Raw genomic sequence first — 48505 nt, 5'->3', positions numbered from 1 at the left:
CTCCCACAGGTACTGCACAACCTTCAGGGCTGGCGCTTTCCCTGTGGGAGCTGGCTTGCCGGCGATTGGGCCTGGCCTGCTCAAGGTCAATCCCGCTTCGCTTGCCACCCGCTATGCTTGTTACATGGCCCCACTGCAAAAGGATTGCTGTCCATGTCCCCGTTTTTGTCCCTGTTCGTGCCGGTTTTTCTGTTCCTGCTGTTGCTGACCGTTGGCTTCAGCATGCGCGAACGCAGTATCGGTGTGCTGATGATGTGGATCGGCACCTTGGGCATCTTTGGCCTAACCTGCTGGAAGATCCTCGAGAAACTGCCGACATAAACCTCTACACTCGGGCAATCGTTTGACCTGAGGTAGATTTGCCAGTGCCTGCCCTTCTGCGTTTCCTGTCCCTACTGTTCTTGCTGTTCATCACCCCGGTGCAGGCAGCGGGCCTGCCCGGCCTGCTGGGCAGCAGCGCGCCCGCGCAGCCGGAGGCCACCGAGCCACTGGGCAAGTCGCTGGACGAGGTGATCAAGAACCTCGAGAACGACCAGCAACGGGCCAAGCTGCTGGCCGACCTGAAAAAACTGCGCGATGCCACCCGGCAAACTCAGCCCAGTGTCGAGCAAGGTGTGCTCGGCCTGATCGGCGGTGCGCTGAGTGACTTCGAAAAACAGTTCAGCGGCGATGCCAGCCCTTTCCACCGCTGGGCGGCGGAAATCGAACAGGCCCAGGTCGAGCTGACCGAACTGATGGTGCCGGTGCACCAGTGGCCGGCCATCCTGTTCGGCTTTGCCGCGGTGATTGCCGTGTGGAGCCTGCTGGCCTACTTCTTCAACTGGGTCGGCCACCGCATACGCCTGCGGTTTGGCCTGAGTGAAGAACTGCCGCAACACCCACGCACCTGGGACCTGGTGCGCTTTGCCTTGCGCAAGCTGGGCCCCTGGCTGGTGGCGCTGGTGTTCACCGTGTACCTGAGCTTCGTGCTGCCGCCGTCACTGGGCAAATCGCTGGCCATGGTGCTGGCCTACGCGCTGGTGGTGGGCACCTGCTTCTCGGCGGTGTGCGTCATCGCCTTTTCGCTGCTCGACGGCCCGCACCGCCACCGTGCCCTGCATATCCTGCGGCACCAGGCGTTCCGGCCGCTGTGGCTGATCGGCAGCTTCGCCGCCTTTGGCGAGGCCATGAGCGACCCGCGCCTGCTGGTGGCGTTGGGTACCCACCTGGCGCATGCGCTGGCAACCCTGGCCAATGTGATTGCCGCCCTGTGTACCGGGCTGTTCATCCTGCGCTTCCGCCGGCCGATTGCCCACCTGATCCGCAACCAGCCGCTGTCCCGGCGCCTGACCCGGCGCACGCTCAGCGACACCATCGAGATCCTTGGCAGCTTCTGGTTCATTCCCGCACTGATCCTGGTGGCGATTTCACTGTTCGCCACCTTCGTTTCTGCCGGTGACACCAGCACCGCGCTGCGCCAGTCGCTGATGTGCACGGTGCTGGTGGTGGTGTGCATGGTGCTCAATGGCCTGGTGCGGCGGCATGCAGCCAACCCCAAGCGGGCGGCCAAGCGCCAGGCGGTATATGCCGAACGCCTGCGCAACTTTGGCTACCTGCTGGTGCACATCCTCATCTGGCTGCTGTTCATCGAGCTGGGCTTGCGCGTGTGGGGCCTGTCGATGATCACCTTCGCCGAGGGCGACGGTCACGACATCAGCGTGCGCCTGCTGGGGCTGGCCGGCACGCTGATCGTCGCCTGGCTGGTGTGGATTCTGGCCGACACCGCCGTGCACCATGCCTTGGTACGTTCGCGCCGGGGGCTGGCCAATGCCCGCGCGCAAACCATGATGCCTTTGATCCGCAACGTGATGTTCGTGGTCATCTTCATCATTGCCGTAATCGTGGCCCTGGCCAACATGGGCATGAACGTCACCCCGCTGCTGGCCGGTGCCGGCGTGATCGGCCTGGCCATCGGCTTTGGCGCGCAGTCGCTGGTGGCCGACCTGATCACCGGGCTGTTCATCATCATCGAAGACTCGCTGGCCATCGACGACTACGTGGATGTCGGCGGCCACCTGGGCACCGTCGAGGGGCTGACCATCCGCACCGTGCGCCTGCGCGATATCGACGGCATCGTGCACACCATTCCGTTCAGCGAAATCAAGAGCATCAAGAACTACTCGCGGGAGTTCGGCTACGCGATCTTCCGGGTGGCGATCCCGCACAGCATGAACATCGACCAGGCCATCACGCTGATTCGCGAAGTCGGGCAAAAACTGCGCAACGACCCACTGATGCGCCGCAATATCTGGTCGCCGCTGGAACTGCAGGGGGTGGAAAGCTTCGAGTCGGGTTCGGCGGTGTTGCGGGCACGGTTCAAGACCGCGCCGATCAAGCAATGGGAAGTGTCGCGGGCGTTCAACCTGGCGCTGAAGCGGCAGCTGGACGAGGCCGGGCTGGATCTGGCGACGCCACGGTTGTCGGTACAGGTGGTGACCGCTGGGGGTGGCGGGATGGCGGAAACCGGTTCCTCCAGTTAGCGCCTCTTCGCGGGCTTGCCCGCTCACACAGGGTAATCACAGTGTTCAAGGCCTGTGCAGTACCTGTAGGAGCGGGCAAGCCCGCGAAGCAGCCAACACCCTAGCCCGCCTGGGCACGAATACGAATGGCATCATGCCGCCAATACTCCAGGTCACAGTCGATCAGGTGCCCATACTGGTCACTGTTGACCCGGGTAATGTGCAGCCCCGGGCTCCCCGCCGATACTTTCAACGCCCCCGCCGCTTCAACTGGCAATGCCGTTGGCAGGATCTCGAAACACACCTGCCCATACTCGATGCCATACACCCGCCCATAGATCTCGGTCAGCGACTGCGCCAGGTCATGCTCGAGGATGTCCGGAAAATACCGGGGGGCGAGGTAGTGCTCGGCATACAACACTGCCCGCCCATCAATGCGCCGCAACCGGCAGATGCGCACCACACTGGACAACGCCGGCAACTGCAGGCGCGCGCAGATGGCCGCCGGGGCTGGCTGCAGCCGCGCCGACAGCAGCTCGGTGCTGGCCACGCGCCCTTGGGCGCGCACCATGGCATGGAAGTGGCTGCGTTCGATCAGGTCGTAGGTCAGGCGCTGCGGCGCCACAAACCAGCCGCGCCGCTCTTCGCGGTAGATCAGGCCCTGGGCTTCAAGCTGCACCAGCGCTTCACGCAGGGTAATGCGCGTGGTGCCGAACAGCTCGCTCAGCCGGCGCTCGGCCGGCAACTTGCCGCCCGGCTCCAGCAAGCCGTGCTCGATCTGCTCCTGCAGGGCATGGCAGATGGCTGTTACCGCACGCGGGGGCGTCGACTGCATCAAAAGGTTACCTATCTGGACTAGTCCAGCCCCACAAAGGGGCCTGTGAAGATTAGTGCAGCCTAGGCAGGGCTGATGAATATCCTGTGACAAGCGCCTGCCGCGACCCTTGCCAGAAACGCGCCAAGGCCGCCCGACCGGTTGAATTCCGTGGTCTACGCTTTAGTCGCAGGGCCGTTGCCGGTGTACCCCTACATCAAATTGTCACGCAAGCGGCCTACCTTGGCTCAAGGTTTGCTGACCTAGACCAACGGTCACCAGACAACCCCTTCACTCCTAACAACGATCGCTACAGGCACCCATACCAAGGAGCTTCGGATGAAAAAGTTGTTCATGGCGTCACTGCTCGGTTCGGCCATTACCCTGTGCACCTCGGCGCTGGCCGCCGGCCCTGACCTCAAGGCGCTGGAAGACGCCGCCCGCAAGGAAGGCACCATCAACAGCGTGGGCATGCCCGATGCCTGGGCCAACTGGAAAGGCACCTGGGAAGACCTGGCCAGCAAATATGGCCTCAAGCACAGCGACACCGACATGAGCTCGGCGCAGGAGCTGGCCAAGTTCGAGGCCGAGAAAGACAACGCCAGCGCCGATATCGGTGACGTGGGCGCCGCCTTCGGCCCGATTGCAGTGGCCAAGGGTGTCAGCCAGCCGTACAAGCCCAGCACCTGGGACCAGGTGCCGGCATGGGCCAAGGATGAAGACGGCCACTGGGCACTGGCCTATACCGGCACCATCGCCTTCATCATCAACAAGGATCTGGTCAAGGAAGGCGAACGCCCGAAAACCTGGCACGACCTGGAGAAAGGCAAGTACAAGGTCGCTATCGGTGACGTGAGTACCGCTGCCCAGGCGGCCAATGGCGTGTTGGCCGCGGCGATCGCTTACAAGGGTGACGAGAGCAACCTGGCCCCAGGCCTGCAACTGTTTACCAAGCTGGCCCAGCAGAAACGCCTGTCCCTGGCGAACCCGACCATCCAGACCCTTGAAAAGGGTGAAGTTGAAGTGGGCGTGGTATGGGACTTCAACGGCCTGAGCTACCGCGAGCAGATCGACCCCAAGCGTTTTGAAGTGCTGATCCCGGCCGACGGCTCGGTGATTTCCGGCTACACCACCGTCATCAACAAATATGCCAAGCACCCCAACGCTGCCAAGCTGACCCGTGAATACATCTTCAGCGACGCCGGGCAGATCAACCTGGCCAAGGGGCATGCACGGCCGATCCGGGCCGAGCACATGAAGTTGCCGGAAGACGTGCAGGCCAAACTGCTGCCCAATGAGCAATACAGTGCGGCCCAGCCGATCAAGAATGCCGAAGCCTGGGAAGCGACCTCGAAGAAGCTGCCGCAATTGTGGCAGGAGCAGGTGATCATCGAGATGGAATGAAGAAGCTTCAAGTAGCAAGCTGCAAGCTACAAGTGGAAGCCGGTGAGCGCCATGCCGGCTTCTTCTTGCAGCTTGCGGCTTGCAGCTTGCAACTTTCAGCTTTCAGCTAGAACCGCCTGCAGCTCATTGGGAGCCACCATGCAACACAACGTCATCCTGGTCCTGCTCGACGGCCTCAACTACCAGGTCGCCCACCATGCCATGGGCCACCTGCACGCTTATGTCGAGGCCGACCGCGCCGCGCTGTACCGCGTGGAATGCGAATTGCCATCGCTGTCACGGCCGTTGTACGAATGCATCCTCACCGGCGTAGCGCCCATCGACAGCGGTATCGTGCACAACGGCGTCAACCGCCTGTCCAACCAACGCAGCGTGTTCCACTACGCGCGCGAGGCCAACCTGGGCACGGCGGCAGCGGCCTATCACTGGATGAGCGAACTGTACAACCGCTCGCCTTTCGACCCGCAGCGCGACCGCCATACCCACGCCCCGAAGCTGCCGATCCAGCACGGGCTGTTCTATTGGGACGACCGTTACCCCGACTCCCACCTGCTGGCCGACGGCGAGTACCTGCGCCGGCGGCACGCCCCGAACTTTCTGCTGTTGCACCCCATGAGCATCGATGATGTCGGCCACCACCATGGCCTGGACAGCAGCCAGTACCGCAATGCCGCGCGCAGCGTGGACATCCTGCTGGCCGACTACCTGCCAGGCTGGCTCGAAGAGGGCTACCAGGTACTGGTCACTGCCGACCACGGCATGAACAACGACCGCTCGCACAATGGCTTGCTCACCGAGGAACGCGAAGTGCCGCTGTTCGTCTTTGGCGAAGCCTTCAGCCTTGACCCGGCCGCCAAGCCACAGCAGACCGAGCTATGCGGCACCATCTGCGAGCTGCTGGGCGTGGCGCACGACAAAACGGTATGCAGGGAGTTGCTCAAGTGAACCGCAGCCGCTACATGGCCTTGCTGTGCCTACTGCCGTTCGCGGCGTTCTTCGTCATCTTCCAGATCGCCCCGCTGGCCTGGGTGGCGATCAACAGCTTGCAATCGGAGGCTGGATGGGGCCTGGCCAACTTCAGCAAGGTGTTCACCTCTAAGTTCTACCTGCAGGCGTTGCAACGCAGCCTGGAGATCAGCTTCTGGTCGAGCCTGTTCGGTATCGTCATCGCGACCCTCGGTGCCTATTCGCTGCGCCAGGTAGACTCGAGGCTGCGCGACTTCGTCAGCGCTTTCGCCAACATGACCAGCAACTTCGCCGGGGTGCCGCTGGCCTTTGCCTTCATCATCCTGCTCGGTTTCAACGGCGCACTGACCCTGCTGCTGAAGCAGATCGGCCTGCTGGAAGACTTCAGCATCTATTCCAGAAACGGCCTGATCCTGGTGTACACCTACTTCCAGATCCCGCTGGGCGTGCTGCTGCTGTACCCGGCATTCGACGCACTGCGCGAAGACTGGCGTGAATCGGCAGCACTGCTGGGCGCCAGCCACTGGCAGTTCTGGCGGCACATCGGCCTGCCGGTGCTGACCCCGGCCCTGCTGGGCACCTTCGTCATCCTGCTGGCCAATGCCCTTGGCGCGTACGCCACCGTGTACGCGCTGACCACTGGCAACTTCAACGTACTGCCGATCCGCATCGCTGGCCTGGTGGCCGGTGACATCAGCCTCGACCCCAACCTGGCCAGCGCGCTGGCAATGGTTCTGGTAGGGCTGATGACGCTGGTCACGGTGGTGCACCAATGGCTACTGAAACGGAGCTACCATGCGCGCTGAAACCCGTGCCGGCGGCTGGTACCACCGCGCCGTGGTGTACCTGCTGTTCCTGATTCTGCTGTTGCCCCTGGCCGGCACCCTGCTCTACTCGCTGGCTACCAGTTGGTCGGCCAGCCTGCTGCCCAGCGGCCTGACGTTCAAGTGGTACATCGCGCTGTGGAGCGAACCCCGCTTCCTGGCGGCGTTCGGCCAGTCGCTGCTGGTCTGCGTGGGGGCGCTGCTGCTGTCGGTGGTACTGATCCTGCCGCTGTTGTTCGTGGTCCACTACCATTTCCCCAGGCTGGACGGGCTGATGAACATCCTGATCCTGCTGCCCTTCGCGGTACCGCCGGTGGTGTCGTCGGTAGGGCTGCTGCAGCTGTACGGCAGCGGGCCGATGGCCATGGTCGGCACGCCGTGGATCCTGATCGGCTGCTACTTCACCATCGCCCTGCCGTTCATGTACCGGGCGATCACCAACAACCTGCAGGCCATTCACCTGCACGACCTGATGGACGCCGCCCAGCTGCTCGGCGCCAGCACCTGGCAAGCCGCACTGCTGGTGGTGCTGCCAAACCTGCGCAAGGGCCTGATGGTGGCGCTGTTGCTGTCGTTCTCGTTCCTGTTCGGGGAATTCGTGTTCGCCAACCTGCTGGTCGGCACCCGCTACGAGACCCTGCAGGTGTACCTGAACAACATGCGCAACAGCAGCGGCCACTTCAACAGCGCGCTGGTGATTTCCTACTTCGCCTTCGTGCTGGTACTGACCTGGGTTGCCAACCGCCTGAACAAGGACAAGACCTGACATGAGCTTCGTCAGCGTACAGCAATTACACAAGCGCTATGCCGGCAACCCGGTTTTCGAGAACATCGACTGCCACATCGAGCGCGGCGAATTCGTCACCCTGCTCGGCCCCTCCGGGTGCGGCAAGTCCACGCTGCTGCGTTGCATCGCCGGGCTCACCCCGGTGGACCGCGGGCAGATCCTGCTGGACGGCCACGACATCGTGCCGCTGAGCCCGCAGCAACGCGGCATCGGCATGGTGTTCCAGAGCTACGCGCTGTTCCCCAACATGACCGTGGAGCAGAACGTTGCCTTTGGCCTGCGCATGCAGAAGGTCAAGGCCGAGGAATGCCAGCGGCGCGTGCGCGAGGCACTGGACCTGGTCGAGCTGGGCACCTTTGCCGGGCGCTACCCGCACCAGTTGTCGGGCGGCCAGTGCCAGCGCGTGGCCTTGGCCCGCTCGCTGGTCACCCGGCCACGCCTGTTGCTGCTCGACGAGCCGCTGTCGGCACTGGATGCACGTATCCGCAAGCACCTGCGCGAGCAAATTCGCGCGATCCAGCGCGAACTGGGGCTGACGACCATCTTCGTCACCCACGACCAGGAAGAGGCGCTGACCATGTCTGACCGTATCTTCCTGATGAACCAGGGGCGCATTGTGCAAAGCGGCGATGCCGAAACCCTTTACACTGCGCCGGTGGACCTGTTTGCCGCAGGCTTTATCGGCAACTACAACCTGCTTGACGCCGACAGCGCCAGCCGCCTGCTGCAACGCCCGATAGCCTGCCGCCTGGCGATCCGCCCGGAATCCATCACCTTGGGCCTGGCGGGTGAGCGCGACGCCGAGGTACGCAGCCATAGCCTGCTGGGCAACGTGATCCGCTACCGCGTTCAAGTGCGTGGCGTGGAACTGGTGGTCGACGTACTCAACCGCTCACCGGCCGACCTGCATGCAGACGGGCAACGGGTGAGCCTGTCGATCGACCCCACGGCGCTACGCGAAGTGGCCTAAGGAGATGCAACACGATGGCATTGGCAATTTTCGATCTGGACGAAACCCTGATCCACGGCGACTGCGCGTCGCTGTGGAGTGAACAGATGGCCCGGTTGGGCTGGGTCGATGGCAAGGAATTCCTGCGCCGCGACCATGAGCTGATGGAAGCGTACGGCAAAGGCCACCTGCAGATGGAGGACTACATGGCCTTCAGCCTGGAGCCGATTGCCGGGCGCACTTTGGAAGAGGTCGAGCACCTGGTGGAGCCGTGGGTTGAAGAGGTGATCGAGCCAATCATCTACGGCGACGCCTGCCGCTGCATTGCCGAGCACCGCAAGCGCGGTGACCGCATTCTGATCATTTCGGCTTCAGGCACGCACCTGGTCGGGCCGATTGCGGCGCGCCTGGGCATAGATGAATACCTGGCGATCGAGCTGGAGGCGGTGAACGGGGTGTATACCGGCAACACCCATGGGGTACTGACCTACCGCGAGGGCAAGATTACCCGGCTGTTGGAATGGCTGGACCAGGAGCAGGAGAACCTGGAGGGGGCGAGCTTCTATTCCGATTCGAGGAATGACCTGCCGTTGTTGTTGAAGGTGGATCACCCGTATGCGGTGAACCCGGATGGGGTGTTGCGCGAGCACGCCGAGAAGAATGGCTGGCCTATCTTGAGTTGGACTTGAGGGACATGGGGGCGCTTCGCGACACAAGGCCGCGCCTACAGGCAAATGCAAGCTCCTGTAGGAGCGGCCTTGTGTCGCGATGGGCTGCCCAGCAGCCCCGGCAACCTCAAGCCAGGCTCGGGTCGATCACCATCACCAACTTGCCCGACACCTGGTTGGTCTCCAGCTCGGCATACGCCGCCTGGGCGAACTCCACAGGGTAGGTATCGACCAGTTGCGGCGACAGGCGCCCTTCGCTGAACAGCGGCCACACCTGCTGCTGCAACTCGCGCAGCAGCTCGGCCTTGAAGCTGTCATCACGGTTGCGCAGGGTAGAACCGGTGATCCCCAGGCGCTTGCCCAGTACCTGAGCCAAGTCCAGCTCGAACGTGCGGCCGCCCATCAGGCCGATGATCACCCAGCGCCCGTCACGGGCCAGCAGTTTGAGGTTGAGTTCACCATAGCTGGCCCCCACCGGGTCAAGAATCACGTCGAACGGGCCCAGCCCTTCCAGCGCGTCGAGGTTCTGGTTACGCACCACGCCACCTGCTGCGCCCAAGGCCTGGCAATAGGCCAGGCGGTCCGCCGAGCCGACGCTGACCCAGACCGGGCTGCCAAACGCCTTGCACAGCTGAATGGCTGCCGAGCCGACGCCGCTGGCACCGGCGTGCACCAGGACCTTCTCGCCCGCCTTCAGCGCACCAAGCTGGAAGATGTTCAGCCAGGCAGTGGCGTACACCTCCGGCAGTGCAGCGGCTTCATGCAGGCCAAGGCCTTCGGGCACCGGCAGTACGTGGCGGGCGTCGACCACCACTTCCTCGGCCATGGCACCGCTGGCCAGCAGCGCGCAGACCCGATCACCCACGCGCCAGGCTGCGCCAGCGCCCACTTCTTCGACCACCCCGGAGCACTCCAGCCCCATGTACGGGCTGGCACCTGGCGGCGGTGGGTACAAACCTTTCATCTGCAGCAAATCGGCGCGGTTCAACCCCGCCGCAGCCACGCGGATGCGCACTTGGCCCGCGTCACAGGTCGGGCGTTCGGCCTCGACCCAGGTCACATGTCCGTCAACGCCTTGCAATGCCTTCACAGTGCCTCCATAGTTGAATCATATGACCGAGCCTGGGATCGTTGTGCCCAGGCTTTTTGCAGTATGCGCCCGGCTCTTCTGGAACCGGCGAACGGAAAAGACGGCCTACTATGCGTGATCAATTGCCCCCACGTCGAATCAGCATGAAGCATTTCCTCCCAAGCACCGCCCTGGCCATGATGATCGGCCTGGGCAGCCTCGCGCTCGGCGGCAATGCAGCGGCCGCCAACAAATGGGACAGCCTGCAACCCGACCGCGACGAGATCGTCGCCAGCCTCAATGTGGTGGAGTTGCTCAAGCGCCACCATTACAGCAAGCCGCCACTGGATGACGCCCGTTCGGTCATCATCTATGACAGCTACATCAAGCTGCTGGACCCGGCGCGCAGCTACTTCACCGCGGCCGATATCGCCGAATTCGACAAGTGGAAAACGCAATTCGACGATTTCCTCAAAAGCGGCAACCTCGACCCGGGCTTCACCATCTACAAGCGCTACCTCGACCGCGTCAAGCAACGCCTGGACTTCGCCCTGGCCGAGCTGAACAAGGGCGTGGACAAAATGGACTTCACCACCAAGGAAACCTTGCTGATCGACCGCAAGGACGCGCCATGGCTGAAGGACCAGGCCGCGCTTGACGACCTGTGGCGCAAACGCGTGAAAGACGAAGTGCTGCGCCAGAAGATCGCCGGCAAAGAGCCCAAGCAGATCCAGGAAACCCTGACCAAGCGCTACAAGAACCAGCTCGCGCGCCTGGACCAGACCCGTGCCGAAGATATCTTCCAGGCCTACATCAACACCTTCGCCCAGTCCTACGACCCGCATACCAACTACCTGTCGCCTGACAACGCGGAAAACTTCGACATCAACATGAGCCTGTCGCTGGAAGGTATCGGCGCAGTGCTGCAAAGCGACAACGACCAGGTCAAGATCGTGCGCCTGGTGCCGGCCGGCCCGGCAGCCAAGACCAAGCAGGTGGCACCGGCAGACAAGATCATCGGTGTCGCCCAGGGCAACAAGGAAATGGTCGACGTGGTCGGCTGGCGCCTGGATGAAGTGGTCAAGCTGATCCGCGGCCCGAAAGGCTCGGTGGTGCGCCTGGAAGTCATCCCGGCCAGCAACGCACCGAGCGATCAGACCAGCAAGATCGTGTCGATCACCCGCGAAGCGGTGAAGCTGGAAGAGCAGGCGGCGAAGAAGTCTGTGCTCAAGCTCAAGCAGGACGGGCGTGACTACAAGCTGGGCATCATCGAGATCCCGGCCTTCTACCTGGACTTCAAGGCCTACCGCGCCGGCGACCCGGAGTACAAGAGCACCACGCGTGACGTGAAGAAACTGCTCACCGAGCTGCAGAAAGAAAAAGTCGACGGCGTGGTCATCGACCTGCGCAACAACGGCGGCGGCTCGTTGCAGGAAGCCACCGAACTGACCAGCCTGTTCATCGAGAAAGGCCCGACGGTGCTGGTGCGCAACAGCGATGGCCGGGTCGACGTGCTGGAAGACGAAAACCCCGGTGCCTTCTACAAAGGGCCGCTGGCGCTGCTGGTCAACCGCCTCTCGGCATCGGCCTCGGAGATTTTCGCCGGTGCCATGCAGGACTACCACCGCGCGTTGATCATTGGCGGCCAGACCTTCGGCAAGGGCACCGTGCAGACCATCCAGCCGCTCAACCATGGCGAGCTGAAGCTGACACTGGCGAAGTTCTACCGGGTATCCGGGCAGAGCACCCAGCATCAGGGCGTACTGCCGGACATCGACTACCCATCGATCATCGACACCAAGGAAATCGGCGAAAGCGCCCTGCCCGAGGCCATGCCGTGGGACACCATCCGCCCGGTGGTCAAGCCCGCTGCCGACCCGTTCAAACCGTTCCTGGCGCAGCTCAAGGCCCAGCATGAGGCACGTAGCGACAAGGATGCCGAGTTCACCTACATCCGCGACCGCCTGGCCCTGACCCAGAAGCTGATGAACGAAAAAACCGTCAGCCTCAACGAGCAGGACCGCCGTGCCCGCCACGACGAGATCGAGGCGAAACAACTGGCGCTGGAAAACACCCGCCGCAAGGCCAAGGGTGAAGAGCCACTCAAAGAGCTGAAGAAAGAGGACGAAGACGCGCTGCCGGCCGAGGATGAAAACACCAAGCCGGAAGACGACGCCTACCTGGCAGAAACCGGTCGCATCCTGATCGACTACCTCAGCGCCAGCAGCAAAGTGGCCAAGAAGTAAGGCCGCTGGCTGTCGCGACATAACAAGGGCCGGGCATGCAAATGCCCGGCCCTTTCATTTCGTGCCTGCCTGGATAAAACCCGGTGCAGCTGGCGATCAGGCGCTTTCGGGGTAGCTGTATTCGAACACCCGCACCACTTCGGAAGCATGCCACGACGCGGCCTCCATACCGTCGATCGGGCCGGAGAAGCGCCCCAGGCGCTCTACGCATTCGAAAAAGCCGGTACGCGGCAAGCGGCTGGCGCCCTGGCTGATGACCAACGAACTGCGCAGCGGTTGCTCGGCACGCGCGTCCAGCACCGCCAGGTATTCCAGCGCAGCGGTGAGTGTCTGCATGGCCGGGCTGGGCAATTGCAAGCGCTCGATCAGCGCTCTGTAAGTCAGCAAGTGACGTTGACGGCGGGCCAGGTCAAGCTCGCCCAGCAGGTTGTCCCAATGCTGACGGCTGATCCTGACCTGGCTCATGATGGCTCGCTCCAGCCTGCGACCCCCAGGTGCCAGGCCAGGGCACGGCGGATGGCGGCATCCGGGTGGCGTTCGCCTGATTCGATCATGGCTAGGTAGGCCGGGCTGACCCCAACATTGCGCGCCAGTTGCTCAGGCGCGATGCCCTTGGCCTGGCGGATCTGTGCAACTTCACTGAACGCCGGCAGCGCTGCAACGGCTGCGGCTGGAGCCGGCTCGCAGGCACCGGCCTCGGCAGGTGCCTGCCCTGCAGCCTGCAGCAGCGCCTGGTACTGCTCCCAGGGAACCACGGCGTACTCGGGCTGACCGTCGCGGCTGATGACCTGAATACCCATTACAAACCCCTTCAACAAGGATTACAGCATGCAATCCATACGGCCTATCTGGTGGAGCCGGCATAGGCGTTGCAATACAGCGCGGCAACCCTGCCCTCTCATCCAACCGGATGACAGCCAATAGCGAACAGCAATCGGGCTGCTCCCCTTCTGTTATATCTCATTGTAAGAGATTTCCAGCAGGCGTGCTTGAGAGCGGACATCGTCAGACGAGGTCGGCCCCCAATGAATGTCACCGCCAGTTTGCAATCGCTGAAGCACCCACAGAATCAGAGAACAAGTATCAAGATGGATCGTTGACTTCCCTGATCGGAGCGCCGATACATTGATTGAAGACGAGCTCCAAAGCCTGGTCATTGCCTTGAAAAGACTCGATATTCGCCGCTACCCACTGCTCCTGGCCAACCCGTCCCCAGGTAATCTCGAAACCAGCGTTCACGACTAGCCATTCAAACAGAACACGCTGAGCCCGACCATTACCTTCACGGAAGGGATGAGCGACATTCAATGTTCCATACGATTGAGCAACGGAAACCACGAGCGAATCACGAGAGTAGCCTTCAAACCAGCCCGCCCGCGCCATTCTGGAAAACTCTTTTGCTACCTCTGGCTCGATACGGTCCGGTACACAGAAGTGGCTATGGCCCTTGCTGATCTTTACGGATCGAGTTTCTCCAGCCCAACTGTAGATACTGGAAAACAGACAGCGGTGAATTCGTTTTAATGTACCTAGATCGTATGGAGGCTCTTCGAACTCCAGCTGCGATGCCGCTACCTGGGTGAGGTAACGCTCAGCTTCCGTCAGATCCTCTGCATTGCGCAGATTGAGAAGGTTCTTCAGGACGTCCGTGTCAGGGTAGCAATCAGGGTCTTGATAGACCCCATACTTGTCGACACTCAAGCCTTGAGTTGCCGCACGGCTTCGCGTGCAGCAGCACGGGCAGGCAACTTCGCTTTGCCGTCGTCTGGCGGCACGATAAAGCCTTCAAGGCGCAGGCTGTTTTCGAAATTCGCAGTGCGATGCTTGGCGAACCACGCTTTTTTGGCGTGCAGGCTTAGCTTGTCCATGGACGAGTCTCTAATGTCTGTAGGTGTCATTGTAGCCGACAGACTCCAAGCCAGGCCAGCTACCCAAAAGTTCGGTTTTACCGGGTATTGCGCTCCAGGCGCAGTGCTTCCGGTGTCGCAGGTAGCCGCTCGACCACGCGTAGCCGCTCGGGTGCCTGGCTGTCGCGCCAGGCCTTGAACCGGGCCAGCTCGTCGGCCACGGTTTTCAGTACCCAGCCCAGCACTGCGATGTCGTCGAGGAACCCGACGCCCAGCAACCAGTCGGGGATGGCGTCGATGGGGCTGACGAAATACAGCAGGCCAGCGACGATGGTCACCAGCGCCTTGGGGCTGATGGCGCGGTATTCGCCGCGCCACCATGCCAGGCACAGCGACTGCAGCAATTTCACGTCGTCACGCAACTGGCCAAGGCGTGGGCCTTTGCGCGCCACGGCGAACAGCAAGGCCGGCAACCGGCCGCGGCTGAGCAGGCGCTCGGCCAAGGGCAGGAAACGGGCGAAATTCCAGGGTGCGCTCATGGAACCTCCGAGAGGGAAAAGGTTATCCACATTTATTGTGGATAACCTTGTGAACAGGCCACAGTTTCTGACCCTGGGTGCCTGCCAGGCAAGGGCCCCGGTCAGATCGGGCGTTTTTTACACAGTCGTTACAGGCTGTTGCTACCAGCGCCGCGAGCGACTTGCGTCAGAAGCGTCCTACTTCTTCACGCTGCATTTCCTCGGACAGTATCAGCAGTGGCAGGTTCGTCCAAGCAGCTAAAACGAAAACGCCCCGTAAAGACGGGGCGTTTTCGGCAAACAGCCAGTATTACTTGGCAGGGGCTTCGGCAGGCGCTTCAGCGGGGGCTTCAGCGTCCGGCTCAGCGCCTTGCAGCTGGGCCGGGTCCTTGATGGCGATCAGTTCAAGATCGAACACCAGTACCGAGTTGGCCGGGATCAGCGGGCTTGGGCTTTGCGCACCGTAGGCCAGTTCAGCCGGGATGAACAGCTTGTACTTCTCGCCAACGTGCATCAGCTGCAGGCCTTCGACCCAACCCGGGATGACGCCGCTCACCGGCAGGTCGATGGGGCTGCCGCGCTCGACGGAGCTGTCGAAGACCTTGCCATCGATCAGCTTGCCTTCGTAGTGAACAGTCACCACGTCGGTCGGCTTGGGTTGCGGGCCGTCGGCTTTCTTGATCACTTCGTACTGCAGGCCCGAAGCGGTGGTGACGACACCCGGCTTCTTGGCGTTTTCCTCAAGGAACTTCTTGCCGGCAGAGGCGGCTTCTTCGCTGGCCTTGGCCAGGCGCTCTTCGGCACGTTTCTGCAGCGAGGTGAAGGCCTCTACCAGCTCTTCATCCTTGATACGCTGTTCTTTCTTGCCAACGGCGTCCTCGATACCGAGGGCGACTGCTTTGGAATCAAGGTCTTCCATGCCTTCCTGAGCCAGGCTCTTGCCCATGTTCAGGCCGATTCCGTAGGAGGCTTTCTGCGCCGGGGTCTTCAGCTCGGGGCTGCTGGCCTGTTGATCACAGCCAGCCAGTACCAGGCCAACCAGGGCAACCGCAGCCGCCAAACGATGCTGTTTCATGTCATTTCCTTGTTCATGCGCCATAAGGGCAATCAGGGTAGAAGCCGCGAGCTTATCAGGCGTCCCCAACCCATGGCTACCGGCATAAGAGCCAACAAACAGGGAATAGTTCCACAGCCTCGCGCACGGCAGAAAAGCCTTGCGGCTGCCGGTTCCACCTCAAGGCGCTGAGCGCCCTGCTGACAGCGCTGGCTCAGGGGTAAACGCCCTCGCGGTACTGCCCGGCCACTTCGCGCAGCACCTCACACACCCACTGCCCCGGCAGGCTTTGCGGCAGGGCCGCATTGCGACAGATGCCCACCGAGCCACCGGGTTCACGCACACCCAGGTCAAGCTCGACCAACTCGCCACGGCGCAGGTCAAGCAGTACGGCATCGCGCGGCGCCACCCACACGCCGTCACTGCTCAGCAGGTAGCGCCGGCTCAACGCCAGGGACAGCGTTTCCAGGCGCTGCGCCGGCATCTGGATGCCGCATTGCACGAACAGGCTGTCGGCATGCTGGCGGATGGTGGTACCCGCAGGCGGCAAGACCAAGGGGTAACGCCCTACCTGGCCGCGCTCCACGGGGGTGCGGGCCAGCAGTGGGTGACCCGGGCGTACCACCAGGCTCATCGACTCGCTGTACAGGTGCTCGAACGACAAACCCTGGATTTGCGGGCTGTCGGTCATGCGCCCGACCACCAGCTCCAGTTCCCCCAGGTGCAGTTGGCCAAGCAGCTGTGCGCTGACCCCGGTCACCACCCGGATCACCAGCGCTTCATGACGCTGATGCAGGCGGCAAAGCACTTCGGGCATGAGCAGGCCCTCGACCGTGGACAGCACGCCGATGCGGACCTGCGACGGCGCCCGTGCCTCGCCGCGCAGGCTGCTGACGCCATCGCGCAGGGCTTGCACGCTGGGCCCGGCATAGCGCATGAAGCGCGTACCGGCCGGCGTCAGCTCGACCCCTTGGCGGCTGCGCGCGAACAGCCGGGTTTCCAGCAGGTCTTCGAGCTCCTTGAGGGTCTTGGAGATCGCCGGCTGACTGATGGCGAGCACGTTGGCGGCCCTGGCCAGGCTGCCCTGCCGGGCAATCTCCAGAAAGCACAGCAGGTGGCGGTACTTGATGCGGGTGTCGAGGTTCATGCCGGCAAGCTTACCGCATCGCCACCTGCGGCGTATCCGGGTCGCGCTGCTGGCGGCGGAACTGCCCGGGTGGCAGGCCGTGGATCTGGCGGAAACGTCGGGAAAAGTAGGCTTCGTCGGCAAAGCCGCACAGCCGTGCCACCTCGCCCACCGGGCGGCTGCCGTTGAGCAGGTAGTTGCGTGCGGCGTGCATGCGCCGCTCCAGCACCAGCTCACTGAAGGTCTTGCCGATTTCCTTGCGCAGCCAGTGGGTCAAGTAGGTGGGCGACAGGTAGGTGGCGGCGGCGACCTTCTGCAGGTTGAGGTCGGGGTCGTCGATATGCCTGCGCAGGTATTCGCTCATGCGGCCCAGCGCAGCGCGGCGGCTGAGCTGTGCGGCATTGCTCTCGGCCAGTTCGCGCAGCGGCTCGGCATACAGGCCACAGACCTGGCCGATCAGTTGCAGCAACAGGCCCTTGAGGATTTCGCGGGTGCCGAAGCGGCGGTTGGCATCCAGTACACGCATGCGGTCGAGGACTTGGCGTAACTCGGCAAAGTCGGCCTCGTCCAGGCAAAAGTCGAGGTGCTCCTGAAAGCGGAAGGGGGACAGCTCTGGCGCCTGCAGGATCGACACCTCTTCCAGGTCCATCGGGTCACAGGCCAAGTGCGGCAGCAGGAAGGTCTGGGAGAAGTTGATCACCACGAAGTCACTGTTGGCCGGGTGCGGGATCACATGCACCCGGTGCGGCAGGATGAAAGCCAGGGTGTTGCGCCTGAAGGGGCGCTGCACGCTACCGATGTGTTGCACGGTGTCGCCGCCCAGGTTGACCTGGATCTGGAAGTACTCGTGGCGATGTGGCGCTGTCTCGGCGGGGCGGCCGCGCTGGTCGCGGATGTAGAAGTCCATCAGCTCGCTGCGCTGCTGCATGACGTAGGTCGGGACCTCGCGCTTTGGGGGCATTGGGCTTACTCCAGGTTCCAGAATGGCGCTGCCTGTTCCGGCCTCTTCGCGGGCTCGCCCGCTCCCACAGCATCATCACCGGGCTTGGGGCTGCGCTGCACCTGTGGGAGCGGGCGAGCCCGCGAAGAGGCCGGAACAGGCAATGCAAGTTGTACGATGTCCAAACTCATCAAATTAAACCTGTCTGCAAAAACCTGCGCAACCCTGAGCGCCCACAGCCCGCTAGAAATGCGACATCCAGCAGAAAAACGGTCCAAAACCCCGCCTCCCGATTTTTTTGGACAGTTCAGCCTTCCCCCGCCTCCTGTGAAAAAAACGATCTAAAACCGCCGTTGCATTCAAGACGTTGTACGACCACCTTAGTAAAGGGACTGCAGCCCAACCTCTACCAACAACAACAAACGAGGTCGACTCATGTCGAGCACGCCTACCCCCCGCGCCGCGTCGTCGTACGCGCTGGACGCCGCCCCTGCCCAGCGCCTGCCCACCCGCCGGCGCTGGTTCATGCTGTCGCTGCTGCTGGTGGCGACCATCATCAACTACGTCGACCGGGTGAACATTTCCATCGCCGCGCCGTTCATGGCCAAGGACCTTGGCCTGGACAAGGTCGAGATGGGCCTGATTTTCTCCGCCTTCGCCTGGACCTACGCCCTGGCCTTGGTGCCGGCAGGCTTCATCGCCGACCGCTTCGGCTCGCGCCTGACCTACGGCGTGTCTCTGATCAGCTGGTCGGCAGTGACCGTGGCCCAGGGCCTGGCCAGTGGCTTTGCCTCGCTGTTCGGCCTGCGCCTGGCGGTCGGTGCCATGGAGGCCCCGGCCTTCCCGGCCAACAGCCGCGCCGTCACCGTGTGGTTCCCCGCCCGCGAGCGCGGCATGGCCAGCAGCATCTACGTATGCGGCCAGTACCTGGGCACGGCGCTGTTCACTGGCGCCCTGCTGTGGCTGGCGACCACCTACGACTGGCGCCATGTGTTCTACAGCACGGGCCTGGTCGGCATCGTGTTTGGCGTGGTGTGGCTGTTCCTGTACCGCGACCCGTTGAATTGCAAGAAGGTCAGCAAGGAAGAACTGGCCTACATAGAGAACGGCGGCGGCTTGGTCAAAAGCAGCCAGCAACGCACCCGTTTTGACTGGCGCCAGGTCGCCGAGCTGTTCCGCTACCGCCAGGTGTGGGCGATCTGCCTGGGCAAGTTCGCCAGCACCTCGGCACTCTATTTCTTCCTGACCTGGTTCCCGACCTACCTGATCGAAGAGCGCCAGCTGACCTTGATCAAGGTCGGCATTTTCGCGGTCATGCCGTTCATTGGCGCTACGGTTGGCATCCTGCTGGCGGGCATCGTCTCCGACCTGCTGATCCGCAAGGGGTACTCGCTGTCGTTCGCCCGCAAGCTGCCGCTGGTGGTGGGCTCGATGCTGGGCATGTCGATCGTGCTGGTGAACTTCACCGATTCCAACGTGCTGTGCATCGCCGTCCTGACCCTGGCGTTCTTTGCCCAGGGTATCGCTTCGTCGTCATGGGCGGCGGTGTCGGAAGTGGCGCCCAAGGAGCTGATCGGCTTGACCGGCGGGATTACCAGCCTGGCCGCGAACATTGGCGGCATCGTTACGCCCATCGTGATTGGCGCGATCGTGCAGGCCAGCGGTTCATTCGCCATGGCGTTCTGGTTCATTGGCGCGGTGGCGTTGATGGGGACGCTTTCGTATTCGCTGCTGCTGGGGAAGCTGTACCGCATCGAGCTCAAGACTGCAGCTTGAGATTCCCACGGCCTGTGCTGGCCTCATCGCTGGCAAGCCAGCTCCCACAAGGCCTGCGCAGTTGCCTGGACCTGTGGGCCGGCTTGCCGGCGATAGGGCCGGTACAGGTTGCCTGGATAGTCCAACCCAACCCCGCTTTCGTCCAACTTTAGCGGCCAGCCCGTGACATACGCTGGCCACCCCAGCAAGGAGGATTGACCCATGACTTACCTGTTCAAGCCGCCGGCCATCGTCAGCCTGCCGATCCGCGGCAGCGATGTGCGCTTTCCGGTCGGCCGGGTGTTCTGCCTGGGCCGCAACTACCCATGGCCGGAAACCTACGGGCCGGCGCCACAGGAGCCGGTGTTCTTCATGAAACCAGCGAGCAATGTGGTCGAGGCAGCGGGCGAGCTGCCTTTCCCGCCGCAGACCGACGAGTTTTGCCACGAAATCGAGCTGGTCGCAGCCATCGCCAAGGGCGGTGCCGACATCGCCCCGGAGCATGCCCTGGAACACGTGTTCGGCTTTGCCGCCGGCCTGGACATGACCCGGCGCGATCACCAGCGCAAGGCCAAGGCCGAGGGCCTCCCCTGGGAGGCGGCCAAAGTGTTCGAGGCCTCGGCCCCCATGACTGCCATCGTCCCCGCCAGCGAGTGCGCCTGGCCGCTGAATGCGACGCTGTGGCTGCAGGTCAATGGCCAGGAGCGCCAGCGTGCCCACCTCAGCCAGCAGACCTGGACGTTGGCCGAAGTCATCAGTCGGCTGTCCCGCCAGCTGCCGCTCCGCCCGGGCGACCTGATCATGACCGGCAGCCCGCCCGGGGTGGCGGCGCTGAACCCAGGCGACACCCTCCACGCCGGCATCGACGGTATCGGCGAACTGCACTTGCACGTCGGCCCCAGCCCTGCCGGGCAAGCCGCCAACGCTGCCTGATTCCCCTGGAGTGACGAAATGAAGCAGAACAGGAAAATCGCTCTGGTCACCGGCGCCGGCAGCGGCATCGGCCGCGCCGTCGCCCTCGCCCTGCTGGAGGATGGCTTCAGCCTGGTCCTCGCCGGGCGCCGTCTCGAACCGCTGCAAGCGGTCGTCGAACAGGCGCAGGCTGCGGGCGGTGAAGCCATGGCGGTAGCCACTGACGTGCGTGATGAACAGAGCGTCGCGCAGCTGTTTGCCACCGTCGAGGAGGTACATGGCCGCCTCGACGTGATCTTCAACAATGCCGGCATCAATGCCCCGGCCGTACCGGTCGACGAGCTGCCGCTGGAAAACTGGCGCAACGTCATCGCTACCAACGTCGATGGGGTGTTCCTGTGTGCCCGCGCGGCCTTCGGCCTGATGCGCCGCCAGCAGCCGCAAGGCGGGCGGATCATCAACAACGGCTCGATATCGGCGCATACCCCGCGCCCGTTCACCGCGCCCTACACCGCCAGCAAGCATGCGGTGCTGGGCCTGACCAAGGCACTGGCGCTGGACGGCCGGCCTTACAACATCGTCTGCAGCCAGGTGGACATTGGCAACGCCCTGACCGAGCTGTCCGAGCGCATGACCCGTGGTGTGCGCCAGGCCAATGGCGAGATCGCCGCCGAGCCAATGCTAAACGTGCGCCACGTGGCCGACGCGGTGCGCTACATCGCTGCGCTGCCGCTGGACGCCAACGTACTGAACATGACCGTGATGGCCAGCAACATGCCATTCGTTGGCCGTGGCTGAACCTTGCTTTCGATGAACCCTGTTCCTGATGGAGTGACCGATGAAACCCGAAGTCCTGCAACTTAGCCCGATCCTCATCCCGCAGATCCGTGAGCGCCTTGAACAGTTGTTCACCGTACACCGCTACTACGAACAGGCCGACAAGCACGCCTACGTCAGCCAGCATGCCGACAATATCCGCGGCGTGATCACCGGTGGCCACACGGGTATCAGCCAGGCACTGATGGCGCGCCTGCCCAACCTGGAAGTGATCGCGGTCAATGGTGTCGGCACCGACGCGGTCGACCTGGCCTACGCCCGCGACCGCGGCATCCAGGTGACAGCGACCATCGGTGCCCTCACCGAGGACGTTGCCGACCTCGCCATCGGCCTGCTGATCGGTGTGTGCCGGGGCATCTGCACCGGTGACCGTTTCGTGCGCGCCGGCCATTGGGCCACCAGTGCCACGCCGCTGGCACCGTTGCCACTGGCCCGTCAGGTGTCGGGCATGCGCGTGGGCATTGTCGGCATGGGCCGGGTCGGCCGCGCGGTGGCGCAGCGGGCAGCCGCGTTCGGTTGCCCGATTCGCTACACCGACTTGCAGGCGCTGGATGTGCCATACGGCTTCGAGGCCGCCCTGCTGCAGTTGGCCAAGCAGAGCGACGCACTGATCCTTGCAGCGGCGGCCGACAAGGGTGAGGCGCTGATCGATCGCGACGTGCTGCGGGCCTTGGGCAGCGAGGGTTATCTGATCAACATCGCGCGCGGCAAGCTGGTGGACGAACCGGCCTTGATCGCGGCATTACAGGCTGGCGAGATCGCCGGCGCGGCGCTGGATGTGTTTGCCGATGAACCGCGAGCGCCCGAGGCGTTGTTCGAGCGTGAGGACGTGGTACTGCAGCCGCACCGGGCCAGTGCCACCGTGCAGACCCGCACGCGCATGGGCGAGATGGTGGTGGCCAGCCTGGTGGATGTGTTTGCTGGTCGCACGCCGCAGGGGCTGGTGTTCTGAGGCACGTGTGCCGGCCTCTTTGCGGGCTCGCCCGCTCCCACAGAGTCATCGCAGGGCTTGAGGGCTGCGCTGTACCTGTAGGAGCGGGCAAGCCCGCGAAAGGGCCGGCACTGGCAATACACGAGAATCAGGCCACACCCAGTTCCACCGCGTCACCCTTCAACCGCACCGGCCACACCCGCAAGCGCTGCCCGCTGTCCTCCAGGCATTCCCCGGTGTGCAGGCTGAAATGCTGCTTGTACAAAGGCGCCGCCACCACCAGCTCACCCTGCACGCTCCCCACCAAGCCGCGGCCGATGATGTTGGCCCCGGAGCGTGGGTCGCGGTTGTCCACCGCGTACAGCGCTTGGGCTTGGCCAGGCAGATAGAACAGCGCCACCTGGGCACCGTCGAGCCACACCACCACACCGGAGTCGGCCACCAGGTCTTGCGCCCGGCACACGGCCTGCCAGTTCTCGCGTTTGTTCACAGCAGCATTGGACAGCATCATCAGACAGCCTCCTCGACAGTGGGGATCAGGTGCAGCGGCGCGGCAGGCCGGCGTTGTTCGCGTTCACGCACGAAGTGCACGTCCGGGTCGGCGCGCTGGTCGTTGACAAAGGTCCGGAAGCGCTTGAGCTTCTCAGGGTCGTTCAGGGCGTTGGCCCATTCGCACTGATACTGGTCGACCACATGCTGCATCTGCGCTTCCAGTTCGCTGGCCAGGCCCAGGCTGTCGTCGATGACCACCTGTTTCAGGTAGTCCAGCCCGCCCTCGAGGTTTTCACGCCACACCGAAGTGCGCTGCAGCTTGTCGGCGGTGCGGATATAGAACATCAGCACGCGGTCGATCAGGCGTACCAGGGTTTCGTCGTCCAGGTCGGTGGCAAACAGTTCGGCATGCCGCGGGCGCATGCCGCCGTTACCGCACACGTACAGGTTCCAGCCCTTGTCGGTGGCGATCACGCCAATGTCCTTGCTCTGGGCCTCGGCACATTCGCGGGTGCAGCCAGACACGGCAAATTTGAGCTTGTGCGGGCTGCGCAGGCCCTTGTAGCGGTCTTCCAGGCGCAGGGCCATGGCCACGCTGTCCTGCACGCCGTAGCGGCACCAGGTACTGCCCACGCACGACTTCACCGTGCGGGTCGATTTGCCGTAGGCATGGCCTGTTTCGAAACCGGCCTCGATCAACTCCCCCCAGATGAGCGGCAATTCGTGCAGCTGGGCGCCGAACAGGTCGATGCGCTGGCCGCCGGTGATCTTGGTGTACAGGTCGTACTTCTTGGCCACCTGGCCAATCACGATGAGTTTGTCCGGGGTGATTTCACCCCCCGGAATACGCGGCACCACTGAGTAGGTGCCGTTTTTCTGCATATTGGCCATGAAGGTGTCGTTGGTATCCTGCAGCGGCACCAGCGCCGGGTCCATGATCGGCTGGTTCCAGCAGGAGGCAAGGATGTTGCCCACCGCCGGCTTGCAGATGTCACAGCCGGTGTGGCCCTTGCCGTGACGGGCGAGCAGTTCGCTGAAGGTGCGGATGCCCTCCACCCGCACCATGGCGTAGAGTTCTTGCCGGGTGTAGGCGAAGTGCTCGCACAGGCTTTTGTCCACCGCTACACCGCGGGCCGTCAGTTCATGCTCGAAGACTTGCTTGAGCAAGGCCGCGCAGCCGCCACAGCCGGTTGTCGCCTTGGTGCAGCCCTTGACCGCAGCCAGGTCGCTGCAGCCGCTGTCGACGGCGGCACAGACTGCACCCTTGCTGACGTTATGGCAGGAGCAGATGGTGGCGCTGTCGGGCAAGGCGTCGGCCCCCAGCGCTGGTGCTGCGCCGCCTTGCGGCAGGATCAGCGCGGCAGGGTCGGCCGGCAGGGCAATACCATTCTGGGCATACTGCAGCAAGGTGTCGTAATAGCTGTTGTCGCCAACCAGTACCGCACCCAGCACATGCTTGCCGCTGGCATCCACCACCAGCCGCCGGTAGGCGCTGTTGGCTTCGTCGATGAAGCGGTAGCTGCGTGCACCGGGCGTAGCACCGTGGGCATCACCGATCGAACCGACGTCCACCCCCAGCAGCTTGAGCTTGGTCGACATGTCGGCACCGCTGAACGGCACCGGTGCCTCGCCGCAGAGCAATGCCGCCAGGTTGCGCGCCATGCTGTAGCCGGGCGCGACCAGGCCGAACACGCTGCCGTTCCACGATGCACATTCACCGATGGCGAAGATGCGCGGGTCACTGCTGCGGCAGTGCTCGTCGATCACTACCCCGCCGCGTGGGGCGATGTCCAGGCCGCAGGCACGGCCAAGGGCATCTTGTGGGCGAATGCCAGCGGAGAACACGATCAGGTCGGTTTCCAGGTATTGGCCACCGTCGAAGTTCATGCGGTAACGGTAGGCGTCGCCCTGGCTGATCGACTGGGTGGCACGCGACAGGTGCACCCCCACGCCCAGCGCTTCGATCTGTGCCTTGAGCGCTGCGCCGCCCTCGCCATCCAGCTGCACCGGCATCAGCCGTGGCGCGAACTCCACCACGTGGGCTTCCAGGCCGAGCGACTTGAGGGCGTTGGCTGCTTCCAGCCCCAGCAGGCCACCCCCCACCACCACACCACGGCGGGCGCTGGCGGCGGCAGCGCGAATGCCATCGAGGTCGTCGAGGGTACGGTAGACCAGGCGGGCATCACCGCTGGAGCCCTCGATCGGCGGCACAAAGGGGTAGGAACCGGTCGCCAGGACCAGTTGGTCGTAGCCGTAGCGGCCTTGAGCGGTAACCACCTCGCCCCGCTCGCGATCGATCTGCAGGACCGCTTCGCCAAGGTGCAGGTACACGCCGCTGGCGGCGTAGAAGTCGTGCTCGCACAGGGCCAGGGTTTCGGCACAGCTACCGCCAAAGTACTCGGACAGGTGCACTCGGTCGTAGGCGCGCTGGCGCTCCTCGCCGAACACCCGTACCTCGAACTGCTGCAGGGCGCCGCGGCTGACCAGTTGTTCGACACAGTGGTGGCCGACCATGCCGTTGCCGACGATGACCAGTCGCTCTCGTTGCCCGCTGCTCGCTGTTGCCTTCATAAGCCGATCCTCGATCAAAAAAAAAGCGCCTGGAGCCGAAGCTCCAGGCGCCTTTGCCTGTATTCATCACGGTAGGGGGCCCGGTTGATCGCCGTTGATCAGTGGGCTTTGTTGTTACATGGGCTAAGCAGGGAGTGTGCCAAGCCCGTTGCCGGGGGTGGACACGTTACGCGCAAACCCGCGCCTGCACGGGCCTGCACAGCGTTCCAGGCCTTTGCAGCAGCGGGCTCGCTCGCCCGCCACCCGGCACCGGCTGCGCACATTCACAGTGCACTGCAGCCCATCGCGGTGCACATCAGTACACGTCACGCCGGTAGCGCCGGGCCTGGTTCAGGCCGTCGACGTAGGCATCAGCCGCCGCCGCATCCATGCCGCCATGCTCGGCGACAATCGCCCGCAAGGCCGCGTCCACATCCCTGGCCATGCGCTGGGCATCACCGCAGACATAGAAGTACGCCCCGGCCTGCAACCATTGCCACAGCTGCGCACCGTGCTCGAGCATGCGCGTCTGCACGTAGATCTTTTGCGCCTGGTCACGCGAGAACGCCGTGTCCAGCCGCAGGTGCCCCGTGGCTTGCCAGGCCTGCAATTGCGCCTGGTAATAAAAGTCGCTTGCAGCGTGCTGCTCGCCGAAGAACAGCCAGTTCGGCCCGCTGGCGCCGCGCGCTTCACGCTCTTCAAGGAACGCCCGAAACGGCGCAATGCCAGTGCCAGGGCCGACCATGATCAACGGCACACCATCGTCCTCAGGCAGGTGGAAGTGCTTCGACACCTGCGGGAAAATCGCCACCTTCAACGCCTGTGCCCGGTCGGCCAGGAAGCTGGAGCACACACCGTTGCGATCACCGTAGCGCACCGTGGAAACGGTCAGGTGCACCTGTTGCGGGTGCGCCAGTGGGCTGGAACTGATCGAGTACAGCCGTGGCTGCAACGGCTTGAGCAACGCGAGCCAACTGGCCAGTGGCAGTTGCTGCGGGAAGGCGCGCAACACATCGACCAGTTGCCGGCCCCACAACCACGCTTGCAGTTCGGCCTTGCACTCGGGCTGCAGCAGGCGCTGCAGGTCGGGGGCATTAGCGGCGAACACCTGCAGTTGCTGTGGGGTGACCTTGGCGATTTCCAGGTGTGCCTGCAGGGCTTCGGCCAGCGGCATGGCGGGCTGGCCCTTCAATTCCACCAGCGCCTGGCCGTCGAGTTGCATCAGCGCCAGCAGTTCTGCGACCAGCGCCGGACAATTGCGTGGCCATACTCCCAGGGCGTCGCCGGCGGCGTAGGTGAAACCGCTGCCACTGAGGTCGAAGACCAACTGGCGGGTTTCCTTGCTGGCACCGGGGCCGTTGAGCAGGCGGTTTTCCAGCAGGGTGGCCGCCCAGGGCTGCTGCTTGGTGTAAGCCGCCACGGGTGCCGCTGCGCCGGCCGGCTGTGCCGCGGCGGTGCTGCCCAGGCTTGGCAGCAGCGCCTCCAGCCAGCCGGCAAACGCTTCGTCGAAGTCGGGCTCGCACTCCACCCGTTGCAGCAGGCGCCGGCCGCCCAGCTCGGCCAGCCGCTGGTCCAGCTTGCGGCCAAAACCACAGAACTGCTCATAACTGGAGTCGCCCAAGGCCAGCACGGCATACGGCAGCTCAGCACAGTGGCCGCCCTCCTCACCCTGCAACGCCTGCCAGAAGTTCGCGGCACTGTCGGGGGCCTCGCCATCACCGAACGTGCTGGTAATGAACACCACGCTGGCAGCGCCGCGCAGCTGGCTGGGGCGGGTCGCCTGCATGCAACTGAGCTGCACCTGCAGGCCTGCGCCGCGCAGGCGTTCGGCGCAGCGCTCGGCCAGCAGTTCGCAGTTGCCGGTCTGCGAAGCCCATACCACCTGGTGCAGCGGCTGGGCTGGCGCCGCGGCCGGTGCCTGGGCCGGGGTCGCGAACAGCCCGGCCAGCAAGCCGTCAACGAACATACGCCGGCTGGCCGGCAGCGGCGCACTGGCCGGCAGGCTGGGCACAGCGTCGGCGCGCGCCTGGGCCAGCCCCAGCAGAAAACCTTGCAGATAGTGGCGCTCGTCTTCGGCCAGCACCGGGGCCGGCAAGGTGTCCAGGCCTAACAGGCGGGACAAGGTGGCGGTCGGCATGCTGGCAGGCTCGGCAACGGAGGTGTGCAGTTCAAGGGCCTCGATACGCTCGCCGGCAACCCGCTGCAGGGCCACGGCGCAGTGCTTGAATGCGGGCTGCAACGACAGAGGGTCGAGCGCATCGCAGGTCACGGCATTGATGGCCAGCTGCTCACCGACCAGGTCGTTCCAGTGAAACGGCGCAAAGCAGTTGCCCGGCATGACCCGGTCGCTGATACGCGCCGGGAGCACGGCCTGGCCACGCCGCGAGCGAACGGCCACCTGGTCTTTCTCGGCAATGCCCAAACGGGCGGCATCTTCCGGGTGGATTTCAACGAACGGGCCGGGCTCCAGCTTGTTCAGCGCCGGTACCTTGCCGGTCTTGGTCAGGGTATGCCAGTGGTGCTGCACGCGGCCGGTGTTGAGCACCAGGGGGTAGGCGTCATCCGGCAACTCAGCGGCGGGCAACCAGGGCCGGGCGAAGAAGCGAGCCTTGCCACTGGCCGTGGGGAAGGCGATAGCCGGCCGCTGCCCTTGGTCATCGAGCAGCAGCGCCTGGCTGCTGCCATCGTTCAGGTAACGCAGCGGGCTGCGGTGCTGCTCGCGCCCCGGGGCGCTGGGCCACTGCCGGGGTTGCTGACGCAGGTCGGCATAGCTGATGCCACGCAGGTCATAGCCGGTGGCCGGGTTGTGAAAGCGGCGAATTTCCTCATACACCGCCTCGGCGTTCGGGTAATCGAAGGCCTCGCCATAGCCCATCGCGCAGGCCACACGGGCGATGATCTGCCAGTCCGGCAGACTTTGCCCGGGCGGCTCGACAGCGCGGGGCATCAGGGTCAGGTTGCGTTCGCTGTTGATCATCACGCCCTCGCCTTCGGCCCACAGCGCAGCAGGCAGCAGGATATCGGCGTAACGGTTGGTTTCGGTGTCGAGGAAGGCGTCCTGGGCGATCACCAGGTCGGCTGGCGCAAGCCGTCGAGCACCTGCTGGCGGTTGGCGACACTGGCAACCGGGTTGCTGCAGATGATCCAGCAGGCTTTCACCTCGCCGGCCTTGAGTTGCTCGAACAGGGCCACCGTTCCCTCGCCGGCTTCGCTGCGCAGGCTACCGGGTGGCAGTTGCCACTGCTGTTCGACGAAGGCACGGTCGGCCGCCACCAGCGCCGAGCGCTGGCCGGGCAAGCCGGGCCCCATGTAGCCCATTTCGCGGCCGCCCATGGCATTGGGCTGGCCGGTCAACGAGAACGGCCCGCTGCCAGGGCGGCAAATGGCACCGGTGGCCAGGTGCAGGTTGCAGATGGCATTGCTGTGCCAAGTGCCATGAATGCTCTGGTTCAGCCCCATGGTCCAGCAGCTCATCCAGTTGCCGGCGCTGCCGATCCATTGCGCGGCCTTGACGATGTCGGCCTCGGCCAGCCCGGTGATGGCGGCCACCCGTTCGGGGCTGTAGTCATCGAGCAAGGCGGGCATGTCGTCCCAGCCTTCGGTATGGCGGGCGATGAAGTCCGGTTGGGTGTGGCCATTGCGATGCAGCAGGTGCAGCAGGCCATTGAGCAAGGCCATGTCGCTGCCGGGGCGCAGCTGCAAGAACAGGTCGGCCTTGTCGGCCGTGGCGCTGCGCCGGGGATCGACGACGATCAGTTTGGCCCCCGCCTTGACCCGGTCGAGCAGGCGCAGGAACAGGATCGGGTGGCAGTCAGCCATGTTCGAACCGATCACCAGAAACACATCGGCGTGCTCGAAATCCTCGTAGCTGCCAGGCGGGCCGTCGGCGCCTAGCGACAGCTTGTAGCCGCTGCCGGCACTGGCCATGCACAAGCGCGAATTGGACTCGATGTGGCGGGTGCGAATGAAACCCTTGGCCAGCTTGTTGGCCAGGTACTGGGCCTCCAGCGACATCTGCCCGGACACGTAGAGCGCTACGGCGTCTGGCCCATGCTGGTCGATGATGCCACGCAGGCGCTTAGCACTCTCGGCAATTGCCTGGTCCATGTTGGCGCGCACTGGCGGCTGGTTGCGTTGCTGGCGCAGGTAGGCGTCCTCCATGCGCCCGGCCGCCGTCAGCGGCAAGTGGGCGGTAAGGCCCTTGGTGCACAGCCGGCCGTAGTTGCTGGGGTGCTGCTTGTCGCCGCTGATCTTGCCGACCTTGCCATCGGCAACGCTCATGACGATGCCGCAACCAACCCCGCAATACGGGCATACGCTGCGCACTTCGTTATTGACCATGGGCGGGCTCCTGTGGAAACGCAAAAAGGCGCCGGCTGCCCCGGCCTGCAGCAGCAAGCGGGGGCAACACGGCGCCTTTGTCGTGAGAATGTGCGGGCTGTCGACGTTGATGGCCCGGGATGGGAGGTAGCCAGCAATTAGTGGGCCAGCTGGAGCAGACGCTTCTACCACGCCCGCGCTCTGGCGTACCATGCGCACCCTGCGCACCATGCGGTGGCAACTTCACACCCGCTGGCGCTATGCTGGGGCAAATTCCAGCATGAGCAACCGCCCTTTCCCCATGCCCCAGGTGATCCTCAAGACCCCCGCCCAACTCGAGCTGATGCGCCGGGCCGGCCAGTTGCTGGCCCAGGTATTCGCTGACCTCGACAACTTCATCCGCCCCGGCGTGACCACCCTGCAAATCAACGACCGCGCCGAAGCCTACATTGTCGAAACGCTCAAGGCCCGGCCTGCGAGCAAGGGCCAGTACGGGTTCCCCTACTCGCTCAATACGTCGGTTGACCATGTGGTGTGCCATGGCATGCCCAAAGCCGACGAGGTGCTTGAGGAAGGCTCGATCGTCAACGTCGACATTACCCTGGAACAGGGCGGCTACATCGCCGACGCCTCGAAGATGTACTGCATTGGCACCATCAGTGACGAGGCCCGCCGCCTGGTCGACACCACCTATGCAGCGCTGTGGAAAGGCATCGAGCAGGTGCGCCCTGGGGCCACGCTGGGTGACATCGGCCACGCCGTGCAGGCCCATGCCGAGGCCGCGGGCTACAGCGTGGTGCGCGAATACTGTGGGCATGGTATCGGCCAGCAGATGCATGAAGCACCGGAGGTGTTGCACGTGGGCCAGCGCGGCATGGGCATGAAGCTCAAGCCAGGCATGGTTTTCACCATCGAACCGATGATCAACCAAGGTGGGCGCGGCACGCGCGAACTGAAAGATGGCTGGACGGTGGTTACCCGCGACCACAGCTTGTCGGCGCAGTGGGAGCACACGGTGGCGGTGACGGACGACGGTTTCGAAGTGCTGACGTTGCGTGAAGAAGAACGCTGGGGCTGAAACTGAAGCGCTCTGCGGGCTCTTGAAGCATACAGGCACAAAAAAAGCGACCCTAGGGTCGCTTTCTTTGTAACTTCCGGGTGTTCAGTGGGCCCTGGAAGTTGAATATGGCGCAGCGGACGGGACTCGAACCCGCGACCCCCGGCGTGACAGGCCGGTATTCTAACCGACTGAACTACCGCTGCGCTATACATCGAGTGGTGGGTGATGACGGGATCGAACCGCCGACCCTCTGCTTGTAAGGCAGATGCTCTCCCGGCTGAGCTAATCACCCATGTCTCTCGGTGTGGCGCGCATTCTACGGGCGACTTTTCGCTCTGGCAAGCCCTTATCGAAGTTTTTGCGCATTTAAATCAGGCACAGAATTTCAGGCAAAAAAAAAAGCGACCCTAAGGTCGCTTTCTTTGTAACTTCCGGGTGTTCAGTGGGCCCTGGAAGTTGAATATGGCGCAGCGGACGGGACTCGAACCCGCGACCCCCGGCGTGACAGGCCGGTATTCTAACCGACTGAACTACCGCTGCGCTATACATCGAGTGGTGGGTGATGACGGGATCGAACCGCCGACCCTCTGCTTGTAAGGCAGATGCTCTCCCGGCTGAGCTAATCACCCATGTCTCTCGGTGTGGCGCGCATTCTACGTACGCCCCTGCACCCTGGCAAGCACTTTTTAAACTTTCTTCAAAAAAAACCTCAGGCCTTTCAAAGACCTAGCGTTGCCAGGCGTTTTCTTGCGCCATTAACCACTGCTGGCCCTCTGACAGGGTTGGCCTGGGAGCACTGCTCGGAGAATAATGCCCGCCTTATGCATTAATGAGAGATTGCCCCGCATGTGGTTCAAGAACCTGCTGACCTACCGCCTGACCCAGGAAGTACCGTTCGAGCCTGAAGCGCTGGAGGCCGCCCTGGCCAGCAAGCCGGCCCGCGCCTGTGCCAGCCAGGAGCTGTCCACCTATGGTTTCATCGCACCGTTCGGCAAAGGCGAAGACGCGCCCTTGGTGCATGTCAGCGGCGAGTACCTGCTGATTGCCGCACGCAAGGAAGAACGCATCCTGCCAAGCAGCGTGGTCAATGACGCCGTGAAGGAAAAGGTCGAAGAGATCGAGACCGAGCAGATGCGCAAGGTCTACAAGAAGGAACGCGACCAGATCAAGGATGAGATCATCCAGGCCTTCCTGCCGCGCGCGTTCATCCGCCGCTCGATGATCTTCGCTGCCATTGCTCCGCGTCAGGGTGTGATCCTGGTCAACTCGGCCAGCGCCAAGCGTGCCGAAGACCTGCTGTCGACCCTGCGTGAAGTGATGGGCTCGCTGCCAGTGCGCCCAGCCACGGTAAAAATCGCACCGGTTGCTACCATGACCGACTGGGTCAAGTCGCAACAGGCTGCTGAAGGCTTCTACGTGCTGGACGAGTGCGAACTGCGCGACACCGCCGAAGACGGTGGCATCGTGCGCTGCAAACGCCAGGACCTGACCGGCGAAGAAATCCAGCTGCACCTGAGCACCGGCAAGGTGGTTACCCAACTGGCCCTGGCCTGGCAGGACAAGCTGTCGTTCATCCTCGACGACAAGATGGTCATCAAGCGCCTGAAGTTCGAAGAGCTGCTGCAGGAGCAGGCCGAACAGGACGGTGGCGATGAGGCGGCCCAGCAGTTCGACGCCAGCTTCCAGCTGATGATGATGACCTTTGCCGAATTCTTGCCGGTACTGTTCGAGGCCCTGGGTGGCGAGGAGATTCCGCAGGGGGTCTGAAAGCAGTAGCGAAAGGCAAGTGGCAAGTGGCAAGTGGCAAGTGGCAAGTGGCAAGTGGCAAGTGGCAAGTGGCAAGTGAAAGTACTACGGTGCCGCATCGAACACGGCACCCCTGCTTTGGATTTTTCTTGCAGCTTGCAGCTTGCGTCTCGCGTCTTGCCCTGAAACCTGCAGGTGTGCACTATAGTGCTCACTGTGAGGACGACCTCACGACGCACCGCGTGATCATTACGGGGACGGCCCCATCATTCACCACGATGGAGAAGCACCATGTCCTGGATCATCCTGTTCTTCGCCGGCCTGTTCGAGGTCGGCTGGGCCGTAGGCCTCAAATACACCGACGGCTTCAGCAAGCCACTGCCCACCGTACTCACCGTCGCCGCCATGGCTATCAGCCTCGGCCTTCTGGGCCTGGCCATGAAGGAGTTGCCGCTGGGCACTGCCTACGCCATCTGGACCGGGGTGGGTGCCGTGGGCACGGTAATCGCCGGCATTATCCTGTTCGGCGAATCCATGGCCCTGGTACGCCTGGTTAGCGTGGCGCTGATCATCACCGGCCTGGTCGGCCTGAAGGTCAGCGCCAGCTGATCCTCTCCCCTAGCGCAGGTTGCCGCGCAAGCGGCTGACCTGCTCTCGCAAGGCTTCTGGCTGCGCCGCCTCCACCGGGATGGCGGCACCGGCCACGATGGTCACCCGCGACCACAACCGCTTGAAGAAGCCTTTGCGTGGGTCGCGGCTGAAGAAACTGCCCCACAAGCCCTGCAAGGCCAGCGGAATCACCGGCACCGGGGTTTCTTCGAGGATGCGCTTGACGCCCCCCTTGAACACATCGATTTCACCATCACCGGTCAGTTTGCCCTCCGGGAAGATGCACACCAGTTCGCCGTCGGCCAGGTACGCGGCAATGCGCGCGAAGGCCCGCTCGTACGTGGCCTGGTCTTCATTGCGCCCGGCAATCGGGATGGCCCCTGCGGTACGGAAAACAAAGTTGAGCACCGGCAGGTTGTAGATCTTGTAGTACATGACAAAGCGGATCGGCCGGCGGATCGCCCCACCCAACAGCAGCGCGTCGACGAACGAGACATGGTTGCACACCAGCAACGCCGCACCCTGGTCGGGAATGCGCTGCAGGTCACGGTGCTGCACGCGGTACATCGAATGGCTGAGCAGCCAGATCAAGAAGCGCATGGTGAACTCGGGCACGATCCTGAAAATGTAGGCGTTGACCGCGATATTGAGCAGCGACACCACCAGGAACAGCTGGGGGATGCTCAGCTTGGCCAGGCCCAGCAGGAGGATGGTGAGCAGTGCCGACACCACCATGAACAGGGCATTTAGGATGTTGTTGGCCGCGATTACCCGGGCGCGCTGGTCTTCGCCGGTGCGGGCCTGGATCAAGGCATACAGCGGCACGATATAGAAGCCGCCGAACACCCCCAGGCCAATGATCGACAGCAGGATCCACCAGGCCTGGCTCATGCCCAGCAGCGCCAGCCAGTCATGCGGCGCAGCGGCCGCTGGCACATCGCCAGAGTGCCACCACCACAGCAGCCCGAACAAGGTCAGGCCGAACGAGCCGAATGGCACCAGGCCGATTTCCACCTTGCGCCCGCTGAGCCGTTCGCACAGCAGCGAGCCCAGCGCGATGCCCACCGAGAACAGCGTCAGCACCAGCGTTACCACGGTGCCGTCACCGTGCAGCCAGTCCTTGGCGTAGGCCGGAATCTGCGTAAGGTAGATGGCACCGACAAACCAGAACCACGAGTTGCCGACGATCGAGCGCGACACTGCCGGCGGCTGGCCCAGGCCCATGCGCAGGATCACCCACGATTGCTTGAAGATATTCCAGTCCAGCGGCATGTTCGGCGAGGCCGCGGCTGCCCGCGGGATCCAGCGGCTGGCCAGGTAGCCCAGCACCGCAGTGCCGACCACCCCCCCGGCCACCACGGTGGCGTAGCTGTCGGCCGACATCATCACCCCGGCGCCGATGGTGCCAGCCAGGATGGCAAGGAAGGTGCCGGTTTCGACCAGCCCGTTGCCACCGACCAGCTCTTCTTCACGCAGGGCCTGGGGCAGGATGGAATACTTCACCGGGCCGAACAGCGCCGAATGCGTGCCCATGCCGAACAGCGCCACCAGCATCAGCGCCAGGTGGTTGGTGATGAAGCCCAGGGCGCCGACCGCCATGATCGCGATCTCGGCCAGCTTGATGGCGCGGATCAGCGCGTCCTTGGCAAACTTTTCGCCAAACTGCCCACCTAACGCCGAAAACAGGAAAAACGGCAGAATGAACAGCAAGGCACACAGGTTGACCCAGATCGACCGGTCACCCTCGCCCAGGCTGAGCTTGAACAGGATCGCCAGGATCAGCGACTGCTTGAACAGGTTGTCGTTGAAGGCACCCAGCGACTGAGTGATGAAAAACGGCAGGAAGCGCCGCTTGCCGAGCAAGGTGAATTGCGAGGAATGACTCATCGTCCTTGGTCCTGATGGCTTTTCAATTGGAGGCGCGCCGGGCGCACCAGGCCACAAATCTGCATGGGAAATGCAGCGGCTGGCAAGCGCAGGGTCAGAACCCGCCACCCTCAGCGGGTCGATCGCGCCCGGCAGGCGCTCATTCGAAACCGAACAAAGCCCGCGCGGTATCCACCAGCAGGGCCTGGCGCAGCTGGGCCGAGCAACCCAAGGCCTCGAACTGCTGCACTGCAGTGGCAAAGCTGATCGTCGACTCATGCTGGGTATGCGGCCAATCACTGCCCCACATCAAGCGCTCGGCGCCGTAATGCGCTTCCAGCGCGCACAGTGCCGAGCGCGCGAAGGCCAGATTCTCGTCCGGCGCCCCCGCCAACCGGTAGATCCCCGACACCTTCACCCAAACCTTGCCCTGCCCGCCCAGGGTCAACAGTTCGGCGAACCCGGGCTGACCCAGCCCACGGCGGGCATCGGGGCGGCCGAAATGGTCGATGACGATGTTCAGGCCATAGGGCTGCAGCGCGCGGACCAGTGCCGGTATGTCCGCCACCTGCCGGTGCAGTTCCAGGTGCCAGCCTTGTTCGCCAATGCGTTCGAGCAGCGGTCGCCAGCGGCCACTGGCCAGGTCCGGCAGGGTCTGACCCATCAGGTTCAGGCGCACACCACGCACGCCTGACCGGGCCATGTCGGCAAGGGTGTGTGGCTCGACATCGGGCGCCAGCATCACCACCCCGCGCAGTTGCTGCGGCACAGCCTGCAGGGCGCTGAGCAGGTAGCGGTTGTCGGTGCCGAGGAAACTCGGCTGCACCAGCACGCCATGGCTGAAACCATGGGCCAGCAGCTGGCCCAGGTAGTCGCCCAGCGGCGCATCGTAATCAGGGGCATAGCGCCGCTCACTGGCCAGCGCCAGCCCACGGCTGAAAACGTGGGCGTGGCTGTCGATCGCGCTCAGGTGTAAAGGAGGTACGTCGGGCATGGCTCTCATACAGAAAAGTCAGGTTATTTGGCAACTGCCCCGGCGGTGTGCGGCGCCGTGGCATTTTCGAGGGTGCGCCCGCGGGTCTCCGGCAAGCACAAGGCGGCGATCACCGCCACGCCATAGGCGATGCCAGCGTCGATACCAATGGCGCTGCCCAAGGACATCGACTCGCTCATGTGGCCGACCAGGAACGGGAACACTGCCGACAGTACGCGGCCGAAGTTGTAGCAGAAGCCCACCCCGGCACCGCGCACCTCGGCCGGGTACAGTTCATTGAAAAACGCCCCCAGACTGGCCGGGATACCGGCGGCGAAAAAGCCCAGCGGGAAGCCTAGGAACAGCATCTGCGTGTTGGTCAGCGGGAAGAACACATAGGCTTGTACGGTCAGCACGCAGCACAGGGCGAACAGCAGAATATTCTTGCGCCGGCCGATGCGGTCGATCAGCAGGCCGCTGACCACGCAACCGCACCAGAACGCCAGGATGATCACCGCCAGGTAAGCACCGGAGTTCAGCACCGACAGGTTGCGCTCGGTTTTGAGGAAGGTCGGCAGCCAGGTCATCACCGCGTGGTACCCACCATGGGCGCCCAGGCCAAGCAGGCCGCCCAGCAAGGTCACGCGCAACAGCTGCGGGCGGAAGATGCCGGCCATGGAGTGCAGGAAGCTGGCAGGGATGGCATTGGCGTTGTGCAGGCGCTGGAAGCTGTCCGGCTCGGGCACGTTGCGGCGTACCCAAAGGATCAGCAACGACGGCAACAGGCCGACGAAGAACATCACCCGCCAGGCAAATTCCTGCGGCACCAGCGAGTAGATCAGCATGAACAGTGCCACGGCCAGGCCCCAGCCCACGGCCCAGGCGCTCTGCACCGTGCCCATGACCTTGCCGCGGTATTTCGGGTTGATGGTTTCGGCCATCAGCACGGCGCCGGCAGCCCACTCGCCGCCGATACCGAAGCCTTGCATGGCCTTGACCAACAGCAAGGGGTAAAAACCGGTGACGAACGCCGAGAGGAAGGTGAAGCACGAGAACCAGAGGATCATCCACTGCAGGGTCCGCACGCGGCCGTAGCGGTCGGACAAGGTGCCACCCAGCCAGCCGCCGATGGCCGAAGTCACCAGGGTCAGGCCACTGATCAGGCCGGCATCGCCTTTGCTCAGGGAGAACGCGGCGATCAGCGCCGGGATGGCCAGGCCGAACATCTGCACTTCCAGCGCATCGAGCGACCAGCCGCCGAAACAGGCCCAGAATGTCTTGCGTTCCCGCGAGGTGATCTGGCGATACCAACTGAACATGATTGTTATCCTTCTAGTGTGTGCCTGTGACCGCCAGGCAAGCGAAGCCACCGCGCCGCGTGTGCACGGCGCAGAGGGAAACGGGGTGCAGCCGCCGGCTTAGCGAATGTCGATGCGGTAGCGGAAGTGCTGCGCATGGCCGCGTGAGCGGCGCCATTCCAGGGGCTTGCCGGCGTAGTCACGGGCCAGGCGCTCGATCACCACCACCGGGCTGCCGGCCGGCAGTTGCAGCAAGCGGCCATGCGCCGCGTCAACCGCTTCGGCGGTGAGGGTTTCTTCGGCGTAGGCGACCACCTGGCCGCACAATGCTTCGTAGAGGGGGTACAGCAGCGGCCCCTCGCTGTTCAGGTCGACCTCCAGCAACGGCTTGAACGTCTGGCGCGGCAACCAGATTTCTTCGGCCAGTACCGGCTGGGCGCCGAGCAGACGCGTACGGACAATTCGGATCACCTCGCTGTGAACCGCCAGGCCCAGTGCTTCGGCGACCGCCGAAGGCGCGGTCATCGGCTCGATGGCAAGAATGCGGCTTTCAGGCACCGCGCGCTGGCCATTGGCGGCTTCGAAGCGGAAGAACCGGAACAGCGAAGACTGGAATTGCGGGCGGCGCACGAAGGTACCGCGCCCCTGCTGACGCTCCAGCACGCCTTCAGCCACCAGTACGTCCACGGCTTTGCGCACGGTGCCGACTGACATGTCGAACTCGGTGGCCAAGGCAGCCTCAGTCGGGATCGCTTCGCCTGGGCGCCAGCGGTTGTTGGCAATCTGCTCAAGCAAGTGGTCGCGCAGTTGTTGGTAACGGGGCAGTCGAGCATCACCGGACAGTGGGTGCATGGGTCTCGCTCTCTTGTTGTTATATAAACATATATATGAATTCTGGAGGCAGTATTCCCCGCGTATGCCGGGCTGTCAATCCTCCGCCTGTCGCGGTTCTGAGGCGTCAGCTGCCTTGCTGGCGACAGGGCCGGTACCGGTCAGCGAAGCCGGGCCCTGCGACCACGCGCCACTGCGACCATCGTCGGCGCTGACGAAGCGCCACCAGCGTGCCAGACTGGTAGATCGGGACCGCGTTATCTTATTGCTTCGGAGTTTTCATGTCGTTGTCCAGCGGGCTGATCGCCGTGGTCGCCCTGGCCTATATGGCCATCATGTTCGCCATCGCCTTCTATGGCGACCGCCGCAGCACGCCGTTGCCGCCCAAGCTGCGCGCCTGGGTGTACAGCCTGTCGCTGGCCGTGTACTGCACCAGCTGGACCTTCTTCGGCGCCGTTGGCCAGGCCGCCGAACAACTGTGGGCGTTCTTGCCGATCTACCTGGGCCCGGTACTGCTGCTGATTTTTGCGCCTTGGGTGTTGCAGAAGATGGTGCTGATCAGCAAGCAGCAGAACATCACCTCGATCGCCGACTTTATCGCCGCACGCTATGGCAAGTCGCAGACCCTGGCGGTGGTGGTGGCGCTGATCTGCCTGGTTGGCGTGCTGCCCTACATCGCCCTGCAGCTCAAGGGCATCGTGCTGGGCGTGAACTTGCTGATCGGCGCCAGTGCCGACGCCACCGGCACACGCGTCCAGGACACCGCGCTGGTGGTGTCGCTGGTATTGGCGCTGTTCGCCATCGTGTTTGGCACGCGCAGCCTGGACGTGACCGAACACCACCGTGGCATGGTCCTGGCCATTGCCTTCGAATCGCTGATCAAGCTGCTGGCCTTCCTGGCTGTGGGCATCTTCGTGGTGTTCAACCTGTATGACGGCTTCGGCGACCTGTTCAGCCAGGCACGCCAGTCGATTCAGTTGCAGGATTACTGGCAGGAGACCATCAATTGGCCCTCCATGGTGGTGCAGACCGCCGTGGCGATGATGGCGATCATCTGCCTGCCGCGGCAGTTCCACGTTACCGTGGTGGAGAACATCGAACCACAAGACCTGCGCCTGGCCCGCTGGGTGTTCCCCCTGTACCTGGGGCTGGCTGCCCTGTTCGTGGTGCCGATTGCCCTGGCCGGGCAAATGCTGCTGCCAGGGGCCGTGATTTCCGACTCGTTCGTGATCAGCCTGCCGCTGGCCGAGGCCCACCCGAGCCTGGCGCTGCTGGCGTTCATCGGCGGCGCCTCGGCAGCCACCGGCATGGTCATCGTCGAGGCCGTGGCACTGTCGACCATGGTCTCCAACGACATGCTGCTGCCCTGGCTGCTACGCCGCAACAATGCCGAACGGCCGTTCGAAGCCTTCCGTCACTGGATGCTCTCGGTGCGCCGGGTGACCATCGTGGTGATCCTGCTGCTGGCCTATGTCAGCTATCGCCTGCTGGGCTCGACCGCCAGCCTGGCAACCATCGGCCAGATCGCGTTCGCCGCCGTGACCCAATTGACCCCGGCCATGCTCGGCGCACTGTACTGGAAGCAGGCTAACCGCCGCGGTGTGTTTGCCGGCCTGGCTGCCGGTATCTTCCTGTGGTTCTACACCTTGGTGTTGCCGATTGCCGCGCACAGTGTGGGCTGGCCCCTGCAGGTGTTCCCAGGGCTGGCTTGGCTGCACGGCAACCCGCTGAACCTGCCAATCAGCCCCCTGACCCAAGGCGTGGTGTTGTCGCTGGCGGGCAACTTCACCCTGTTCGCCTGGGTGTCGCTGCTGTCGCGCACGCGGGTGTCCGAACATTGGCAGGCTGGCCGCTTCATTGGCCAGCAGACCAGCGCCCGGCCCAGCAGCAAGCCGCTGCTGGCGGTACAGATCGACGACCTGCTGACCCTGGCATCGCGCTTTGTTGGCGAAGAGCGCGCCCGGCAGAGCTTCATCCGCTTTGCCTACCGCCAGGGCAAGGGCTTCAACCCCAACCAGAACGCGGACGGCGACTGGATCGAACACACCGAACGGCTGCTGGCCGGCGTGCTGGGCACCTCGTCGACCCGCGCGGTGGTCAAGGCGGCCATCGAAGGCCGCGACATGCAGCTGGAAGACGTGGTACGCATCGCCGATGAAGCCAGCGAAGTCCTGCAGTTCAACCGCGCCCTGCTGCAGGGCGCCATCGAAAACATCAACCAAGGCATCAGCGTGGTCGACCAGAACCTGCACCTGGTGGCCTGGAACCGCCGTTACCTGGAGCTGTTCAACTACCCGGAGGGGCTGATCAGTGTCGGCCGGCCGATTGCCGACATCATCCGTTACAACGCCGAGCGCGGGTTGTGCGGCCCCGGCGAAGCACAGGTGCACGTGGCGCGCCGCCTGCACTGGATGCGCCAGGGCCGTGCGCACTCCTCCGAGCGGTTGTTCCCCAATGGCCGGGTAATCGAGTTGATCGGCAACCCGATGCCCGGGGGCGGGTTCGTCATGAGTTTCACCGACATCACGCCATTCCGCGAGGCCGAACAGGCACTGCGCGATGCCAACGAAGGCCTGGAGCAACGGGTGGCCGAGCGCACCCATGAACTGTCGCAACTGAACCAGGCATTGTCCGAAGCCAAGAGCCAGGCCGAAGCGGTCAGCAAGTCCAAGACCCGCTTCCTGGCTGCAGTCAGCCATGACCTGATGCAACCGTTGAACGCTGCGCGGCTGTTTTCCGCCGCCTTGTCGCAGCAGGCCGAAGGCATGAATGAAGAAGCCCGGCAATTGGTGCAGCACATGGACAGCTCGCTGCGCTCGGCAGAGGAGCTAATCAGCGACCTGCTGGACATCTCGCGCCTGGAAAACGGCAAGATCACGCCAGACGCCAAGCCCTTCGCCCTTACCGAACTGTTCGACACCCTCGGCGCCGAGTTCAAGCTGCTGGCTGCCGAGAAGGGCCTGGAATTCCGCCTGCGCGGCAGCCGCCTGCGGGTGGACAGTGACATGAAACTGCTGCGCCGGGTGCTGCAGAACTTTCTTACCAACGCCCTGCGCTATGGCAAAAGCCCGATTCTGCTGGGGGCTCGGCGCCAGGGCGGGCGGCTGTGGCTGGAAGTCTGGGACCGCGGCCCAGGCATCGCCGACGACAAGCTGCAGGTGATCTTCCAGGAGTTCAAGCGCCTGGACAGCCACCAGACCCGTGCCGAAAAGGGCCTGGGCCTGGGCCTGGCGATCGCCGACGGCCTGTGCCGGGTGCTCGGCCACCCACTGGAAGTGCGTTCATGGCCAGGCAAAGGGACGGTGTTTCGGGTCAGTGTGCCCATCGCCCGCCAGGCCGCGCCGGCACAGCCCGCCCCGCTGGAACAGGCGAGCCAGCCGCTGGCAGGCTTGCAGGTACTGTGCGTAGACAATGAAGACAGCATTCTGATCGGCATGAACAGCCTGCTCAGCCGTTGGGGTTGCCAGGTGTCTACTGCGCGTAACCAGGCCGAATGCGCCGCCTTGCTGGACCACGGCCTGCGCCCGCACCTGGCGCTGGTGGACTACCACCTGGACGACGGCGAGACCGGCACCGGGCTGATGGGCTGGCTACGTGCGCGGTTGGGTGAACCCGTACCGGGTGTGGTGATCAGTGCCGACGGCAGCAAGGAAACCATTGCCCTGGTGCATGCGTCCGGCCTCGACTACCTGGCCAAGCCGGTCAAGCCTGCGGCCCTGCGCGCCATGCTCAATCGCCATCTGAGCCTGGTTCAGTAAGCGCTTGATCGGCCACCGCCGCGTCGGCCAGCGCCCGTTCCAGCAGGTCGGGCGGCAGGCTTTTGCTGGCGCGGGCGCCGAGCAACTTCAATTGCTCGCTGCGGCTTACCAGGTTACCGCGCCCCTCGCACAACTTGTTGCGCGCCGCAGCATAGGCTTTGTCCACCTGTTGCAGGCGACTGCCCAGCTCGTCCAGGTCCTGGATGAACAGGACGAACTTGTCGTATAGCCAGCCAGCCCGCTCGGCGATCTCCCGGGCATTCTGGCCTTGGCGCTCCTGCTTCCAGAGGCTGTCGATCACCCGCAACGTCGCCAGCAAGGTCGTGGGGCTGACGATCACGATCTGCCGGTCGAAGGCTTCCTGGAACAGGTTAGGCTCCGCCTGCAGGGCCGCCGAGAAGGCCGCCTCGATGGGCACGAACAGCAACACGAAGTCGAGGCTGTGCAGGCCTTCGAGGCGGTTGTAATCCTTGCTCGACAAGCCTTTGACATGGCTGCGCAGCGATTGCACATGCTGCTTGAGCGCGGCCTCGTCATTTGTGGAAACGAACTGCTGGTAGGCCGTGAGGCTGACCTTGGCGTCCACCACCACCTGCTTGTCGCCCGGCAGCATGATCAGCACATCGGGCTGGAAGCGCTCGCCATCGGCGCTCTTCAGGCTGACCTGGGTCTGGTACTCGCGGCCCTTCTCCAGGCCGGCATGCTCCAGGACCCGCTCGAGAATCAACTCGCCCCAGTTGCCCTGGGTTTTCTGCCCCTTCAGTGCCTGGGTCAGGTTGGTAGCTTCGTCGGACAGGCGCAGGTTGAGCTGTTGCAGGCGCTCCAGCTCCTTGCCCAGCGAGAAGCGCTCCCGGGCTTCCTGCTGGTAGCTCTCCTCGACGCGTTTTTCGAACGACTGGATGCGTTCCTTGAGGGGGTCGAGCAACTGGCCAAGGTGCTGCTGGCTGGTCTGGGCAAAGCGCTGCTCACGCTCGTCGAAGATCTTGGTGGCCATTTCGGCGAACTGGGCACGCAGGGTGTCACGGGCTTCTTGCAGGTCTTCGAGGCGTTGCTGGTGGCTTTCCTGCTGTTCGCGCAGTTCAGCCTCCAGGCGTGCGCTCTGCGCCTCCAGGCGGCGCAGTTCGGCTTCGCGGTTGGCGCGTTCGAGGTGCCAGGCATGGGCGGCGTCGCGGGCGTTGTCGCGGTCGATCTGCAGCAACTCCAGCTCACGGCCCTGGGCGGCCAGCTGGCTCTGCTTGAGGGTATTGGCTTCGCTGAGGTCGCTGATTTCGTCGCGGCTGGCATCCAGCTGCGCTTGCAGCCCGGCCTGGGCCAACTGGGCGGCGTTGAGGCGCTCCTCCAGCAATGCCTGCTCGCCCTGCCGTGCCCCCTGACGGCGCTGGAGCTGCATGATCCACCCCAGGCAGGGCAAAGCCCCTGCCACCACGCCGAGCAGAATGCTGGCCAGATCCACTGTCATGCTTACCCCGAACGCGCTGTGCAAATTGGCTGCAGCTTATCAGCCTTCAACCCGCAAACCACTGCCCCAGCAGCCGCTGCGCTTCCTGCGAACCTTGCCCCGCCGCAAGCTCCAGCCAGTAACGCGCCTGCGCCGGCGCGTTGTGCTGGCACAACCGCGCGTATTCCAGCTGCGCCCGCCGGTCCCCGGCCCGCGCTGCCTGGCGCAGTAACTCATGGCCAATGCGCCGGTCACGGGCATTGCCGCAATCCCGGCACAGCATTTGCCCAAGCCGGCTTTGCGCCACCACCACACCCTGGCGGGCCGGCTGCTTCAGCAGGCGGCCCGCCAGATGCTTGACCTGGGGCTTGTCACCGAGGCGCGGGCTATCGAGCAGCCACAAGGCCACTTTCAAGCTGAACCGCTTGGCGTCAGGGGGTGGTGTAGGGGCGGCGGAGTTGGCGAGGTGTTTACTGCGGAACTTCATGGCAACACGTCAGGCAATGCGAAAGGCGCGCCACTGTACGCTTTTTTTTTCGCCATGGCCTGTCGAATCCGGAACAATGAAAAAAATTTTAAATGATCTTTTCTTGACGTTCGCCGGCCAATGGCTGGGCTAGTCATCCAGGCTTAGCGATTGTCGGACAGCTTGGCGCGGAGCTGATACGCCCGTGCTAGAGCAAGTGCCGGGGACAATCCACAGTTCCTGTGGATAACTCGGTGGACAACCCTATGACACACCCCGCAAACCCCCGTAAACTGTGGGCTTCAGTCAAACTGACGATTTTTTCACCAGCTGAAAATAGTGTTTTTTTTCATTGACTTAACCACGCAGTCAAGGCATTGGCGAAGTCGGCAGGGGTTGTTGCGGTGCTATTACAAGCCCTGCACCGAATGTGAACAAATGCACCGTGAGCCCTCATTTGAATGCACGCAATGGGCACATCCGTGGCGATACGGGCCATTTGCACCCTCTTCCCAGCCTGGCAAATTCAGGCCATACTGCTCGGCTACCCAATACTGATGCAGTGCTTGCCAAGCGCACTCATTCACTGTACAGTCCGCCTCGTTAGTACCAAGCTGAAAGTCAATTCTGGCCCAATGTCCTTGCAGTCGCCCACCTCCCAAGTGCGGCCCTGCTGAAACCAGGACGGCCCATTCGATGATTCACTCGCCAGCCAAAGGCTGGTCAGGCACGAATCACCCGACAGATTGATCAGGATCCCATCCCGATGGCCGCGAACCTTGGCCTCGGCGTGCTGCCTGCCTTCTGAAGTACCTACCAGTCAGCCCAAGCGCCCACATTTGATTGCGCCCCCTCTGGCTGCCCTGTTCCAGTCAGGTTCGCTCGTCCCTTAATAATGGCGTCACTGGAACGTTTCTATCATGCACGGATCATACTCCCCGTGTTTAAAGCAGGAACATCCAACAATATGCAAACCCATCATCAGATTCAGGCTGCCATTGGCACCCTTTCCCAGGCCTTCTCGCCGTTGAAGTGCCTTATCGTTGCCCCACGCAAAGGCAGCTTCAGCTTTACCCTGGTAGACGAACACGGCGTCGCCTGCCACACCGAGCGCCTGTACCCTGAACAGTACAGCCGCAATGAACCCTTGCAGGCAGTCATTGCAAGGACTCGCCAGTCGCTCACCGCGTGAGCGGGGAATACTGCAGTATTCATGCGCTGAATCATGCCATCGTCTACCTGCCTGAACGTTCACGGCTTAATTGCCTTAGGGCATATACCCCGCAACGTCAGGCAGCAATCGATTTAAAAACAGCTCTTTACACCACGATTATCACACTACACTTCAACTCGAGCGGTACTTGCCGCTTCCGGCGGGCCTGACTCCTTCACCAGCTGCCAAGCTCCAGCGCCCGTCCGGCCCTTTACTGTTCGAGGGCATCATGGGTATTGCGGCGAATGAATTGTGTCAGTATGTGATACGGCCCACCCTGGTTTACCTGAACCGTCACTGCGCCAGCGCTGAAGCCTTGTTACTGGGCATTGCCGCCAGCCAGTCGGCACTCGGGGCTGCCTTGCACGACCGACGCGGGCACGGCCTCTACCGCATTGGCGAACACCGCCACCAAGCGCTGTGGGATAACTACCTGGCCCGTGATCCCGACCTGGCCAGCCTGGTCCGGGGCCTGGCAAGCCAGCATGCCTTCCTGGGCGGCCCGCACCTCGAGCTTACGGTCAACCTGCGATACTCCACGGCCATTGCCTGGATGCTCGTCGAAGAGCACGCCATGCCCTTGCCCGCCGCTGACGATTTACTGGCACTGGCGCGCATATGGCGTCAGATTTTCTCCCCCCAAGGCCGCTTGCGCGACTTCACTCATGCTTGGCACACCTGCGTGGATCAAAGATTGCCCCAGGCATCTTGAGAAGCGCCCTACATCAAAGCCGGAAAAAAGGGAATTTTGGTCGGATTGTCCTACAAAACCGCTCTAACTCCTGCGATTCAGGCTATAGCGCGGCGCGTCATTTGTTGGTAGCTTTTCGCCCCGGAGATCCCAAGGAGTTTTCTAATAATGAAAAAAGTAATGCTCAAAACCTCCCTCGGCGTAGCCGTTGCTCTTGCATCCAGCCAATTGCTCGCCAGCGGCTTTGCATTGAACGAACAGAGCATCAGCAGCATGGGGACAGGTTTCGCGGGACGTTCTTCTTCTGCCGAAGATGCCAGCACCGTGTTTGGCAACCCGGCCGGCATGTCCCGCCTCAAACGTGAACAGGTCACCGTGGGCGGCGCAGCCGTCATCGCCAAAACCGACATTTCCGGGCCAGGCAGCAACCTCGGGGGGGAAACCGATGGTGACATGGTGCCGGTCGTTGGCGTGCCCATGGGCTACTACGTCAAACCTATCGACGACCACTGGAGCGTCGGCTTCGGTGTCTATGTGCCGTTCGGCCTGGTAACCGACTACGGCAGCGATGATGCTGCGCGCTACTGGGGCAAAAAGAGCCACGTTGAGGTCGTCACCTTCCAGCCTACCGTCAGCTACGCCTTCAACGACAAGGTCTCGATCGGTTTTGGTCCAACCATCAACCGCATCAAGGGTGAACTGGGCTCCAGCCTGATCAACCCGTTAACCCCGGGCCGCAACGATGGTGAAGTGAAAATCAAGGGTGACGATACTGCCGTTGGTTACAACATCGGCCTTATGGTGCAGGCCACCGACCGCACCCGCGTCGGCCTGACCTACCACTCGATGGTCGACTACAAGCTGGAAGGCAAGACCCGCGTCAGCACCCCGCTGATCGGGCCGTTCAACGGCAACAAGTTCGATGCCAGCCTGAAGATCAAGACGCCGGAATCGGTCGACCTTTCGGTTACCCACGAACTCGATGACCAGTGGACCCTGTACGCGGGCAGCACCTGGACGCGCTGGAGCCGCCTGGAAAACATCACCGTGCAGAACGATGTGCCTGCGCCACTGGCAGGTTCGGCATTCCAGACCATCACCGAAGAGCAGAACTGGCACGACACCTGGGCACACGCCATTGGTGCATCGTACAAGGTCAACAAGGAGTGGGTACTGCGTACCGGCTTTACCGTTGACCAGTCGCCAACCAACAACCACGACCGTTCGCCGCGCATCCCGACAGGTGATCGCAAGGTGTTCAGCCTGGGCGCAGGCTGGAGCCCGAATGACGACATGACCGTTGACGTGGCGTATTCCTACCTTTGGGAAGAAGACACCAAGGTCAACCAGGTCAGCGCAACCAAGGGCAGCTACCAAGCCAAGTACGAGAACAGCGCGCACGGTGTCGGTGCGTCGCTTACCTATCGTTTCTGACGGTACGCGCTACCTGAAAAAAAACGCCCTCGCGGTTAATGCCTGTCAGTTAAGCGTTACTGGGGCTGCTTTGCAGCCCTTCGCGGGCACGCCCGCTCCCACACGTTTGGCGCTGAACTCAAGAAAGCGCGATTCCCTGTGGGAGCGGGCGTGACCGCGAAGGGTCGCAAAGCGGCCCCAAATTACTTAACTGACAGGCATTACCCTCGTAGCGGTTTTTTCACGTCTGGACCTGCCAGGTGTCAGCCAGGTGTTCACGCAGGTACGCCGTGAACACGCGCACAGCAGGCGTCATGGCAAAGCGGTCCGCCAGGCACAGGTAGATGTCCATCGGCTCGGTCTGGGCGTATGCCTGGCCGTTGTCGCTGTATTCAAACAACGGCACCAGCGCACCTGAAGCCAGATGTGGCCGCACGATGAATTCGGCCAGGCGGGTAATACCACCATCGTGCACGGCCATGTGGGTCAGCGCATCGATGTCGTCGCTGATGAGCACGTTGCCGAACACCGGCTCGAAGCGCAGCCCGTCACGCATGAACCCCCAACGTAGCAGGCGGCCGTCCACCGGGTAGCGGAACACCAGGCACCGGTGATCGCGCAGGGCCTCAGGCGTGCTCGGTAGGCCGGCGCTTTGCAAGTAGCCGGGTGAGGCGCAGCAAATGAACGGGATACGGGCGATGTGCCGGGCCAGCAGCTGCTCTTCCAACTGCGGGGTGATGCGCAGGCTCACATCGACATCTTCACGGGCATGGTTGACGCGGCGATCGGTCGTTACCAATTCTATCGAAAGCATTGGGTAGCGGGCGCTGAAGGCGGGTATCAGGGGAGCCACTACATGGCGACCGAACGCCGAGGTCGAAGCAATGCACAGTCGGCCTTGGGGTTCACTGTCTGGGGTGGTGATGGCCTGCTCGGCTTCGGCAAGATCACGTTCGATATGACTGACACGTTGGTAGTACTGGTTGCCTGCGCGGGTGTCAGGGACATGCTACGGGTTGTGCGAGTAAGCAGGCGCACCTGCAGGTGGCTTTCCAGGCGGGCGAGGTTCTGGCTGACCGCTGCCGGGGTGAGGCCGAGGTTACGGGCGCCAGCGGCAATGCTGCCGGCTTCGACCACTTTGATGAAGCAACGGATGGCGTTGAGTAGGTCCATGCAGTGGCCCTTGATTCGTAAGCATCTCTTTATAAAGAACTCAGTATTACTGGTCTACTGCTGCCATTGCGAGGGTTGCTAGCCTGCGGCCTCACTTAACTTCAAGGAGTACGCATGAACGATCTGTCCCCCACCCGCCGCCGCCGCAAATTGCACCCCGTTGCCACGCCCTATGTTTTCGCGTTCTACATGTCTTCGATCATGGCGTTATTGATGAGCTTTGTTATTACAGCAGCGAACGCTGGCGTTACCCCCGACTACCTGAGCAATGTATTGAAGGCCTATCAGTTGGCGATGCCGGTGGCGTTTGTCTGTGTATTGATGGTGAGGCCGGTGGTTGTACGGCTGGTGGCGATCACGGTGCATGCAAAGTGAGGTCGTCTACCGCTGGCACAGGTGGCGCTGGCCCACCTCTTCACCCCCGCACGGCTGTTGATCTGGCTTTGATCTTGATCTTGATCTT

39 protein-coding genes, 4 tRNA genes and 2 pseudogenes are annotated in these 48505 nt (G+C 63.3%); 21 read left to right on the top strand and 24 right to left on the bottom strand.

From position 1 onward, the window contains the following. Nucleotides 1-153: 153 nt before the first annotated feature. Entirely contained in the window at nucleotides 154-321 is a 168-nt protein-coding gene (locus tag G1E_RS28615) for a hypothetical protein (RefSeq protein WP_009686254.1), read from the top strand. 44 nt (nucleotides 322-365) lie between these two features. Beyond that, the gene (locus G1E_RS06510; protein WP_009686253.1) at nucleotides 366-2519 is read left to right on the top strand and encodes a mechanosensitive ion channel family protein; all 2154 of its coding nucleotides are present in this window, start codon (nucleotides 366-368) and stop codon (nucleotides 2517-2519) included. Nucleotides 2520-2619: 100 nt separating this feature from the next. On the opposite strand, the gene G1E_RS06505 is transcribed toward G1E_RS06510, so the two are convergent. Then, nucleotides 2620-3333, bottom strand: coding sequence for a UTRA domain-containing protein (locus G1E_RS06505; protein ID WP_009686252.1), 714 nt, complete (start codon nucleotides 3331-3333; stop codon nucleotides 2620-2622). Between the two features lie 318 nt (nucleotides 3334-3651). Between G1E_RS06505 and G1E_RS06500 the strand changes: the two genes are divergently transcribed. From G1E_RS06500 to G1E_RS06475, 6 genes are all read left to right on the top strand, one after another. Further along, on the top strand, nucleotides 3652-4716 hold the full coding sequence (locus tag G1E_RS06500; protein WP_009686251.1) for an ABC transporter substrate-binding protein: 1065 nt from the start codon (nucleotides 3652-3654) through the stop codon (nucleotides 4714-4716). A gap of 138 nt (nucleotides 4717-4854) precedes the next feature. After that, nucleotides 4855-5661: an alkaline phosphatase family protein gene (locus tag G1E_RS06495; RefSeq protein WP_009686249.1), complete on the top strand. Its 807-nt coding sequence runs from the start codon at nucleotides 4855-4857 to the stop codon at nucleotides 5659-5661. Further along, nucleotides 5640-6488 carry an ABC transporter permease subunit gene (locus G1E_RS06490; protein WP_047149706.1) on the top strand — a complete coding sequence of 283 codons (849 nt, stop codon included), beginning with the start codon at nucleotides 5640-5642 and terminating at the stop codon, nucleotides 6486-6488. Before G1E_RS06495 ends, G1E_RS06490 begins: the two co-directional genes overlap by 22 nt. After that, entirely contained in the window at nucleotides 6478-7272 is a 795-nt protein-coding gene (locus tag G1E_RS06485) for an ABC transporter permease (RefSeq protein ID WP_009686246.1), read from the top strand. Before G1E_RS06490 ends, G1E_RS06485 begins: the two co-directional genes overlap by 11 nt. Before the next feature lies 1 nt (nucleotide 7273). Continuing rightward, nucleotides 7274-8263: an ABC transporter ATP-binding protein gene (locus tag G1E_RS06480; RefSeq protein ID WP_009686245.1), complete on the top strand. Its 990-nt coding sequence runs from the start codon at nucleotides 7274-7276 to the stop codon at nucleotides 8261-8263. Between the two features lie 14 nt (nucleotides 8264-8277). Then, the gene (locus G1E_RS06475) at nucleotides 8278-8931 is read left to right on the top strand and encodes an HAD family phosphatase (RefSeq protein ID WP_009686244.1); all 654 of its coding nucleotides are present in this window, start codon (nucleotides 8278-8280) and stop codon (nucleotides 8929-8931) included. A 106-nt stretch (nucleotides 8932-9037) separates the two neighbouring features. Here the strand turns inward: G1E_RS06475 and G1E_RS06470 are convergent, their stop codons facing one another. Then, on the bottom strand, nucleotides 9038-10000 hold the full coding sequence (locus tag G1E_RS06470) for an NAD(P)H-quinone oxidoreductase (RefSeq protein ID WP_009686243.1): 963 nt from the start codon (nucleotides 9998-10000) through the stop codon (nucleotides 9038-9040). A gap of 143 nt (nucleotides 10001-10143) precedes the next feature. Between G1E_RS06470 and G1E_RS06465 the strand changes: the two genes are divergently transcribed. After that, the gene (locus G1E_RS06465; protein ID WP_165944151.1) at nucleotides 10144-12225 is read left to right on the top strand and encodes a carboxy terminal-processing peptidase; all 2082 of its coding nucleotides are present in this window, start codon (nucleotides 10144-10146) and stop codon (nucleotides 12223-12225) included. Between the two features lie 96 nt (nucleotides 12226-12321). Here G1E_RS06465 and G1E_RS06460 read toward each other — a convergent pair whose 3' ends face one another. From G1E_RS06460 to G1E_RS06430, 8 genes are all read right to left on the bottom strand, one after another. Then, complete coding sequence (locus G1E_RS06460; RefSeq protein WP_009686241.1) at nucleotides 12322-12690, bottom strand: hypothetical protein; 369 nt, start codon at nucleotides 12688-12690, stop codon at nucleotides 12322-12324. Beyond that, nucleotides 12687-13025 carry a helix-turn-helix transcriptional regulator gene (locus G1E_RS06455; protein ID WP_047149705.1) on the bottom strand — a complete coding sequence of 113 codons (339 nt, stop codon included), beginning with the start codon at nucleotides 13023-13025 and terminating at the stop codon, nucleotides 12687-12689. Before G1E_RS06455 ends, G1E_RS06460 begins: the two co-directional genes overlap by 4 nt. A gap of 283 nt (nucleotides 13026-13308) precedes the next feature. Then, entirely contained in the window at nucleotides 13309-13926 is a 618-nt protein-coding gene (locus G1E_RS06450; RefSeq protein WP_009686238.1) for a Fic family protein, read from the bottom strand. Next, a complete protein-coding gene (locus G1E_RS27360) occupies nucleotides 13923-14093 on the bottom strand; it encodes a YhfG family protein (protein WP_009686237.1) in 171 nt (56 codons plus the stop codon). The genes G1E_RS06450 and G1E_RS27360 overlap by 4 nt, the downstream gene beginning before the upstream one ends. Before the next feature lie 77 nt (nucleotides 14094-14170). Further along, entirely contained in the window at nucleotides 14171-14611 is a 441-nt protein-coding gene (locus G1E_RS06445) for a YkvA family protein (RefSeq protein ID WP_009686236.1), read from the bottom strand. Between the two features lie 289 nt (nucleotides 14612-14900). Beyond that, complete coding sequence (locus G1E_RS06440; protein WP_009686235.1) at nucleotides 14901-15665, bottom strand: FKBP-type peptidyl-prolyl cis-trans isomerase; 765 nt, start codon at nucleotides 15663-15665, stop codon at nucleotides 14901-14903. Nucleotides 15666-15858: 193 nt separating this feature from the next. Beyond that, complete coding sequence (pcaQ, locus tag G1E_RS06435; RefSeq protein ID WP_009686234.1) at nucleotides 15859-16791, bottom strand: pca operon transcription factor PcaQ; 933 nt, start codon at nucleotides 16789-16791, stop codon at nucleotides 15859-15861. A 10-nt stretch (nucleotides 16792-16801) separates the two neighbouring features. Then, nucleotides 16802-17731 (bottom strand): AraC family transcriptional regulator, encoded by a 930-nt coding sequence (locus G1E_RS06430; RefSeq protein ID WP_009686233.1) that lies wholly within the window; start codon nucleotides 17729-17731, stop codon nucleotides 16802-16804. A 414-nt stretch (nucleotides 17732-18145) separates the two neighbouring features. Here G1E_RS06430 and G1E_RS06425 point away from each other — a divergent pair, with 414 nt between their 5' ends. The 4 genes from G1E_RS06425 to G1E_RS06410 all read left to right on the top strand — a co-directional run bounded on the left by G1E_RS06425 (nucleotide 18146) and on the right by G1E_RS06410 (nucleotide 22166). Beyond that, nucleotides 18146-19486 carry an MFS transporter gene (locus tag G1E_RS06425; protein WP_009686232.1) on the top strand — a complete coding sequence of 447 codons (1341 nt, stop codon included), beginning with the start codon at nucleotides 18146-18148 and terminating at the stop codon, nucleotides 19484-19486. A gap of 201 nt (nucleotides 19487-19687) precedes the next feature. Continuing rightward, on the top strand, nucleotides 19688-20398 hold the full coding sequence (locus G1E_RS06420) for a fumarylacetoacetate hydrolase family protein (protein ID WP_047149704.1): 711 nt from the start codon (nucleotides 19688-19690) through the stop codon (nucleotides 20396-20398). An 18-nt stretch (nucleotides 20399-20416) separates the two neighbouring features. Then, nucleotides 20417-21175, top strand: coding sequence for an SDR family oxidoreductase (locus G1E_RS06415; protein ID WP_029885869.1), 759 nt, complete (start codon nucleotides 20417-20419; stop codon nucleotides 21173-21175). A 40-nt stretch (nucleotides 21176-21215) separates the two neighbouring features. After that, nucleotides 21216-22166, top strand: coding sequence for a 2-hydroxyacid dehydrogenase (locus G1E_RS06410; RefSeq protein WP_009686227.1), 951 nt, complete (start codon nucleotides 21216-21218; stop codon nucleotides 22164-22166). 127 nt (nucleotides 22167-22293) lie between these two features. On the opposite strand, the gene nirD is transcribed toward G1E_RS06410, so the two are convergent. From nirD to G1E_RS06395, 3 genes and pseudogenes are all read right to left on the bottom strand, one after another. Continuing rightward, on the bottom strand, nucleotides 22294-22656 hold the full coding sequence (gene nirD, locus G1E_RS06405; protein ID WP_009686226.1) for a nitrite reductase small subunit NirD: 363 nt from the start codon (nucleotides 22654-22656) through the stop codon (nucleotides 22294-22296). Continuing rightward, a complete protein-coding gene (gene nirB / locus G1E_RS06400) occupies nucleotides 22656-25208 on the bottom strand; it encodes a nitrite reductase large subunit NirB (protein ID WP_047149703.1) in 2553 nt (850 codons plus the stop codon). Before nirB ends, nirD begins: the two co-directional genes overlap by 1 nt. 295 nt (nucleotides 25209-25503) lie before the next feature. After that, nucleotides 25504-29528, bottom strand: a pseudogene (locus G1E_RS06395) (molybdopterin-dependent oxidoreductase). 208 nt (nucleotides 29529-29736) lie between these two features. On the opposite strand from G1E_RS06395, the gene map reads away from it, so the two are divergent. After that, nucleotides 29737-30585, top strand: a complete 849-nt coding sequence (map, locus tag G1E_RS06390) for a type I methionyl aminopeptidase (protein WP_033691076.1) — start codon at nucleotides 29737-29739, stop codon at nucleotides 30583-30585. A 108-nt stretch (nucleotides 30586-30693) separates the two neighbouring features. On the opposite strand, the gene G1E_RS06385 is transcribed toward map, so the two are convergent. The 4 genes from G1E_RS06385 to G1E_RS06370 form a co-directional block, all read right to left on the bottom strand. After that, a tRNA-Asp gene (locus tag G1E_RS06385) sits at nucleotides 30694-30770 on the bottom strand. Nucleotides 30771-30783: 13 nt separating this feature from the next. After that, a tRNA-Val gene (locus G1E_RS06380) sits at nucleotides 30784-30859 on the bottom strand. Between the two features lie 171 nt (nucleotides 30860-31030). Next, nucleotides 31031-31107, bottom strand: a tRNA-Asp gene (locus G1E_RS06375). Nucleotides 31108-31120: 13 nt separating this feature from the next. Next, nucleotides 31121-31196: transfer RNA gene (locus tag G1E_RS06370), tRNA-Val, on the bottom strand. A gap of 217 nt (nucleotides 31197-31413) precedes the next feature. Between G1E_RS06370 and rdgC the strand changes: the two genes are divergently transcribed. Then, the gene (rdgC, locus tag G1E_RS06365) at nucleotides 31414-32334 is read left to right on the top strand and encodes a recombination-associated protein RdgC (RefSeq protein WP_009686222.1); all 921 of its coding nucleotides are present in this window, start codon (nucleotides 31414-31416) and stop codon (nucleotides 32332-32334) included. A 270-nt stretch (nucleotides 32335-32604) separates the two neighbouring features. Beyond that, the gene (sugE, locus tag G1E_RS06360; protein ID WP_009686221.1) at nucleotides 32605-32922 is read left to right on the top strand and encodes a quaternary ammonium compound efflux SMR transporter SugE; all 318 of its coding nucleotides are present in this window, start codon (nucleotides 32605-32607) and stop codon (nucleotides 32920-32922) included. A gap of 9 nt (nucleotides 32923-32931) precedes the next feature. On the opposite strand, the gene G1E_RS06355 is transcribed toward sugE, so the two are convergent. From G1E_RS06355 to G1E_RS06340, 4 genes are all read right to left on the bottom strand, one after another. Then, the gene (locus G1E_RS06355) at nucleotides 32932-34809 is read right to left on the bottom strand and encodes an MFS transporter (protein ID WP_009686220.1); all 1878 of its coding nucleotides are present in this window, start codon (nucleotides 34807-34809) and stop codon (nucleotides 32932-32934) included. A 139-nt stretch (nucleotides 34810-34948) separates the two neighbouring features. Further along, a complete protein-coding gene (locus tag G1E_RS06350) occupies nucleotides 34949-35782 on the bottom strand; it encodes an amidohydrolase (RefSeq protein WP_009686219.1) in 834 nt (277 codons plus the stop codon). 23 nt (nucleotides 35783-35805) lie between these two features. Then, nucleotides 35806-37080 (bottom strand): MFS transporter, encoded by a 1275-nt coding sequence (locus tag G1E_RS06345; protein WP_009686218.1) that lies wholly within the window; start codon nucleotides 37078-37080, stop codon nucleotides 35806-35808. Nucleotides 37081-37179: 99 nt separating this feature from the next. After that, nucleotides 37180-37911, bottom strand: a complete 732-nt coding sequence (locus tag G1E_RS06340; RefSeq protein ID WP_009686217.1) for a GntR family transcriptional regulator — start codon at nucleotides 37909-37911, stop codon at nucleotides 37180-37182. Nucleotides 37912-38171: 260 nt separating this feature from the next. On the opposite strand from G1E_RS06340, the gene G1E_RS06335 reads away from it, so the two are divergent. Continuing rightward, nucleotides 38172-41648, top strand: a complete 3477-nt coding sequence (locus G1E_RS06335; protein ID WP_009686216.1) for a PAS domain-containing hybrid sensor histidine kinase/response regulator — start codon at nucleotides 38172-38174, stop codon at nucleotides 41646-41648. On the opposite strand, the gene rmuC is transcribed toward G1E_RS06335, so the two are convergent. Together rmuC and G1E_RS06325 are read right to left on the bottom strand one after the other, a co-directional pair. Next, nucleotides 41620-42993, bottom strand: a complete 1374-nt coding sequence (gene rmuC, locus G1E_RS06330; RefSeq protein WP_177329606.1) for a DNA recombination protein RmuC — start codon at nucleotides 42991-42993, stop codon at nucleotides 41620-41622. The two genes, G1E_RS06335 and rmuC, sit on opposite strands and share 29 nt — an antisense overlap. A 160-nt stretch (nucleotides 42994-43153) precedes the next feature. Further along, nucleotides 43154-43573 carry a tetratricopeptide repeat protein gene (locus G1E_RS06325; protein WP_047149702.1) on the bottom strand — a complete coding sequence of 140 codons (420 nt, stop codon included), beginning with the start codon at nucleotides 43571-43573 and terminating at the stop codon, nucleotides 43154-43156. 946 nt (nucleotides 43574-44519) lie between these two features. Here G1E_RS06325 and G1E_RS06320 point away from each other — a divergent pair. The 3 genes from G1E_RS06320 to G1E_RS06310 all read left to right on the top strand — a co-directional run bounded on the left by G1E_RS06320 (nucleotide 44520) and on the right by G1E_RS06310 (nucleotide 46890). Next, the gene (locus G1E_RS06320; protein ID WP_009686213.1) at nucleotides 44520-44744 is read left to right on the top strand and encodes a hypothetical protein; all 225 of its coding nucleotides are present in this window, start codon (nucleotides 44520-44522) and stop codon (nucleotides 44742-44744) included. A 250-nt stretch (nucleotides 44745-44994) separates the two neighbouring features. Next, on the top strand, nucleotides 44995-45477 hold the full coding sequence (locus G1E_RS06315) for a hypothetical protein (protein WP_009686212.1): 483 nt from the start codon (nucleotides 44995-44997) through the stop codon (nucleotides 45475-45477). A 147-nt stretch (nucleotides 45478-45624) separates the two neighbouring features. Then, on the top strand, nucleotides 45625-46890 hold the full coding sequence (locus tag G1E_RS06310) for an OmpP1/FadL family transporter (protein ID WP_009686211.1): 1266 nt from the start codon (nucleotides 45625-45627) through the stop codon (nucleotides 46888-46890). A 220-nt stretch (nucleotides 46891-47110) separates the two neighbouring features. Here G1E_RS06310 and G1E_RS06305 read toward each other — a convergent pair. Continuing rightward, nucleotides 47111-48042, bottom strand: a pseudogene (locus tag G1E_RS06305) (LysR family transcriptional regulator). 114 nt (nucleotides 48043-48156) lie between these two features. On the opposite strand from G1E_RS06305, the gene G1E_RS06300 reads away from it, so the two are divergent. Then, complete coding sequence (locus G1E_RS06300) at nucleotides 48157-48417, top strand: DUF2798 domain-containing protein (protein ID WP_009686210.1); 261 nt, start codon at nucleotides 48157-48159, stop codon at nucleotides 48415-48417. Nucleotides 48418-48505 lie beyond the last annotated feature (88 nt).

It is taken from the genome of Pseudomonas sp. TJI-51 (assembly GCF_000190455.2).
GTDB lineage: Bacteria > Pseudomonadota > Gammaproteobacteria > Pseudomonadales > Pseudomonadaceae > Aquipseudomonas > Aquipseudomonas juntendi.
This window is presented reverse-complemented; position numbering and strand designations above follow the sequence as displayed.

Bases quoted from the DNA above. Each gene is read 5' to 3' on its own strand.
- G1E_RS06310 (WP_009686211.1), top strand. From the start codon at position 45,625: ATGAAAAAAGTAATGCTCAAAACCTCCCTCGGCGTAGCCGTTGCTCTT.
- G1E_RS06325 (WP_047149702.1), bottom strand. From the start codon at position 43,573: ATGAAGTTCCGCAGTAAACACCTCGCCAACTCCGCCGCCCCTACACCA.
- G1E_RS06485 (WP_009686246.1), top strand. From the start codon at position 6,478: ATGCGCGCTGAAACCCGTGCCGGCGGCTGGTACCACCGCGCCGTGGTG.
- G1E_RS06455 (WP_047149705.1), bottom strand. From the start codon at position 13,025: ATGGGTATTCAGGTCATCAGCCGCGACGGTCAGCCCGAGTACGCCGTG.
- G1E_RS06415 (WP_029885869.1), top strand. From the start codon at position 20,417: ATGAAGCAGAACAGGAAAATCGCTCTGGTCACCGGCGCCGGCAGCGGC.
- G1E_RS06340 (WP_009686217.1), bottom strand. From the start codon at position 37,911: ATGCACCCACTGTCCGGTGATGCTCGACTGCCCCGTTACCAACAACTG.
- map (WP_033691076.1), top strand. From the start codon at position 29,737: ATGCGGTGGCAACTTCACACCCGCTGGCGCTATGCTGGGGCAAATTCC.
- G1E_RS06475 (WP_009686244.1), top strand. From the start codon at position 8,278: ATGGCATTGGCAATTTTCGATCTGGACGAAACCCTGATCCACGGCGAC.
- G1E_RS06425 (WP_009686232.1), top strand. From the start codon at position 18,146: ATGTCGAGCACGCCTACCCCCCGCGCCGCGTCGTCGTACGCGCTGGAC.
- G1E_RS06420 (WP_047149704.1), top strand. From the start codon at position 19,688: ATGACTTACCTGTTCAAGCCGCCGGCCATCGTCAGCCTGCCGATCCGC.
- G1E_RS06505 (WP_009686252.1), bottom strand. From the start codon at position 3,333: ATGCAGTCGACGCCCCCGCGTGCGGTAACAGCCATCTGCCATGCCCTG.
- G1E_RS27360 (WP_009686237.1), bottom strand. From the start codon at position 14,093: ATGGACAAGCTAAGCCTGCACGCCAAAAAAGCGTGGTTCGCCAAGCAT.
- nirB (WP_047149703.1), bottom strand. From the start codon at position 25,208: ATGAAGGCAACAGCGAGCAGCGGGCAACGAGAGCGACTGGTCATCGTC.
- G1E_RS06495 (WP_009686249.1), top strand. From the start codon at position 4,855: ATGCAACACAACGTCATCCTGGTCCTGCTCGACGGCCTCAACTACCAG.
- rdgC (WP_009686222.1), top strand. From the start codon at position 31,414: ATGTGGTTCAAGAACCTGCTGACCTACCGCCTGACCCAGGAAGTACCG.
- G1E_RS06355 (WP_009686220.1), bottom strand. From the start codon at position 34,809: ATGAGTCATTCCTCGCAATTCACCTTGCTCGGCAAGCGGCGCTTCCTG.
- G1E_RS06315 (WP_009686212.1), top strand. From the start codon at position 44,995: ATGGGTATTGCGGCGAATGAATTGTGTCAGTATGTGATACGGCCCACC.
- G1E_RS06300 (WP_009686210.1), top strand. From the start codon at position 48,157: ATGAACGATCTGTCCCCCACCCGCCGCCGCCGCAAATTGCACCCCGTT.
- G1E_RS06490 (WP_047149706.1), top strand. From the start codon at position 5,640: ATGCAGGGAGTTGCTCAAGTGAACCGCAGCCGCTACATGGCCTTGCTG.
- G1E_RS06460 (WP_009686241.1), bottom strand. From the start codon at position 12,690: ATGAGCCAGGTCAGGATCAGCCGTCAGCATTGGGACAACCTGCTGGGC.
- G1E_RS06335 (WP_009686216.1), top strand. From the start codon at position 38,172: ATGTCGTTGTCCAGCGGGCTGATCGCCGTGGTCGCCCTGGCCTATATG.
- G1E_RS06440 (WP_009686235.1), bottom strand. From the start codon at position 15,665: ATGAAACAGCATCGTTTGGCGGCTGCGGTTGCCCTGGTTGGCCTGGTA.
- G1E_RS06320 (WP_009686213.1), top strand. From the start codon at position 44,520: ATGCAAACCCATCATCAGATTCAGGCTGCCATTGGCACCCTTTCCCAG.
- G1E_RS06445 (WP_009686236.1), bottom strand. From the start codon at position 14,611: ATGAGCGCACCCTGGAATTTCGCCCGTTTCCTGCCCTTGGCCGAGCGC.
- G1E_RS06410 (WP_009686227.1), top strand. From the start codon at position 21,216: ATGAAACCCGAAGTCCTGCAACTTAGCCCGATCCTCATCCCGCAGATC.
- G1E_RS06345 (WP_009686218.1), bottom strand. From the start codon at position 37,080: ATGTTCAGTTGGTATCGCCAGATCACCTCGCGGGAACGCAAGACATTC.
- G1E_RS28615 (WP_009686254.1), top strand. From the start codon at position 154: ATGTCCCCGTTTTTGTCCCTGTTCGTGCCGGTTTTTCTGTTCCTGCTG.
- pcaQ (WP_009686234.1), bottom strand. From the start codon at position 16,791: ATGAACCTCGACACCCGCATCAAGTACCGCCACCTGCTGTGCTTTCTG.
- sugE (WP_009686221.1), top strand. From the start codon at position 32,605: ATGTCCTGGATCATCCTGTTCTTCGCCGGCCTGTTCGAGGTCGGCTGG.
- G1E_RS06480 (WP_009686245.1), top strand. From the start codon at position 7,274: ATGAGCTTCGTCAGCGTACAGCAATTACACAAGCGCTATGCCGGCAAC.
- G1E_RS06430 (WP_009686233.1), bottom strand. From the start codon at position 17,731: ATGCCCCCAAAGCGCGAGGTCCCGACCTACGTCATGCAGCAGCGCAGC.
- G1E_RS06465 (WP_165944151.1), top strand. From the start codon at position 10,144: ATGAAGCATTTCCTCCCAAGCACCGCCCTGGCCATGATGATCGGCCTG.
- G1E_RS06500 (WP_009686251.1), top strand. From the start codon at position 3,652: ATGAAAAAGTTGTTCATGGCGTCACTGCTCGGTTCGGCCATTACCCTG.
- G1E_RS06350 (WP_009686219.1), bottom strand. From the start codon at position 35,782: ATGCCCGACGTACCTCCTTTACACCTGAGCGCGATCGACAGCCACGCC.
- nirD (WP_009686226.1), bottom strand. From the start codon at position 22,656: ATGATGCTGTCCAATGCTGCTGTGAACAAACGCGAGAACTGGCAGGCC.